The following is a 55067-nucleotide window of genomic DNA, read 5'->3' on the forward strand; positions in this document are numbered from 1 at the left end:
ACTGTTCCCCGTCGGATTTCCTCTCAAATAATCGATCTTATCCCGCAAGGTATCGCGGGAACCACAACGATTCTACGAAAGGAAATCGTTATGAACACTGGTACTGTAAAGTGGTTCAACGCCACCAAGGGCTTCGGCTTCATTCAGCCTGACAATGGCGGCACGGACGTTTTCGTTCACATCTCCGCAGTTGAGCGCGCCGGCATGCGTTCGCTGAACGATGGCCAGAAGATCAGCTACGAGATCGTCCAGGACCGTCGGTCCGGCAAGAGCTCGGCTGATAACCTTCAGGCAGCTTGATATTCGTCATCTCCAACTCGCAGACCACGGATGTACTGGCTGCAGGTTAGGATGACTGTGAGAGGTCGGGTCAAAGCCCGGCCTTTTGTTTTTGGGCCATGGAGGTCCTATGCGTAAAAATTCCTACAAGTGCGGCGACACGGTTTTTCTGAAGCCCGGTGTCATCGGCAACAACCAGCCCAAGGGTCCTGCGCGCGTGATGTCCGTGATGCCGGAGGGACACGGCGTCGTTCGTCTCAGGGTGCGCTTCCAGCATGAAAATTTCGAACGCAGTATTGCGATCGACGAAATAGATTTGTCAGCGTCCACCACACCGACGCCACGCGTCAGCGAAAACACTTCGGTGCGCGAAGCGGGATCCAGCTGGGTCAACCTGAGTTCCATTAAAGTCAGAAAGTAGCAGCATGGGCTGCTGAAGGAGAATTTCTTGCAAGTACTCGTCCGCGACAACAATGTAGACCAAGCCCTTCGTGTTCTGAAAAAGAGAATGCAGCGCGAAGGCATCTTCCGCGAAATGCGCGCGCGGGAATCCTATGAGAAGCCCTCGGAAAAGCGTGTCCGCGAACAGGCCGAAGCCGTACGCCGCCATCGCAAGATGGAAAAGAAGAAGATGCAACGCGAAGGCTTGCTGCCGAGCCCAAAGAAGGCCGCCCGCACCCGCTAAGCCCTTTGATACTGCTCTCTTACGTCAAGGAGAATGACATGGCCGCGACTAAAGAAGCTTTCTTCAAGCCCGGCAAACTATCCGCACAGGACAAAGCATCACTGACGGATAACGCCGCAAAACAGATCATAAATACCGAGGCCGACCAGCGCGCCCGCAAAACAGAGCGCCTTCGCCAGCTTCGTGAGGCACAGGAAGCGTCATTTATCGCTGACGCGCCTGCATCCGCAAAGAAACGATCCGGCAAGAAATAGCCGGACGGGATTTCCAGAACCGCCCCGTCAAACGGGTCTTGAGGGAATGATTAATACCCGCTCGAGACCTCATGAATTCAGCAGGAGGAGGACACCATGGCCAAGGGTCAATTGCGCAGCAACAAGGAAATCCGCAAACCTAAAAAAGACAAGACGAAAACACCTGCAGCAGCCCCCCCAGGCTCGCAGGTCAAGTTTGCCAATGCAACCACCGGGGATGGCAAGAAGACATGACGCCCCCTGTGGCTGGGAAATCAGGACGAATAAATGCATCGCCATGAATGCAGGTCTTGATTTGGCCACATTGCCAAACTAAAAGTCTTCCATAGCAACTGCTGGTGAGCGCGAATGAAATCGACGTTCGCAGTTGCTCCAGTCGCTTTTAGACTTTTGACCACGGATGTACTGGCACTGGTGTTGAGAGCGATATGAGGAAGGTCGGTGCAATATTGCCCCGGCCTTTTTTGTTGCCTGCGGCAGCGGCTATATCTCCCACCGTGTTTAGCGGAATTAACTTGCCTATTCCCCTTAAACGGCGCAGGCTCCGTGATAGTTAACTAAGCGGCGTTGCCACCGTCTGGTCTGTTGCGCCCTCAGCCCTGTCCCGCTTGTTGCCGGCGGTAACGATCCGCAATTCACGCGACATGGATGACAGCACGCGCCGGAAACGGTTTATCTGACGCGTCCGCATTTCGAAACGTTGAAGCGTCCCAGCGCCATCTCTGGACGGCAGCGCGACGCTCCGGTTTTTTTCTAACTCCCGCAGGAAAGGACGACCTCATGTCTTCCGCACACGAAAATTGCATCATCACATCGCAGGACCTGAAAATGCTTCAGTCAGTCCTGGAAGGTCTCGGTTACGATAGCCACACCATGGATGACGAAGTCATTCTCTACAACAATGCCGCCCGCAAGGTGATCCAGCTCTTTCAGGATGGCTTGACCGACCCTGCCGATATTTCGAAGGAAATGCTGTTCCTGTTCGGCGTTCACAAACATGAGCGCGTCAAACCGTGGAAACCGCTGCCGCGTTACGCCATTCAGGGCCTGCCGCCTCTTTACCAGTGATGGGCATGCCGCCCTCTTCGTGGCGGCCTTCAAAATCACCGATGAAAATAACGGCTTGGCAAAAGTCGTATATCAGGCAACACTGAAATTGAGCATCCCGCGCGCGATCAGGCGCGTCCGGGAGTTTGGGTATCGAATGTGCATCCGGTGCGTTGCGGGGCCATGACAGGTCTGCGCCAGGTTTCGGTTGTTTCCCATACCGGTAAGTTTTGCGTCTGCGTGGAGGTGAGTATGACGTATGACTGGAGCGGCCGCAAAATGCGCCGCATGCGAGCGGCGAAACTGACGATCATCAGCCTCGTCGCAGCTTTTGTGCTGACAGCCCCGATTTTCGCCCATTATTGAGGTTTTCAGCCGCGAGGCAGGGTCATACCGGCTGGCGGATTTCGCTCCGCTCTCTCAACCGGTTCTTCAGCCATTTCTGAACGGGCTGATCGTAATAGACCGTCAGCAACCATGACAGGCATGTCGTGCCGATGAGAAAAACAAGGCCGGCCGGCAAAGCGAAGTTTTCCCGGTGCACCGCGGGGATAAGAAGCTCCGTCCAGGCCAGAAGCGGAATATGCAGCACATAGACCGCATAGGACGCCGTGCCGAGAAACACCGACACCATTGACACCCCGCGCCCTGGAACCGTCTTGCTGGCGATAAACAGCAGGAGCGGCCAGACGACAAGGACAACCGCAAGATCGAAGAACGGCCGAAGCTCGCGCGACATCGGCACGGCCAGAATGAAGCAGACCAGCAGAAGGCAAAGCGCCGCCTGAAAGGGTTTCAACTGCGGCACGCGATTGCGGAAACGGTAAATAAGCACGCCAGCAAAAAACGAGAAGAACACTCGCCCCATGCCGGCATACATTTCATGCCAGCGAAAACCGGCATGCAAACGGCCAAACTCGGCGGCAGCCACCATCAACACAAGGGCGCTGACCGTGAGCACCGCGGCGGTTTGTTTCGGCGTGGCCCGGACACCGAAGCGGGCGTAAAACGCATTCACCACCAGCTCATTGAAAAGCGACCATGCCGGGCTGACGAGAAACAGCGCACCGTTCAGCGTGAGCGTAAAGGGCGCCGGCAGAAAGAGCAGCCCTGTTACCAAGGCGAAAGCAAGCTCGCCCGGATCGATGAGACGGTGCAGATCGTCGATCGGCGTCGGCAGGCCCAGCACGTAGAGACAGATGAAATAGGCCGCCATCAGCGCCAGCGCCAGCACATAAAGCGGGTAGAGACGTGCGAAGCGCGCCTTCATGAAAAAGCCTGGCGTAATCGCCCCTTCGGCCAGCCTCCGGCTATAGGCGTGCGCGAGCACGAAACCGCTGAGCGCAAAGAACAGATCCACGGCGAGATAACTCGAAGCCGTGCTTTTCCCGAAGAGATTTTCGGCATGGCGGTGGACGATGAAAAGGGCGGCCACGCCCCTTACGCCGTCGAGCAAGATGAAGCGTTCCGGGGGCGACTGGACCATGTGTGAGGCTCGGCGTGGCTGAGAGATTTAAGGTTCACAGGCAACGAGCTTTACAGCGTCGCGATTAACCACCGCCAGTCACAAACTGTTTAACGTGGCGAACGTCCCATATTATTTTGAAATACGAACGGGTGATCGACACCCTTTCGTAGCTGCGAAAGGCGTGCTACGTCCGGATGTCATCGATCTTCCGAGCCTTTGACTCTGCGGCCTATCCTTTCGAAACTTCAGTTTGATTTCGCTTGGATATCTTCGGCGCAAATTCAGATGGGCCGGCGTTCGGCGGCAGGCAACTTTCGCGGAGTCTCACCATGTCCACCATTGCAGAACGCATCAGAAAAATCATCGTGGACCAGCTTGGCGCAGACCCCGCCAATGTGGTGGACAATGCCAATTTTGCTGACGATCTCGGCGCGGATTCTCTGGAGACGGTTCAGATCGTCATGGAAATCGAGGAGGAGTTCGGGGTGGAAATCCCAGATTCCGCCGCAAGCACGATCCTGACCGTCGGCGACGCCATCCGTTTCGTCGAAAAAAACAAGGCGTGACCGACGGGGGAATTTACCCCGCAGATGACGCCGCTGAAACAGCCTGCGCCTGCCGCTTGGCCAGAAGCAGGTTTTCAGCATAGGCCATCATCAACGGCCCGACGCCCTTGGCATCATCAGACACCACCGGCTCGGTCAGATAATATTCCGGCGTTCCATCGCGATAATTGCCCTCGAAGCCGCCAAGGCCCGCGACGTGCACGATGCCCGTGAGGCGCGTCACGCCTTCTTCATCGGCTTTCAGCCGCGTTTCCAGAAGCGCCTCAAGCGCGCGGCGACCCGCCGAAAGGGCGGCATTCGCCTCTTCGCCCTGCACGAGCTTAAGCCGCGCCGCGCGCAGCAAAGCATAGGCGAACATGGCCGAGGCGGATGTTTCCTCATAATTGTCCGCAAGGTCCGGATTGTCGACAACCTGCATCCAGAGGCCGGTCTCGGTCTGCCGGGCGATGATACCGGCCAGAAGCGACTGCGTCTTGTTGCGAAGCGCCACCGTCGCATCGTCATCCGGCAGGGTGGCCAGCGCGTCTACCAGCGCCATGGCGAGCCAGCCCACCGCGCGTGCCCATATAGCGGGAGATTTTCCGCTTTGAGGATCGGCCCAGCGCTGGCTGCGGCTCTCGTCATAACCATGGACATAAAGCCCGCCGCTATCCTTCGTCGCCGCGAGCGCTGCTGAAAACTGCCGCAGCGCATCGTCGATCAGTTCCGTCCGGCCCGTCGCCTGCGCATATTCTATCTGGAAAGGAAGCCCCATATATAGCCCGTCCAGCCAGACCTGATGCGGATAACGCTTCTTGTGCCAGTAATTTCCGGATGCGATGCGTGGATGGCTGCGCAGTTGCCCCGCCAGATGTTCCGCCGCAGCGAGGTAACGCGGATCGCCCGTTTCCGCCGCAAGGGGAAAGAGGATACGGCCGGCAAGGATATGGTCGATATTATATTCGTGCGGATCGTAACCGGCGAGCGTGCCGTCTGGCGCTATCTGCGCATCGGCGAGACGATGCAGATGATCGTTCCAGCGCGCCTCCCCGGTCGCCTCGAACAGCTGTTGCAGGCCGCGATAAACGCATCCATCCTCATAACACCAGCTTCCGCCCTTGTAATGTTTATAAAGACTGGAGAATTGATCAAAATATTCAGTGGCTTTCATCTGTTTTCTCAATTGGAATCTGGCACAATGGAAACGGAAGCATCGCTCAACAGGGCAGGATTATCGCAGACTATATGCGCCTGCTCGAAAACAATCGCCTCATGGCGCATGGGACGCACCCCGTCGGCCATGATCGGCGGCGTTGCGATGGCCGAGGCATCGCGCGAGACGATGGTGAGATTGCGGATGGCAACGTTGCGGATGGGCGCTTCGGCAAGGCCCAGAAAAGCGCCGGCCGCATGGGAGAGATTGCGGATCTCGACGTCCTCCACGCTAATGCCGTCGATAAAAGGCGTGCCGCCATCGACCGGCGCCGAGTTTCGCGATTGCACCCAGTCGTCATGTCCATCGGCATCGCAATGATAATGGGCATTGGCGGAAAGCGCGGTCTGCACGCCATCCAGCAGCACCCGGCGCATGGCAATGTTGCTGACGGTGCCGCCGCGCCCGCGCCGCGTCTTGAGGCGCAGGCCGCGATCCGTGCCGACCATCTCGCAATCCTCAACCGCCACGTCATGCACACCGCCGGACATTTCCGAGCCGATCACCAGCCCGCCATGGCCTCGTTCCATCAGGCAATGGCGCACCCGAACGCCCCGCGTTTCCGAAAGATGATCGTTCTCGCCATCAGGACCGCGCTTTCCCGCCTTCACCGCAATGCAATCGTCGCCGACGGAAAAGCGCACGCCTGATATCGTCACGTTGCGGCAGCTTTCCGGGTTGAAACCATCGGTGTTCGGGCTGTCATGGGGCGCGACGATGCTGAGGCCGGCGGCAATCAAGTCTTCGCAGCCCTGCGGATGGATCGTCCAGGAGGCAGCGTTTCGGATCGTGAAACCGAGCAGGTTTGTCTTCCGGCAGGAAACGAGATGCAGGCCGCGCGGCCGGCGCGCGCCATCGCGGGTTTCTTTCGGCCAGCTCCACCAATCGCCTCTGTCGCCAGAACCGTCGAGAACGCCCCTGCCCTCGATGACGAGATTGTCTGCCGCAATCGCATGAACCGGCGCGGCGAAACAGGCGTCCGGCAAGCCTTCCCAGCTTCCGAGCATACGGCCTGCCTCATCGCGGGCAGGCAGGATCGGCCAGCCCCTGCGGGTGGAGGGCGCGCGCAGCACGGCTCCTTCGGCAAGGTGGAAGGTCATATTGCTTTTGAGGCGTACGGGAAATGCCGTCCAGAGACCGCCCCCGAGACGCAACGTGCCGCCGTGCGGCACCGCGGCCACGGCCCTTTCCAGCGCCTGCGCGTTGGCGCGCACACCTTCTTCATCATCGAGCGCAACATTCGACATCAGGGAAAATGCCGCAGCCTCGACAAGCCCGGCGCAGGAGGCGGTTTTGAACGCCAGCGTCGCGAACCCCTCCGCCTCGAAGAGATAACGAGTATCCGGGGAGAGATCATCCAGCAGCGTCACCACGGACGCGGTTTCACCGCGCCGTTCGTCGCCATCCGGCGACGTCAGACGCCATTCCGTTTCGGACGAAAGGAAATATCGGGCGCCGGGCGCAGCAAGGCAAAGCGTAGCCATTCGCGCCGAAGACGCGATGATAAAGGGTTCGTTCATGCTCTCTTCTCGTCTTTTTTGCATAGCCGACCAAACCCTTGGCGGACATGCTTCATATCGTCCGGCGTGCGGATAGAGGGCCCGCCACCGGAGGCGGCGGGCCATTGTCATCAATCGAACTTGGCAAGAACATCGTTGGTCGTATCGATGATCTGCTCGGCGGCCTCTTTCGCCGTCAGCTGGCCATAGGCATATTCCTCAAGCGTATCGATAAAGCCCGATCGGATTTCAGGATGTTCGTTGAAGGGCGAAACCACTGGTCCCGATGCCGCCATGACGATGGCGTTGGCGGCCCGCACTTCCGGCTCGCCCTTGCCCCCCAGACGCGCCGCCGCGGCCTTCGATGCGGGCAAACCGCGCGAGGTGCCGAGCGCATCTATGCCTTCCGGTTCGTTCAGCAGGCAGTTCAGGATTTGTGCAGCCGCTTCCGGGTTCTTCGAGTTTTTCGAGATCGAAAACACCATGGAAGGCTTGCGATAGACACCCTCTGTCACGGCATCGGCACGCTTCAGCATCGGTACCGGTTTCAGAACCTGCCCTTCCTTCAGGGGGTCGGCATATTTCGAATAGGTCGAATCCCATTCATAGGAGCCGGCGATGCGGCCTACCGACCAGGACGGCTTCTCATAGAGATTGACGTTACCGTCGGCCGCTTCCTCTTTCTGGGAGCGGATGGAACCGGTTTCGACCAACTTACCGACGAAGGAGATGCCCTCTGCCAGTTCCTCCGGCGTCCAGGCCACGCGGTTGGTCTTGGGATCGACCAGATCCTTGCCGGTCTTCTGCACGACAGCCAGCGTCACCAGCAGCTGGGCAGTCTCCTTCACGGCATTGAAGGTGTAATAGTCCTTGCCGAGCTTTTCCTTGATGGTCTTGGTTGCCGCAAAGAACTCGTCCCATGTCTTCGGAATTTCAACACCGGCCTTTTCGAAGGTGGTGACGTTGAAGAAGAAGACGCGGCCGGTGGTGGAAACGGAAAGCCCCTGCAACACGCCGTTCATCGAACCGGCGTCCAGATCGCTCTCGGCCCATTGGGAAAGATCGAGCGGCTTCAACTGGCGCAGATCGGCAAAACCCTCGCCGTTCTTGGAAAACAGCGGCAGCCATGGCCAGTTGACCTGAACGATATCTGCTTCCGTCTTGCCGGCCATCTGCGTGGTCAGCTTTTCCAGATAGCCGTCGAAGCCGGTAAATTCACCCTTGACTGTATGGCCATATTTCTCACCGCAGGCGGCAATGGCCTTCTGGGTGGCGACATGGCGGCTTTCGCCGCCCCACCAGGACATTCGCAGTTCCGCAGCGCCGGCGACCGGGGCAGTTGCCATCGCCACATAGGCGGCGCCGGCGAGCATCGCCATCATTCTGGTCATCGTCTTCATTGTTCTTCTCCTCCTCGAAAAATCAGGCACGCCCGTTCCCTCCTCACAGCGAGACGTTGCGGCCATCGACCTTATCGAAAATATGCAGCTTCTCCGGATCCGGTTTGAGCCGCAGGATGTCGTCACGCCCGAGTGCCTCGAATTCGGCCGCACCGACCACACTCACCAGCTTCTGGCCGCCGAGATCGGCATGCAGATAGACCTCGTGGCCCATGAATTCCGCATTGGTGAGCTTCGCCTGCAGCGCCGGGCCATCGGTCGCCTCCGTCAATGACAGATGTTGCGGGCGGATGCCGATGACCGCATCCGCGGGTCTGGCCGATAGCCGCTGCTCCAGATGCGCGCCGATGGGCAGGCGCTGGCCGGCGATGACGAATTCCGCGCCCTCGATTGCCACATCCACCAGGTTCATTTCCGGCGTGCCGATGAAGCCGGCCACAAACAGATTGGCGGGATGGTTATAAAGCTCCTTCGGTGTGGCAACCTGCATGATGCGGCCCGCCTGCATGACGCAGATACGGTCGCCCATGGTCATGGCTTCCGTCTGGTCATGGGTGACGTAAATCACCGTCGAAGACAGGCCTTCCGCCTTCAACTGACGGTGCAGATCGGTAATGCGCACCCGCATGGAGGCGCGAAGCTTTGCATCGAGATTGGAGAGCGGCTCATCGAACAGGAACACGCCGGGCTTCTTGATGAGCGCGCGGCCCAGCGCCACACGCTGCGCCTGCCCGCCGGAAAGCTGTTTAGGCAGACGGTCTAGCAGCGGCTCGATTTCGAGAATGCGCGCGACATTGTCGATTGCCTTTTCGATTTCGGGTTTTGCGACACCGGCGATCTTCAGGCCGAAGGCGAGATTGCCGCGCACCTTCATATGCGGATAAAGCGCATAATTCTGAAACACCATGGCGATGGAGCGCTTGCCGGGCGGCAGGTCGTTGACACGCTGGTCGCCGATCAGGATTTCGCCGCCGGTGATTTCCTCCAACCCCGCCACCATGCGCAGCGTCGTGGATTTGGCGCAGCCGGAAGGGCCGACGAATACCATAAACTCACCATCCTCGACATTGAGATCGATGCCGTGCACCGCCTTGAAACTGCCGCCATAGACTTTTTCGAGATTTTTAAGTTGAACGCTTGCCATTTTCAGCCCTTGACCCCACCAGACGAGATCCCTTCAATGAAATACCGTTGCGCCGCGAAGAACACGATCAGCGCAGGTGCGATCGTCAGCACCGACATCGCCAGGATGCGGTTCCATTCGAAGGCTTCGGTGGTGTCGATGGAGAGTTTGAGCGCAAGGCTCACCGGATATTTGTCGACCGAGGACAGGTAGATCAGCGGCCCGAGAAAATCGTTCATCGTCCACATGAACTGGAACAGGCAGACCGAAATCAGCGCCGGCGCCAGCATCGGCACGACGATGTAAATAAGCGTCTGCAAGCTGTTGGCGCCATCCACCCGGGCGGCCTCTTCCATATCCGATGGCAGCGAGCGCAGGAACTGCACCAGCATGAAGACGAAGAAGGCATCACCAGCGAGCGCGGACGGCACCCAGAGCGGCAGGAAGCTGTCCAGCCAACCGAGATCGCGGAACAGGATATATTGCGGAATGCGGGTGACGACATTCGGCAAAAGCAGGATGGCGATGACCGAGCCGAACAGGATTTTCTTCAGCGGAAAATCGAAGCGGGCAAAGGCATAGGCCGCCATGGTGCAGGAAATCGCCGTGCCGATGACCTTCGGCAGGATGATCAGGAAAGAATTCCAGAAGAACCGGCCGAACGTATAAGGCGTCGAGGTTTCCCAGCCGCGGACATAGCCGTCCAGTGTCGGGTTTTCCGGGATGAAACCGGCACCGGAGAAGATTTCCGAATTGGTCTTGAAGCTCGCGCCCACCAGCCAGATCAGGGGATAAAGCATGACGAGGCCGACCGCGAAGAGAAGCACGTAGCGCACCGAGGTGGAGACGAGCCTCAGCCGCGCCCGGCGGGCCGCCTGCATGTCGTTGAGGATTGCGATATCGGTCATGGCATCAATTCCGCTTGTCGCCGGCGTAATAGACCCACTTCTTCGATGACCAGAAGGCCACGAGGGTCAGCACGGTGATGATGGTGAAGAGCACCCAGGCAATGGCGGAGGCATAACCCATGTTGAACTTCTTGAAGGCCTCGTCATAGATGTAGAGAGGCAACAGGTAAGTGGACTTCAGCGGCCCGCCCTGGGTGATGATGTAAGGTCCGTTGAACTCCTGGAACGCCTGCACCATCTGCATGATGAGGTTGAAGAAGATCACGGGTGTCAAAAGCGGCAGCGTGATGAAGAAGAAGGTTCTCACCTTGCCGGCCCCATCGATGGCGGCCGCTTCATAAATCGACTTGTCAATGGATTGCAGGGCCGCGAGAAAGATCACCATCGCCGAACCGAATTGCCAGCAGCGCAGCAGCGTGATGGTGAAAAGGGCGTTGCCAGGATCGCCGAACCAGTCCACCGGCGACAGGCCGACGGCGGCCAGCGCCATATTGGCAAGCCCCTCGCTCGCGAAGATATAGCGCCACAGCACCGCAATCGCGATCGAACCGCCAAGGATGGACGGCACATAAAAGGCAGTGCGGAAGAAGTTGATGAATTGCAGCTTGTAATTGAGGATCGCAGCAATGAAGAGGGCAAAGGCAAGCTTCAGCGGCACCGTCAGGAACACGTAGAACAGGGTGACGTTCAGCGATTTCATAAACGTGCGGTCGCGGGTGAACAGCCGCTCGTAATTGGCCAACCCCGCCCATGTGGGATCGCTCATCAGATCGTAACGGGTGAAGCTGAGATAGAGCGAGCCGAGGAACGGGATGGCCGTGAAGACCAAAAGCCCGACGATATAAGGCGTCAGATATCCCAGCCCGAGGAAACGCTGAGATTTCATAATGCTCCTCCCCGCGTCCCGACGGAACGCGAATGACAGAATACAATTTCGTACAAGTGATTCTCCCGGAACGGCCGGCGGCGGGCGCGTGATGGCGCAGTTTCTCGCCGCGACCGATCTCCTCCCTCATTGATACGGCGCATAAAAGCAATTTATGCGGTGACAAAACCAAATTTCCGCGCCAAGGTGAATTAACAAAGACGAGGAAAAAGATGGACGAAATCGAAGGTGGCATACTCTCGTCCGTTCCGCCTGCGGCGCTCAACCTCAACCTGACGCGCGCCACGATCAAGATGGAACATTCGCGCACCTGGCAGATCGACAAATCCAACCCGGTCGACGATCTGATCATTTGTCTGGAAGGGTGCGGACACTATCTTATCGATGGCGAGGCGCGGATGCTGGAACCGGGTGACGCGATGCTGATTTTTCGGGGTCAGCGTTTTATCGGCTGGAACGAGCAGGCCGTCACCTATCGCGGGGTGGCGCAGCATTTCACGCTGGATATTTACGGCCGCCACAACCTGATCGCGCAGATGGACCTGAAACCGAAAGTGAAGCTGAGCCGCTGGCCGCTTTTGGAACCGCTGGTGCGCCACTACCGGCAGAGCGCCCCACCCTCCTCCGTCACGCTTGGCCAGCACCATCTTTTCATGGTGCTTCTCATCGCCTTCATCGACGACGCCTTCCTCGGATGGATCGACCGCCCGAGTTTCCAGCCGGAGGGGACGGAAGGCCTCGATCTTGCGGTGATGAAGGCGATCACCATGATCTCGGCCAATCCGCTCGACCCCGATATTGCCGGCAGGGCGACCGAGGCGGCTCCCTATAATCGCGATTATTTCTTGCGGGAATTCCAGAAGCGGGTCGGTCGGACGCCGCGCAAATATCAGGAGTTCAAGCGCATGGAACGCGCCATGCATTTTCTTGAGGCGGGTCTTTCGGTTTCGGCAGCGGCCGCCGAGGTGGGTTACGGCGACCCCTATTATTTTTCACGCATGTTCAAGCGCACGCTCGGCTTAAGTCCGCGCGACCATATGAACCGGATACGCCGCAGCCGGCACGGCAATCTCATGGCCTTTGACGAACACGAACAGCAAAGGCTGCTTGCCGATGAGATGGAAAAGGCCCCGACATAGCGGGGCCTTGTAACGAAGGAGTATGATTATCCGGAATTGACCTATGCCGCCTTGAATGGAGGCAGCTTGAACAGCGCTTCCGGGTTTTCCACCAGCGCCCGATGGCGCGCCGCTTCATCCGGCAGCCAGCCGAGTATGAGTTCCGCAAGGCGGGCATCGTCGGGATAGGCGGCCGTTTCGCGAATGGAATTATGCGGCCAGTTGGTGCCCCACACGATTCGTTCCGGCGCATGGGCGGCGACAACGCGCGAAAAGGCGGCGACGTCCTCATAGGGCCAGTTCTCACGCGAACTTTCGTAAACGCCGGCGAACTTGAACCAGAGATTGCCGCGGTCGATGAGTTTCAAAAGCGCCGCCATTTCCGGGCCATCGGTTTTGATGCCCTCGAAGAACTTGCCGTGATGATCGAACACCCAACGCGAGCGGATGTTCTGAAGGCGCGGCAGATGATCGAGAAGACCATTGCCGTCGAATTGCACCGCCACCATCCAGTCGGCCGCATGCGCGCGCTCGTCCACGGCTTCCAGCTCGGACAGGTTTACCGCACCGCCCGGCAGGTCCATGATGCGCGCCCCGACCGCGCCGCTGGCGGTAAGCTTTTCCATGTCCTTTTCGGTCGTTGTCGCATCGATGATGACCACGGCGCGGGCTGGCTCGCCCATCTCTGCGACGCAGGCGAGCGTGTTGCCATTATCGCGCTGATGGGCGTTGCCCTGGGTGATGATGACCCGGTCGATGCCGAGCCATTGCATGAGGCGACGATAATCCTCCGGTCCAGGCAGAGCGCCCGGCGGCAGACCAGGGCCACCCGGCAAGGCAGGATAGTGGGGCAGATACATGTGCATCTGCGTATCGACCGCGCCTCTCGGAAAGGCAGGATTCGGCGCTGCGCCGCTCAGTTTTCTGACGAGTTCGCTCATGGGTCTGGCATTCTGAATTCGGTCAATGCGTCGCGGTTGATCTCGATGCCGAGACCGGGACCATCGGGAATGGCGACAACGCCGTTCACGGCCTCGAGAGGCTCACGCAGGACGGCCTGGCGGAACGGATTATGGGTGCGGTCAAATTCCATGATCGGCTCAATGGGGTTCGCACGCACCGGATCGGGCGTCATCGCCGCCATGAATTGCAAGGCGGCGGCAATCTGCACACCGGTGCCCCAGACATGCGGCACGATGCGCACGCCGTGCAGCGTGGCGAGCGTCGCGATCTTCTGCGTTTCGGAAAATCCGCCGCAGCCGCAGAGGTCGGGCTGGAGAATATCCACCGCACCAGCGGAAAGCGCCTGCCACATGCCGTAACGCCCGTGCCAGGTCTCACCGCCCGCAACCGGGATCGGCTGGCCCGCCCGCACCCGGGCATAGGCATCGAGCTGTTCCGGGACAACCGGTTCCTCGAACCAGTCGATGCAATATTCAGCGGCACGGTTGCCAAGCGTGATGGCTTCGGTGACGGTATAGCCGTGATTGGCGTCGATCATCAGCCGCATATCCGGCCCGATCGCCTCGCGCACGGCGGCGATGACGCGAAGGTCTTCCTCGATGCCGAAGCCGATCTTGATCTTGCAGGCATGAAAACCCTCTGCCCGCCGCTGCGCCATTTCGGAGGCGTTGTCGGAGACTCGGTCGACGCCATCGCGCTTGAAGCTGCCGGTCGCGTAGGCCTTCACGCTTTCGCGCCAGCGCCCGCCAAGCAACATCGAGATTGAAGTGCCGTAGTGCTTGCCCTTGATATCCCAGAGCGCGATATCGATGCCCGACAATGCCGTGAGGCTGAGGCCGCGCTGGCCCTGATCACGCAGGGCATTATAAAGCACCGCCCAGATCTTTTCGGTCTGGCGCGGATCCTGGCCGATGAGCCAGCCGGAATAGGCCTGAACCACGGCCGCGTTGGGCCTCGCCGGACCGAGGCATTCGCCCCAGCCGACGGTCCCGTCGTCGCATTCGATTTCCACCAGAACATGGGCCCGCCGGTCGAAACGCATGGAGGCGCTTTCGAACGGCGTGTCCAGACGATGTTCAAGCAGATGCATCCGCACCGCTGTGATTTTCATCGCTCCCCTCCCGTCATTCCGTCCTCAGGCCTTGCGCTTGTGCGTGCCGATCAGGGCTTCGAGCATTCCGACTTCCTCATTGGTCAGATCCTTCAGCGGCGCACGCACCGGACCGGCATCGAAGCCCTGCAGGCGCACGCCAGCCTTGATGGCGGAGACGGCGTAACCCTTGGCGCGGTTGCGGATCGCCATGAACGGATAGAAGAATTCCGTCAGGATACGCTCGCAGGTGGCGCGTTCGCCGGCTCGCAGGGCGGCGTAGAACTCATTGGCAAGACCGGGAACGAAGTTGAAGACGGCCGAGGAATAGGTGGTGAAACCAGCGCCGAGATAGGCTTCGGCAAACAGTTCCGCCGTCGGCATGCCACCGAGATACATCAGGCGGTCGCCCATCTTGGCGGTGATCTGGCGAACGAGGCCGATATCCCCGGTGCCGTCCTTGAAACCGACGAGGTTCGGGCATTCGTCGCAGAGACGCGCCAGCGTATCCGCCTGCAGCACGGAATTGTCACGGTTGTAAACCATGACGCCGATGCCGACCGACTGGCACACCTTCTTGATGTGGGCGTAAAGGCCTTCCTGTGGCGCATCGATGAGATAATGCGGCAGAAGCAGGATGCCGTCTGCGCCGACCTTTTCGACCGAGCGGGCAATATCGACGGCGATCTCGGTGCCGTAACCGCAACCGGAAACGATGGCGGTTTCACCGGCCACATCCTTGGCGGCGGAAACGATAGTCGGAATTTCATCCGGTTTCAGCGAGAAGAACTCGCCCGTACCGCCGGCGGCAAACAGCACCGGCGCCTTGTAACCGGCGAGCCACTCCACATGCGCCCTGTAGCTATCGGCGGCAAAACGACCCTCGGCATCGAAATGGGTGACCGGGAAGGACAACAGACCGGAGCCGAGCGCCGTCTTGATTTGTTCGGGGTTCATCATCGAAATTCCTCTGCAAGTTCACTGACTGAACGTCACCTAAGCTGCTCACCATATATTTGTCAACAATTCATCATACAAGTTATATGATGAATTTTGGAAACTGGCGCGGATCAGCGCGCCAGCCAGCCACCATCGACATTCAGAATGGCGCCATGCACATAGTCCGCCGCCGCAGATGAAAGAAAAACCGCGGCCCCGGCGATGTCTTCCGAGCGCCCCCAGCGGGCGGCCGGGATGCGCTCGAGAATGGCCTTGTTACGGGCCGCATCGGCGCGTAGCGCCTCGGTATTGTTGGTTTCGATATAACCGGGCGCAATGGCATTCACATTGATGCCCTTGGCGGCCCATTCATTCGCCAGGAGTTTGGTTAGGCCGGCGACACCATGTTTCGCCGCCGTATAGGACGGCACGCGAATACCGCCCTGAAAGGAAAGGAGCGAAGCGATATTGACCACCTTGCCGGACCGGCCTTTCGCCAGCAGCTCTTTTGCAAAAGCCTGGGTGGTGAAAAACAGCGCCTTGAGATTGACGTCCATCACCTCGTCCCAGTCGAGTTCGGAGAACTCGACTGAATCGGCACGGCGGATGATACCGGCATTGTTGACGAGAATATCGAAACCGGCGCCGGCAAAACTGTCCTTCGCCGCCAGCGGATCGGCAAAATCGATGGACAATGCGCTGGCCTTGCCGCCGTCACTGGCGATCATCTCCATTGTTTCATCCGGCGCGCGGCGGGCGGCGCAGACCACCTCCGCACCGGCCGCGGCGAGCCCAACCGCAATCGCCTGGCCAAGCCCCGTATTCGCGCCGGTGACGAGCGCCTTACGCCCCTGAAGCGAAAAGGGATTCTTCATTTCAGGTCTCCCGGCTGAATGAAGTCCATGTCGGTGTAATCGACATTGTCGCCCGCCATGGCCCAGATGAAGGTGTAAGAACCGATGCCGGCGCCGGAATGGATGGACCAGGGCGGGGAAATCGCGCCCTCTTCATTCGAAATGAACAGATGCCGGGTCTCCTGCGGCTCACCCATCAGATGCAGCACGCGGGACTTCTCATCCATGCCGAAATAGAGATAGGCCTCCATGCGGCGGTCATGAATATGCGAGGGAACGGTGTTCCAGACGGAACCGTCCTCCAGCGTCGTATAACCCAGCACCAGCTGGCAGCTTTCCATGACCAGCGGATGGATGAACTGGTTGATGGTGCGCTTGTTGGAGGTTTCGGTCGCGCCGAGCTTGACCTCTTTGCTGCTGGCCAGCGTCACGAGCTTCGCCGGCAGGCTGCGATGCGCCGGGCAGGAGGTGATGTAGAATCGCCCTGCCCCGTCAAAGGTCACCGCGCCGCTGCCTGCACCGAGATAAAGCACGTCACCGCGATTGAGGGTGTAGGTCTCGCCGCCGGCGCTGACCGTTCCGGTCTCGCCGATATTGACGATGCCCATCTCGCGCCGGTCGAGGAAGGACGGTGTTTTGGTTTCTTCCACCTTGTCCAGCGTCAGCGGCGCACCGTTCGGCACAGCACCGCCCATCACGAAGCGGTCATAATGGGTATAGATCAGCCTGATTTCGCCGGAACGGAACATGTCGTTGGCGAGGAAATGCCGACGGAGCCCTTCGGTATCCAGCGTTTTTGCATATTCCGGGTTCACGGCCTGCCTTGTTTCAACGGTCAACATCAAACTCATCCCTCATGATTGTTGCGTATAGCACATAATATATGTTATCCGCTTTTTGTACGATCTGTATGACAAGGTCAAGGGGTGAAGCCATATCTCGACCGCATCGGAGACGTGCAAGCGCTAAGGGAGACTGGCAATGAAACGGCTTCTTGTTACCGGTGCGGCAGGCCAACTCGGTCGCATGATGCGTCAACGTCTCGCGCCAATGGCGGAGATTTTGCGTCTTGCCGATCTCGCCCCGCTCGATCCGGCTGGGCCTAACGAGGAATGTGTGCAATGCGACCTGGCCGATGCGGCAGCCGTCGACGCTATGGTGGCCGACTGCGACGGCATCGTGCATCTGGGCGGCATCTCCGTGGAAAAGCCCTTCGAGCAGATTCTCCAGGGCAATATCATCGGGCTGTATAATCTCTATGAGGCCGCCCGCGCCCACGGCCAGCCGCGCATCATCTTCGCCAGTTCGAACCATACGATCGGTTATTACCCGCAGACGGAGAGGCTTGGACCGGATGTTCCCTTCCGCCCGGATGGGCTTTACGGCGTCTCCAAATGTTTCGGCGAGAGCCTTGCCCGCATGTATTTCGAGAAATTCGGCCAGGAGACCGCGCTTGTCCGCATCGGCTCCTGCACGCCGGAACCCCTTAATTACCGCATGCTGTCCACCTGGTTTTCGCATGACGATTTCGTCTCGCTGATCGAGGCGGCGTTCCGCGCACCCGTGCTCGGCTGCCCCATCGTCTGGGGGGCGTCGGCCAACGATGCGAGCTGGTGGGACAATTCGCATCTCGGCTTTATTGGATGGAAACCGAAGGACAATGCCGAGGCCTTCCGCCGGAAGATTGCCGAAACGACGCCGCAGCCGGACGCGCGCGACCCGATTGTCCGCTTTCAGGGTGGCGTGTTTGTCGACAACCCGATCTTCAAGGAGACGTGAAATGTCGCACGGACGTTTCCCGCTAAAACGGCGGGATTGCATGCCAGGCCGCGAATGACGTATCGAGGAACGGTGCACGCAACCGACATTTTTTAGAACGGCGACCAAGATGACAAAAGCGACAAGCTCCGAACCGACACCTCCACAAGGCAGAACGCTTGTGGTGAAGGTTTCGGAGGAACTCCGCAGCCAGATCGCCAAGGGCCGTTACAAGACGGGCGAACGTCTGCCCTCCGAAGCGCAGATGACGCAGGAATTCGGTGTCAGCCGTACCGTGGTGCGCGAGGCGGTTGCCTCGCTGCGCTCCGACGGTCTGGTCGAGCCGCGTCAGGGCGCCGGCGTCTTCGTGCTGGAGCCCGCCCCCGTGGAGCGGCGGCCGTTCCACAATGTCGATCTTGCGCGCGTCTCCTCGCTGATCGAAATGCTGGAATTGCGCACCGCCGTCGAAGGTGACGCCGCCGGTCTTGCCGCCATTCGCCGCTCGCCGGCGCAGGAGGAAAAGATCATCGAGGCCTTCGATGCCTTCCGCGCCAGCGCCACCAGGGGCGTGCCGACGGCGGAAGCCGATTTCGCCTTCCATCTCGCCATTGCCGAAGCGACCAACAATCCCCGCTTCAGCGAGTTTTTGCAGGTGCTCGGCCCCACCCTCATTCCGCGCCGCGCCGTGGCCGAAAACGGCGCGGAAACCGTGCTTTCGCCCGCCGATCTCGCCCGACTCGTCGGTGAACACGAAGCGATCCTGATCGCGATACAGGACGGCGACGAAGAGGCGGCGCGCAGCGCCATGCGCAGCCACCTGAAAAGCAGCCAGACGCGTTATCGCTCCATGCTGCGCGCGCCGCGCTGAGATCGCCAGTTAAAACCGCATTGCATAACCGAGGAGAACGATATGCAGCAGCTTCCGACCTTCCCCACCGTTTCCCCCGACGATGGCGTGGAGCGCACCGTGCTTTCCGAAGCGCCGGAATTGATGGTGGTCTCCTTCCGCTTCAAAACCGGCGCCGAAGGCAGGCTGCATAGCCATCCGCATGTGCAATCCACCTATGTCGCCAGCGGCAGCTTCCGCTTTTACCGCGACGGTGAGGCCTATGATCTTCAGAAGGGCGACAGTCTCGTCATTCCCGGCCATATCGAGCATGGCTGCCTGTGTCTGGAAGAGGGCGAGCTGATCGACTGCTTTACCCCGCGCCGCGACGATTTCCTCTGATCCGGCGCTCAGTTCGCCGATAAATCCCGCAGGGTGCGTGGCAGGCTGTTCATGCATTCCGCGCCGGAGGCGGTGACAAGGAACTGGTCCTCGATCATCAGCGCTCCCAGTCCTTCGCCATAAAACGGCGCTTCAACCGCAACGACCATGCCGGGAAGAATGATTTCCGGATTGTCATGGGAAAAGAACGGCCATTCCTCGATGCCCACGCCACCGCCGACGGAATGGCCGAAATGGCCGCGATAATATTCGCTGAAACCATCGCTGCGCATCGAGGCCAGCATGGCGGCGTGCACCGCACCGAATGTGTTGCCGGGACGAAGCGCTTCCAGCCCACGGGCAAAGGCCGCCTCCAACGCGCTGAAAACATCGGCGGCCAGCGGCGAGACCGGCCCCCACGAAAAACTCCGCGCGCCATCCGATGAATAACCGTCGACCAGCGTGCCGACATCGGCCTTGATGAGCGCTCCCGGCGTGACAACCGCCGCCATATCCGACAAAGCGGGTCCGACGGATATGTAATCCCAATGGCCGCTCAGCGAAAACCCGGATTTTACGGCATGGGCATGTGCGCCAGCCTTCCAGGCAGCAGAAAACCCGCCGAGCTCCGCACCTGGCCTGGCGGCAGCGGCCATCGCGACCAGCCCGGCCTCAGCCGCGGCCGCCGCGCGCCGCAGAAGCTCGATCTCACGCTTGGATTTCACGGCGCGCAGACGGCGCAGCACGGGCGATCCGTCAACCCATTCGACATCGGGCAGCGCCTGACACAGCGCCAGAAAATCGGCGGCGGGCATGAATTCTAGGTCTGCGCCAATGCGCGCGCCCGACAGTCCGCGCTCCCGCAGCAGGTCGGCCAGCAGGCCGAAACAGGCGGCGCGGTCGAATGTCTCCGGTCTCGGGCCACCGGAGTTGTTGCGGCGATAGGCGTCGTCCACCTGCGGGACGGTTTCGGCACCGGACAGATCGACCATATCGATCCAGATGCGATGGCAGCGCAGATCGACATCAGGTACCGCCTTCCTGACGAGCGGAGCGGCATGATCGCTGACAACGGCGGCGAGCGTCACCCCGGCATCGGCTGGAACAAGCGCAATCGCTGAACCAGCCCTGCCCCACATGGTCGCCACGCCGGCAGGAGCACCGACGGCATAACGGAAGGCTTCGGGCTGGAACAGCACCAGCGCATCAATGTCCGCCTCCCGCATCAGCTGCTGCGCACGGCTTCGGTCGATATCGCTCATGGGAACCCCGGTGATTATTTGGCGGCAGGTTTGTGAACCTACGCTTTAGCAGTCACCGGGAGAGGAAAGAAGGTGGAAGATGATGTCTCCACCCCAACGGTCGTCAGTTGGAGCGAGCGCATGCAACTTGTTTCTTCTCCCCGCCGGGGAGAAGGTGGCGCGTAGCGCCGGATGAGGGGGCTACGGCAGAGATATTCGGCAACGTTGCCCCCTCATCTGCCCTTTGGGCATCTTCTCCCCGGCGGGGAGAAGAAATATGCCGCGACGCTTCGTGGTCTTTCACGCCTCCAGCCACTTCACCTGCTCGGCTGTCAGCCTGATATCCAGCGCCGAAAGACTGTCCTCCAGCTCCGCAATCGTGCGCGGCCCGATCAACGGAATGACCGGGAAAGGCTGGGCGATGACATAGGCGAGCGCGATATGGATCGGGTGCCGCCCAAGTTCCTGGGCAAGCTCGATCGCCCTGTCCCGGCGAACGAAATTGCGGTCGGAATACCAGACGCGGACGATTTCTTCATCGTCCTGCTTGTCCCGCCCGGCACGCTCGGTGAAGAAACCGCGCCCCTGGCTGGACCAGGCGAAGTTGGGGATCTGACGCTGTTGCAGCCATTCTTTCCACTCGTCATCCGATGCAGCGACGCAGCCCGCCCAGATAGGGTCGAGCATTTCCGCCAGCGAAAAATTGTTGGAAAGCGCGGCCGGCGCCTGCTTGCCGTTCTTCGCAGCATAGGCGGCCGCCTCATCCATACGTTCGCGTGTCCAGTTGGAGCCGCCAAAAATGCCGCGAATGCGCCCGCGCCGGACTTCGGCATCCATGGCGTCGACGAACTCGCCGACCGGAACCTCCAGATTATCGCGATGCATGAAATAGGCATCGACATAATCCGTCTTCAGCCGCGCGAGCGACTGATCGAGCTGCTTTGCGATCATATCAGGATAGCAGAGCGGCGAATGTGCGCCCTTGCCGATCAGCACGATCTCTTCGCGCGGCACGTTGCGGCTGGTGTGCCAGTCGCCGAAAATCGTCTCCGTCCTGCCTGCGCCATAGACATAGGCCGTATCGAAGAGGTTGCCGCCCGCTTCATAGAAGGCATCCAGCGTCAGCGATGCGGAGGCGAAATTGGGGAAGAATTCGAAACCGAGCGCGACCACGGAAGCGGGTTTGGCAAGGCCCGGAATCTGCCGCTTCGGCACTGCGTTTCCGGCCACGACCTTGCCGCCGGCAATATTCGCGACGCGCGACGTTGCTTTTTCAACGCTGTATTCAAGCCCGACGGAAGCCCGCCATTGATCCATGACACGCAGATTGCCGAGGCTGTCCGCCCAGGCCATGCCGGGTACGTCGAATTCCTTTTTGCCATGCCGGATCGCCTCGCCGGCCGCGTCGACCTCGAAGGAATAAAGCCAACGATCCTCCGGCAACTCGATGGTTTCCACCTTGTCGCCCCTGATAATATCGATGCGCCCGGTGCCGCCCTTGTGGCCGGCGGCGAACCAGAAGTCCTTGACCTCGATACGGCCCTCCGAGCCGATGATGCGCAGCACATTGTCCTGCGCCGCCATGATCGAGCACGAAACTTCGGCGACAATGCCGTTTGCGAATTTCAGCACGGCCGAGGCCCATTCATCGACGCCCGACTGGCCAAGATGGGCGACGCCCGCCACCTTTTCCGGTTCGGCGAAGGGTTTTCCGTCCACGGCGCCGGCGATCAGCCGCACCATGGAAACCGGATAACCGCCGACATCGAGAATGCCGCCGCCCGCCGTTTCATTGGCGAAAAGCCGGTGATCGGCCCGGAACGAGCCCATGTTGAAACCGAAGCTGGAGCGGATGATGCGGATATCGCCGATGGCGCGGGCTTTCACGAGTTCCAGCAATTTCGACGTCTGCGGGTGCAGGCGATACATATAGGCTTCGCCGGCGAAAACGCCGGCCTTTTTCGCCTCGTGGAAAATGGCGTCGGCATCATAGGCTGAGAGCGCGATGGGTTTTTCCACCAGCACGTTCTTACCCGCCCGGATCGCCTTGATCGCCCATTCGGCATGGCCGGTGTGGGGTGTGGCGATGTAGACGGCGTCGATATCGGGATCGGCAAGCAGCGCATCGTACCCATGGATCACACGCGCACCGGCAAAGGCCTCGGCAAGGCCGGGCCTGTCCGGATTGCGTGTGGCGATGGCCTCTAACCTGCCGGTTCGGGAATGGGCAATGCCATCGGCAAAAGTTCTGGCGATGGTGCCCGGGCCGATGATGCCCCAGCGGATCGGTTGTTCGGTCGTCATGAAATCCTCGTCCTTCATATCAGTCTTGGGTGCTTGGGAAAGGGTTCAGCGCAGGCGGTCGCCCTTGCTGTCGAAAAGGAAAGCCCTGCGGGCGGAAAGGCCGACAGTCAGTCGGTCGCGATTGCCGACATCGCGCGATTCCGGCCGCTCGATGATGAGCTGCTCGCCGCCTTCGGTCCGGGCATAGACATAGCTGGTATTGCCGAGATGTTCGGCGACATCGACATGAACGGTGAGATCGGCATCGCCCGCGTCCGCATCGGCAAAATGTTCGGGCCGCATGCCGAGCGACACTCTGGCTCCCTCGTTCAAACGGGCCGTGACCGGCAGGCTCAGCCGCACAGTAGGATCGCTGTCGAGGGAGAGCGTGACGCCCTCCGCGCTGCTGCCGACGATGGTGGCGTCGAGAAAATTCATCTTCGGCGAACCGACGAAACCGGCAACGAAACGGTTGGCGGGATCGTCGTAAAGATCGAGCGGCGCGCCGACCTGCTCGATATTGCCCGCCCGCAGCACGACGATCTTGTCGGCAAGCGTCATCGCCTCGGTCTGGTCATGCGTCACATAGATCATCGTGGTGCCAAGCTGCTTGTGCAGCCGCGAGATTTCCACGCGCATCTGCACCCGCAATTCCGCATCGAGGTTCGACAGCGGCTCATCGAACAGGAAGACCTGCGGTTCGCGCACGATGGCGCGGCCGATGGCCACACGTTGGCGCTGGCCGCCGGAAAGCTGTTTCGGGCGTCGCTCCATCAGCTCGTTGATCTGCAGGATTTCCGCGGCGCGTTTGACCCGCTTTTGCGTATCGGCCTTGGGGTTACCGTTCATCCTGAGCCCGAATGAGAGGTTTTCGGCCACCGTCATATGCGGATAAAGCGCATAGGACTGGAACACCATGGCAATGCCGCGATCGGCCGGATCGGCATCGCTGACCGTCTTGCCGCCAATCACGATATCGCCACCGGAAATATCCTCCAGCCCGGCGATCATTCTGAGAAGCGTGGATTTGCCGCAGCCGGAGGGGCCGACGAAAACGACGAATTCCCCGTCTTTCACCTGTAGATTTGCGCCATGGATCACCTCCAGCGCGCCATAACGCTTCACAACGTTTTTGAGCGAAAGTTCCGCCATGCGGCCTCCCCTTACTTGACTGCCCCGGCGGAAATGCCGGCGATGAAGTGGCGCTGCAAAGCCACGAAAACCACGAGGATGGGTGCGGTGAGCAGCACGGCCCCCGCCATGATGCCGCCCCATGACACTTTGGTCAGCCCGATGAGGGTGCCAAGCGCCACGGGTGCGGTCATCATTCCTGGGCGGGAATTGATGAGAAGCGGCCAGAGGTAATTGTTCCACGAGGCCAGGAAGAGAATGATCGACAGTGCCGCCATGGTGGGCCGTGCCAGTGGCAGGGCGATGCGCAGGAAAATCTGCCATTCCTTGACGCCCTCCACCCTTGCCGCATCGAAAAGCTCGGTCGGCATCATCGAGAAGGATTGCCCCATGAACAAAACGCCGAGGGAATTGAACAGCGGCGGCACGATCAGGGCCACCCAGGTGTTGGCCAGCTTGAATTCGCGCGCCACCATGATGAACTGCGGGATAACGACAACGGCAAAAGGCAAGGTAATGGTCCCGAGAATGATGGCGATCACCACCCTGCGTCCGGCAAAGCGGTAACGCGCCAGCGCCCAGCCCGCCATGGAGGTCAGGAACACCGAAAGAACTGTGTAGATGACGGCAACGGTGATCGAGATGAACATGGCCCTGAGGAAATTGGTATCCGCCTGCAGGTTGTTGAAATTCTCGATGAAGTTGGTGGAGGGCGCCAGCACGATATCAGGGCTGAAAATGCCGTAATCCGGCATGGTCGAGAATACGAACATCATCCACAGCGGAAACAGCCAGACGATGGCAAGCGGCGTCAGCGCCGCATGCAGGGCGATCTTCTGCCAGAAAAGCGATCTCGATTTCGATCTCATTTCGGCTCCCTCCCGACCCAGAGATTGAGGAGTGAAATGGCGATAGCAAGCGCCGCCATGGTGTAGGCAATGGCCGAGGCGTAGCCGAAATTGAGCGACGTGAAGCCTTGGCGATAGAGGAACAGCCCCAGCGTTTCCGTGCCGCCGCCCGGCCCGCCCCTGTTAGTGATGAGGAAGGGTTCGGCAAACAGCTGCATGGTGCCGATGACCGACAGCACGACGCAGAACAGGATGATGGGTTTAAGCAACGGCAGGGTGATATAAAAGAACTGCTGCCGCTTGCTGACCTTGTCCAGCGTCGCCGCTTCATAGACATCGCCAGGAATGGATTGCAGACCGGCGAGGATGATGATGGCGTTATACCCCGCCCAACGCCAGGTGACCGCGATGATGACGAGCGCCATGGCCGCATTGGCATTGTCGAACCACGAGACGGGCGAAAGGCCGACGGAGGTGATGAGCTTGTTGATGATGCCGAAATCGGCGCTGAACATCAGCCGGAAAACCGCCGCATAGGCTACCTCGCCGACAACGACAGGTGCAAAGAAGGCAAAACGGTAAAGCGGCCGTGCTTTCAGCAGCGGCGAGTTCAAGAGCACCGCCATGACGGTGGCGAGCGCGATCATGACCGGCACCTGAATGACCAGAATGATCAGCGTATTATAAAGTGCATTATAAAAGGCCGGATCGGAAACGAGCCGCCCCCAGTTCATGGAGGGCGCGAACCGCCATGGGTTGATGCGGGTATTCTGGAACGACAGCATGAACGAGCTGATGATCGGCCAGACCCAGAAGGTGGCGAAAATCAGAAGATAGGGCGCAAGGAACGCATAAGCGATCCTGTTCCTAGACGGCATGACGACCTCCAGAAGCCGGACGATGGCCGGATAAATGGAAAAGCTTTGAGGCCTGCCCCCGTTTGAGGGCGAGACCATTGCAAGGCGGTGCGGCCTATTTCTTCTCCCCGAGGGGGAGAAGGTGGCCCGAAGGGTCGGATGAGGGGGCGAGCTCTCGGTCTATCGCTAACGTCGCCCCCTCATCCCGCTGCCGCGGACTTCTCCCCCTCGGGGAGAAGAAACCCGTGGCACCCGCTCGGCTCCTGAACCACCGGTTTACTCCGCGACCGGCAAACCCGTCGCCGTTTCGATCTGCTTGGCCGCATCATCGAGCGCGGCTTTCGCATCGGGATAGCCGCCGGCGAAATATTTGGTCTGCGTCGCCTTGTAGATCGCATCCGCATCCGACTGGAACGCCGTGCCGCGGCTCGGCACGATCTTCGGCAGTGTGGCGAGAATATCGGTCCAAACCGCTTGGCCGCCCCAATAGGGCTGTTTTTCCTTGACGAAAGGATCGTCGATGGCAGACAGCAGCGAGGGAACGAGGCCGAAGGATTTCAACATCGTCACCTGCCCTTCATTGGTGGTGAGCGCGTAATCGATATATTTCCACGCGGCTTCCTTGTGCTCGGATGTCGAGCTGATCGCCAGCGACGAACCGCCGAGATTGGCGGCATGCGGACCGTCCGGCGTCAGGCTCGGCATCAGATAGACGCCCCATTTGCCGGAGAGATCGGGAGAGCCGGAGCGGATGGTGCCCTCGTACCAGGCGCCATACATCTGGCTTGCGGCCCTGCCGGCGGTATTGGCCTGGATTTTTTCATCCCAGATCGCCGCCGTGATGATGCCGGCGTCTTTCATCTCCTTGACCTTTTCGAGGGTCGCGACACAGGCGGGCTGGTTGATGGTGATAGTCTGGCCATCGGTCGAAAAGTAACCGCATCCCTGCTCGTTGGCGATCATGCGAAACCATTCGCTGTCGCCGTTGAAATCGGCCTGCGCCATGACGGTGCCGGGATTGGCGGCCATGACCTTCTTGCCGGCGGCGATGAAATCGTCCCAGCTCTTGATGGTCGCCGGATCGACGCCTGCTTTTTCATAGAAGTCACGGCGGTAGAACACGGCCACCGGACCGGAATCCCATGGAACCGCATAGGCGACACCGTCAACCTCCAGTTCCGTGCGCTTGAAGTCAGGGAAAAGCGCCTGTTTCTCAGGCGTATAGCCAAGTTCGGTCAGATTGGCGAAACAATCAGGAAAGCGGCTCCAGAACAGTTCGGCCTCAAAATTCTCGATGGTGACGATATCAGGAAGACCATCGCCGCCGGCTGCGCAGGCAGCCAGCGTCTTGTCAAAAACCTGATCGTTTCCAAGGTCTTCAACGACGATCTTGATATCCGGATTCTGCTTGTTGAAGCCTTCCACCGTGGATTTCAGCGCGGAAGCCGCGACGTTCCAGCTCCAGATGGTGACGGTTTCGGTTTGCGCGAAAGCCGGAGCTGCGAGAAGCAGCATGGCCGTAGACGCGCCAAGAAATTTCAAGCACATTGAAAACCTCCCTTTTTCAATTGCCGTTCTTCAGCGAACATGGGCACATTAGCGGCGGCAGGAAATCTGTCTCGTACAAAGGGAATGTCGATTTGGCGAAAAGTAAGGTTGCCGAAAGAGCTTTTTACCAGCCCGGTGCGAGCAGCATCGAAGGTATGCCGACAACGCTTCAGCTGTTCCACAACCACCCGCCCATCATGCTCCGGCCCCACTGGCACGCGCAGGTGGAGGTGAATTACCTGATGTCGGGATCAGTGCATTACCGCATGGGCGATCACGACCTGACGCTCAACGCCGGCCAGATGTGTATCTTCTGGGGTGGCCAGCCGCACCAGATGGACCGTTCTTCCGATGATTCCTTTTACGCGGGTGCGCATCTGCCGCTGGTGCATTTCTTTCGCATGCGCCTGCCGGCCGCCGTCTCCAGCCAGTTGATGGGTGGTGCGACAATGGTGAGCGCCGAGACGGATAGGGCGGATGCGGAAAATTTCGGCCGCTGGTTCCGTTACGTCACCTCGGGCAATCCGGTGAAAGCCCAGCATGCGGTGGAGGAACTGCTGCTAAGGGTCGAGCGGATGTTCCTCGAGCCGTACACCGTCATCTCCTCTGCCCTCAATGGAAAACGCAAACAGGATGACGAGGGCATGGCGCCCTCCATTGGCGTGGTGCGCATGTGCGACTTCATCGCCGCCAATTTTCTCGACGATATCGACGCGACGGAGATTGCCCGCGCCGCGTCGTTGCACCCGAAATATGCAATGAACCTGTTCCGCAAATCGACGGGCATGACGCTAATCAAATATCTCACCCTGCTCCGGCTTTCCCGCGCACAGGCGATGCTGATGACGGGCAAGGACAATATTCTGCAAATCGCCATGGAAAGCGGTTTCGGCTCGGTCAGCGCCTTCAACAAGGCCTTTCGCCAGATATCAGGCATGTCGCCTTCCGATTTCCGCCGCGACATGCGGGCGACGGCGGCTTAATCTTCACTATCGGCGAAAGCGGCGCTGCGCTGCCGCGCCGCCTGACGGTAAGCGCGCGGCGAACTGCCGAGCATCCGCCGGAACATGGTGGTGAAAGCCGGGATGTTTTCATAACCCGCATCCAGCGCCACATTGGTCACCGCTTCGCCCGCCGCCAATCTCGGCAATGAGGCAAAGATGCAGGCCTGCTGGCGCCAGGTAACGAAGCTCACCCCCATCTCCCGACGAAAAAGGCGTGTGAAGGAGCGGCGGCTGATGCCCATTGCCGCGGCCCAGTCGTCGATCTCCACCCGCGCCACCGGCTTTTTAAGGAAGTCACGGCAAAGCGCAGCCAGCCGCTGATTGTCCGGAAAAGGCAAGCCCAAAGGGCGTTCCGGCAGGCGATTCACCTCATCCAGCAAAAGGGCGCGCACCAGGCCCTGCCGGTGAAAGGCCGACGGCTGGTGCTCTTCGGCCAACAATTCGGAAATAAGGCTCGAGGCCAGATCGGTTACTTCCACGACCTTTGGAGACATTGCCTGGAAGAGATCGGGATGGACGTAGATCGAGTGCATCTCGACCGTGGATATGACTTCGGCCTCATGTTGCAGGCCTGCGGGAATGAGCAGCCCGTGACCGGGCGGTATCATCCAGCGCCCGTCCGCCGTGCTGACGAGCACCACACCCCGGCGCGCGCACCAAATCTGCACACGGCTATGGTTATGGGGCGGCGTGCGATGCCCGGTCGGATAAACCCGATGAAGCGCCAGTACCGGCTCGTTGGTGCCGTCAATCAATTTCAGGCTACGCTCATGCTCTTCAAGCGTTACGCCCACGAACTGCGCAGATTTGATTTTAGCCATTTGGCCCACTCACAAAGAAAATCGTCCAGAACACAAATGCAGGCCAGAAACAATATGAATAAAAGCGGGAAGAAATAAAGACGTGTTTCCCGTTGTTTGAGCGGGAATCTGAAGAGGATTTACCATGGCAACCGTCACCAGCACCGGGTTCAACCCGCAACGCACGGCGTTTTCAATAATCGCAGCCGCCAGCTTCTGCCATATGCTGAACGACATCATGCAATCGCTGCTGACGTCGCTTTACCCGTTGCTGAAAGCCAATTACGCGCTTGATTTCGTACAGATCGGCCTGCTCACCTTCGCCTTTCAGGTCACTGCATCGCTGCTGCAGCCGGTCGTCGGCATGGTGACGGATCGCTGGCCGATGCCGTTTTCCCTGCCCGTCGCCATGCTGTCCACCTGCGCCGGCCTCATCACACTCGCCTTCGCCCATAGTTTCGAGGTTCTGGTGATCGGAGCCTGCCTCATCGGCATCGGCTCGGCGATCTTCCATCCGGAAGCATCCCGCGTTGCGCGCCTCGCATCCGGCGGCCGACACGGTCTGGCGCAATCATTCTTCCAGGTGGGCGGCAATACCGGCACGGCCATCGGCCCGCTGCTCGCCGCTTTCATCGTCATCCCGCTCGGCCAGTCGAGCCTGAGCTGGTTCTCGCTGATCGCGCTCCTCGGCTTCGGCGTGCTTTCCTGGGTCGGCGTCTGGTACACCCGCCACCGCCGCGCAACCGTCGGCAAGGCCGCGGCCAGCCGCGCCCTGCCCCTCTCGCGCGGCACGGTGATGATGACGCTACTGGTGCTGGTGGTTCTCACCGCCACCAAGAATGCTTATCTCGCCAGCCTGTCCAGCTACTTCACCTTCTATACAATCGACAAGTTCGGCCTTGGCGTACAGGACGCGCAGGTTCTGCTGTTCCTTTTCCTCGGGGCTTCGGCACTCGGTGTGTTCTTCGGCGGCCCGATCGGCGACCGTTTCGGCTCCCGCGTCGTCATCTGGTTCTCGATCCTCGGCGTCATTCCCTTCGCGCTCATGCTGCCCTATGCCAACCTGTTCTGGACGGCGGTTCTGGTGGTTGTCATCGGCTTCGTCTTCTCCTCCGCTTTCTCGGCCATCGTCGTGTTCGCGCAGGAACTGGTGCCGGGCCGCGTCGGCCTCATCGCCGGCATGTTCTTCGGTTTCGCCTTCGGTTTCGGCGGCATCGGGGCTGCGGTTCTGGGCGTCTATGCGGATAAGGAAGGCATCGAATTCGTCTACCGCATCTGCTCCTACATGCCGCTGCTCGGCCTTCTGACAGTGTTCCTGCCGAAACTGCCGAGCCACCGCTAGGACCGGCCAATAGCGGCGGTCATTTCAAACCTGACCGCCGCCCCGCATCAGGCCGATTTTCGCAACATGAGGTCAGCACTGAGGAGAATGCGATCACGAATGCGGGTCGACTGACCCGCCTCCTCGTTCAGCTTCTGAAAAAGAAGCTCGATAGACAGCCTGCCGATCTCGTTATAATTCTGCGCCACGGTCGTAATCGGCGGGTTGGCGTAACGCGACAGCGGATGATCGTCATGACCGGCAACCCGCAGATCATACCCGGTGCCATGGCCGACCTTCATGCCCTTCTGCGAGGCAGCCGAGATGACGCCGAAAGCGATCCGATCATTGGCGCACAGGATGGTTCGGGAGGGCAGATCTCCCATTCGTTCGAAAAGCCGGCTCGCCTCATCGAACGCAAACCGCTCGAAATCCCATCGCGCGGGCTTCGCGACATCCAGGCACAAGGGTTCGCGGCCGAGACGCCGCATAGCCTCCTCATAGGCTATACGGCGCGTCGAGGAGTTGTTGTTGACCTGCGGCATATCGAAATAGCTGGGCGGCTCACCCGAGCGGCAGAGATAATCAACGATCAGGTCAACGCTCTGCCTGTTATCCGTGCCGACAAAGGCCGACATCTCGTCCAGCGGCGAGTCGACATAGACGATGGGTATGGTAGCGGCGAGCTGTTCTAGCGTCGAGAAGTGCGATGTAACACCCAGCGGCGCGATGATCGCGCCCGCGATGTTCATGGACTTGAAAGTACGGATGGCACGGTCTTCGATTTCCGGCTTTCCATCCGAAGACAGCACGAAGGCAAGAAAACCAGCGTCGTTGGCAATCGATTCGATACGGTTCGTCAGGGCCATGTAGAAAGGGTCGGCATAATTCGGAATGACAATGCCAATAATATTGCTGCGACGGCGGTTGAGATTGACGGCAAACATATTCGGCCGGAAGCCGGATTTTCTAAGCGCCTCCTCTATTGTGTCCCGCGTCTTCTTACGCACCGAGGACGGGTCATTGAAGTATTTGGATACCGTCGGGCGAGAGAACCCGACGAACTCCGAAAATTCCTCCATCGTCCTGATAGACTTGGCCACAATGTTACCCCCAATGAAAGAATCATGGGTAGATTACATCGCTCTTTCCTGTCGCGAAAGACCGATCATATGCGCCTCCCGGAAGCCAAAACATCAGAGCGTACAAACTATACATTCTTTCTCATAACATAAGTAGAATAGCTTCAAGTATCAGGTTCCATCGATCCGGGCACCGCTCCTGTCGAAGACATGCAGCCGCTCCTGCGGGAAACCGACCCGAAGGGATTTGCCCGGCTGCAACAGCGCCCGGTCTGACGAAAACAGCTTGAACGGCAATCCGTGCACGGTGAGATGCAAGATGACACCGAGGCCGGTCGGCTCGACCAGATCGACCGTCGCTTCAACATCACCCTCGGCCGGCGCAACGGTGACATGTTCCGGACGGATGCCGAGCGTGACCGGCTCGCCATCGGCCAGCTTCACATCCCGGCCAAGCTCAAGGCGCGTGCCGTCACTCAGCACGACGAAACTACCGCCATTCACCCGTCCGATCCGGCCTTCGAGGAAATTCATGCCCGGTGAGCCGATAAAGCCGGCAACGAAGAGATTGGCGGGACGGTCATAGAGATCGAGCGGCGCCCCGATCTGCTGCACATGGCCGGCATTCATGGCGACGATACGGGATGCGAGCGTCATGGCCTCGATCTGGTCATGGGTAACGTAAACCGAGGTGGCACCGAGATCGGCATGCATGCGTTTGATTTCGGCGCGCATCTGCTCGCGCAGCCGCGCATCGAGGTTGGACAGCGGTTCATCGAACAGAAAGGCCTTGGGCTGGCGCACGATGGCGCGGCCCATGGCGACACGCTGGCGTTGGCCGCCGGAGAGCGCCTTCGGGCGGCGGGCGAGATAGGGATCGAGGCCGAGTTTCGCGGAAGCACCGGCCACCGCCGCCGCGATGGTTTCTTTCGGGCTGCGACGCAGGCGAAGGCTATAGCTCATATTGTCGGCAACGCTCATATGCGGATAGAGCGCGTAGGATTGAAACACCATGGCGATATCCCGGTCCTTCGGCCGGCGATCATTGACGCGCTCACCGTCGATGGACAGGTCGCCGGACGTTATCTCCTCAAGTCCCGCTATCATGCGCAGCAACGTCGATTTTCCGCACCCGGATGGGCCGACGAGAACGATGAACTCGCCATCACCAATATCAAGATCGACGCCATGCAGCACGGCGAGGTCGCCATAGGTCTTGCCGACATTCTTCAGCTCGATGGAAGCCATGGGATTATCCTTTCACCGCGCCGGCCGTCAGGCCCTGCACGAGATAACGTTGAATAAGCAGGAAGAAGAGGCAGGCCGGAATGAGCGCCAGAACGCCCGCCGCCATCATCTGCCCGAAATCGACGGAGAATTTAGACACGAAGGTCAGAAGGCCAACCGGGAAAGTGGCGCTCTGGTTGCCGGAAATCAGCATCAGCGCAAACAGCAGCTCGCTCCATGCGGCGGTGAAGACGAAGCCGAGCGTTGCGGCAATGCCCGGCAGCGTCAGCGGCAGAATGATCTGGCGGAAGGCCGTAAACCGGCTCGCCCCGTCGATCATTGCGGCCTCTTCCAGATCCTTTGGAATGCCGTCGAAAAAAGACTGCATGAGGAAGGTGGCGAAAGGCACGTTGAAGGCGGTGTAGACGATGACGAGACCCGTCAGGCTGTTGGTGAGGCCGAGCGGCGACAGCATCTTGAAGATCGGCGCGACCAGCATCACCAGCGGGAACATCTGGGTGATCAGCATCAGGGCGACGATCCAGTATTTGCCCTTGAAACGGAAGCGTGACAACGCGTAACCCGAAAGTGACGAGAGTACCGTTACGGCAAGCGCCGTGGAGCCAGCGACGATGACGCTGTTCTTAAAAAATGTCGGGAAGGCGCTGTTTTCTATGACGAAACGATAATGGTCCCATGTCGCCCGCGACGGCCACATTCGCACACCTTCGCTGTAGAGCAGGTCATTCGGTGTGACGGAGACCTTAAGCAGCCAGAACAGCGGGAACAGCGCAAAAGCGATATAGGCGAGGATCGCCAGACGATGGGCAAGGGTGAGAAATATCCTTGATGTCATCGGTCAATCCTTCTCGATCAGGCGCTGGCGCAGCAGCACGATCACCATGGAATAGGCAAGCAGCAACACCAGCAGCACCAGCGCAATGGCCGAGGCATAACCGAAATCCAGACGCCTAAAGGCCTGGGTGAAGATGTAGCTGGCGACGATCTGCGTGCGGTCGGCCGGTCCGCCATTGGTCATGACGATGATGAGATCGGCGAAATTGGCAATCCAGACGGTGCGCAGCAGGATGGTGATGGCGATGGTGGGGGCGAGAAACGGCAGGGTGATCGAGGTGAAACGCTGAAGCGGATTCGCCCCGTCGATTTCCGCAGCCTCGTAGAGATCGCGCGGAATCGCCTGCAATGCGGCAAGCAAAGTGATGGCGAAGAAGGGAATGCCCCACCAGACATTGGCAATGATCGGCCCCCACATGGCGAGATGCGGATCGGCGAGAATATTGTTAGGTGCGGATAAAAGCCCGAGCGACACCATCCAGTGCGGCAGCGGCCCGATGACCGGGTTGAACAGCCATGCCCAGTTGAGACCGGCGAGAAAGGTCGGCACGGCCCATGGCAGAAACACCAGCGCCTGAGCGAGCCCCCTGCCTGCGAAAGGCTTATCCAGCAGCAGTGCCAGAATGAGGCCGAAGAAGAATTGCAGGAAAACCGAAGCGCCTGTCCACCAGAGCGTGTTTTTCAGCGCCCGGTAAAAGGCCGCATCCTGCGACAGAGCCTCCAGATGTTTCAGGCCAACGAAACCGCCGGAGAACGGGTTGAGCAGCTGCACGTCGCGAAACGCATAGGAGAGGCCGAGCACCAGCGGCACCAGCATGACGGCGACGATGAGCACCAGAACGGGCGCGCTGTAGAGCCATGGTTCGGCCCAATCAGCAAACCGCCGCATTGCGGGCTTGCCAGCCGGTTTGCGCGCAGCCACCGGCCCGGCGCCATGGGCATAGGACATTGTATCGCTCCCTGATCGGACGACGGAACGGACGGGTTTTCCAGCCTCTCGGCTCACCGATCCGAAAAATTGCAAGAAAAAGCCTGTCGCAGCGAAGGTCGGCAAGACCCGCCGCACGGGCATTTGCGCCCGCACGGCTGGTGCGTGTCGTTACTTCGAGGCGAGGAACTTCTGCTGCGCCTTCGTCATGTAATCCGCCCATTGCTTGGCGAGGTCTTCCGGCGTGATGTCGCCGAGCAGCGCTTCCTGAGAGGTCTTGATCACGAGCGAGTCCTTGAAGAAGGCGAATTCCTCAAGATAGGTCGGCATCGTCGTCGGCACGGCGTTCTTGTCCGCCAGTTCGTCGAACCAGCCCTTGAACTGCTCGCTGGCATAGAAGGGGTCCTTCTCCGCCGACTTGTGCACCGGCAGCGCGCCCGTCTTCTTGTTCCACTCGATATTGCCTTCCGGTCCCTCAAGCGTCTCGATCAGCTTCCAGGAAAGGTCCTTGTTTTCAGACTTCGCCATCATCGACCAGCCGGCGAAACCAATAGTCGGGAAGGTCTTGCCATCGGGTCCCTTCGGCATGGTCATGACGCCGAAATCTTCCGGCTTCATGCGCTGGGCAATGGCGATCAGCGCATCCGGATCCTGATCGAGGAAGGCGCAGGTGCCGGAATAAAAACCGGCGACGATCTCGTTAAAGCCCCAGTTGACGCTGTCCTTCGGCGCCAGGCCGTTCTTGTAAAGATCGATCACATAGGTCAGGCCCTTCACCCAGCCGGGGCTATCGAATGTGGAAGTGCCGTCCTTGGTGAAGAACTCGTTCGAGCCAGCCATGGACGCGCCGAACATGACCCAGCCGTTAAGGCCGCCAGGGCCGCCGCGCAGGCAATAGCCATATTTACCGGGAAGGGCTGCCACTTTCTTCGAGGCGTCGGCGAATTCGTCGAGCGTCTTCGGCGGCTCCTTCACGCCGGCTTCGGCCAGCAGCTTCTTGTTGTAGAACATGGCGCGCAGATAAAAGCCGTAGGGCAGCATATAGGCGGTATTCTTCACATCGCGGCCGAGTTCGAGCGTGCGCTCGCTCAAGCCCGCCGTGTGTTCCCACTTGGCGAGGTAGGGCTCAAGGCTCTCCAGCATGCCGTTATTGGCATAAAGCGACAACCAGGTATCAGGCATTTCCATCACATCGGGAATATCGCCCGCGGAAACCATGGTGGCGAATTTCTGGAAGGCCTCGCTCCACGGCAGCGAGATGATCTCTACCTTGGTGCCGGGATTGGCCGCTTCGAATTTCGAGACGATGCCCTTCAGCGTTTCGGTGCGTTCCGGGCTGGTGATGACTTCCACCAGTTTCAAGGTCGTGTCCGCCAGCGCCGTTCCGGTCATCAGGGCGGTGAAGATTGCTGCTGCTACCAGTTTTTTCATGTCGTTCTCCCCTTTTTGTGGTCAGTTTAAAAAACGTCAGGCGGCGGAGGCCGCCTTGATCGCGGGTTCGAGATCGTCCCAGAGCGCTTCCGTGCCCTCCAGCCCAACATGCAGGCGCACGGAGCGTGCGCTGATGCCGAAGGTGTGGGCGGAGTTTGGTTGCGCCTTCTGTTCGAGCACCACTTCGCCCGGAACGATCAGGCTTTCATGCCCGCCCCAGGAAACACCCAATTTGAAAAGCTTGAGCCGGTCGGCAAAAGCGCGCACATCAACCCCTTCCTTGAAAATGAAGGAAAACAGGCCCGACGTGCCGTTAAGGCCGGGCGGCAGGCGGTTCGCCAGCCCGGGATGGCAGACCTTCTCCACCACATCCAGCGCCTGCAGGCGGCTAGCGATATCCAAAGCCGAGGCCTGATGCGCCTTCATGCGCAGCGGCAGGGTGCGAAGTCCGCGAATGAGCAACCATGCATCGAAGGGGGACATCTTGCCGCCGAGATAGGGATAGGTTTCCGCCCGGATGCGGTCGATCATCGCCTTCGAACCGGCAACCACGCCGGACACCACATCGCTATGGCCGCCGAGATATTTCGAGGCCGAATGCACGACCAAATCGACGCCAAGCGAAATCGGCTGCTGGAAAACGGGGCTTGCCCAGGAATTGTCGATGACGGTGACCGCGCCATGACGCTTGCCTATGGCAGCGAGCGCACCGACATCATGGGCTTCCATCACCCAGCTTGTCGGGCTTTCCATGTAGAACAGCTTGGCGCCTGGCATCGCCTTTTCAACCGCCGCCTCATCGCGACCATCAACGTAGGTCACCTCGATATTCATGCGCTGCATGAAGGTGCCGAACAGGCGGAAGGCATCGGGATAGACATGGCGCACCGCGACGATGCGGTCGCCGGGCGAAACGAAGGAAAGCACGGTGGAGGAAATGGCAGACATGCCGCTCGCAAAACCGAGCGCATCTTCCGCCCTTTCGAGCTTCGCCAGCATTTCCTCGAACAGCCGCACGGTGGGATTGAGCCCGCGCGTATAGACCGGCCGCACCTTTTCGCCGCGATAGGTGGAGACCATCTCGTCATAGCTGGAAAAGGTGAAAAGCGAGGTCTGCACGATGGGCGGCACCACGGCGTCGAAGGCGTGGGCTTCGTCATGGGCGACGATCAAAGAGGCGGGATCGAACAGATCGTTGCCATGGTTCATTTCGACATGTCCTTGATATCCTCCTCGACGACGGCGAGGATTTTCAGTGTTTCTTCACGGGCAGTCTCCGCATCGCCCGCAGCGATCGCGTTGAACAGGGTGCGGTGAAAGGGAAAGGAGCGACCGGCGAAATCCGGGCGGTCGAACGGTTTCGACCAGAAACGTTCGAAACCTTCGCGCATCTGCTCCAGAAGCTGCTTGAACAGCGTATTGTGGGTGGCGTCGTAGATCGACAGATGGAAGGCAAGGTCGGCTTTACCGGAGGTGCCTTCGGCCAGATGCACCCGCTCCATCTCATCGAGCCGCGCTTCCATGGTGGCGATATCGTCTGCCGTGCGGCGACGAGCGGCGGCCATGGAGGCCTCCACTTCGATGCCGCGTCGTACTTCCAGCGTCATCAGCAGCGCGTCGCGCAGGCTTTCGGCATCGATGGAGATCGGCATATGCACGGTGGCGGCGGAAATCGGTTTCAGGAGGTAGTTCCCGCTGCCCTTTCGGCTGTCGATCACACCGAGCGCCTGAAACTTGCGGATGACTTCGCGGATGGTGGACCGCCCCACGCCCAGCGCCGCCATAAGTTCCCGCTCCGCCGGCAGCCGATCTCCCGCCTTCAGTCCAGCCCGCTCCACATAGTCGGAAAGCGCAGCCTCGACCTGGCGCACACGGTCGCTCGGCGGAATCGGCTGCATGAGTTCCCGGCTGGACCTGTCCAAAACGTATCCCCTAAATTGGTCTGACATCTTACCATTTCAAAAGGTAAAAGGAATGTCAACGGGCAAGGGACGCTGTACGCTCCTCTCAGCAAAATCTCGTATGCTGCTGAAAAAATAGAAATAATGAAATGCCCAATGTGTCTCTTGGGTTATTGGTGCAGCAAAAAAGTAACTGCGCGATCCCTCGATATCGAAAAGTCAGAGTGCGGGCTTGAAGGGAATCGATTATGCCGCATCACGACGACTGAGAGCCGCCGATTAAGCCGTCTTCACGCGAGCCACCTGACGCGCCAATGCGTCGGCATGCTCATTGCCGACAGTGCCGGAATGCCCCTTGCACCATTCTACGGCCACATGGGGATGCTGCTCGAGCAACGTGTCGAGCTGCTGCCAGATTTCCCTGTCAGGGATCGGTCTTCGGCGGCTACGCTGGTTGGGCGTGATGCGCGTCCAGCCATTGTTGCGCCAGATCGCTCGATACCGCCGACAGCCCTCAATGACATGAACTGCATCCGTCCAGAGCGTGACTGCCCGCGTTGGCGCCTCAGCGGCGATCCACAACATGGCATTCAGGACGGCGAGGACCTCGAACGTATTGTTGGATGTGCCGGCCGCCTTGCCCGAGGCCGAATGGATTTGGTCGGCTGTTTCATAAACGACGAACGCCCATCCTCCGGAACGGGAGGCATCATCGAAGGAGCCGTCGGTGAAAATGTGAAGCGCATCGGACATGACAGGTTGTGTAGTACCCAATCGGAAACCACTAAAGCAACACGCCATTTGAGAAGGTTTCTTCGGTGCCAATAGCGTTTCCCCCTCGCAGGCAGCCAAAAAGCGCGGGCAGAAAAGCAGAAAGGGCGGCGCAAGCCGCCCTCCCCGAATCCACAACGAAAGAGCTGAACTTACTGGCCGAGAACCGCCGCCGTGATCGTCTGCATATTGTGATTGATCATGTCGATATAGGTCGAAGCCGGGCCATCGGCAGTCGAAAGCGCGTCGGAGTAGAGCCTGCCACCAACCTTGAGACCGGTTTCGCTGGCGATCTGGTCGATCAGCCGCTTGTCGGTAATGTTCTCGACGAAGATCGCCGAGGCCTTGTCATGTTTTACCTGGTCAACGAGCTTGGCGACATCGGCGGCCGAGGCTTCTGATTCTGTTGATACGCCTTCGGGCGCAAGGAAATTCAGACCATAGGCATGCTCGAAATAACCGAAGGCGTCATGCGAAGTAATGATGACGCGTTTTTCCGGCGGGATGGCGGCGATCTCGGTCTTCACCTTCTCGTTCAGCGCGGCAAGCTTGGCGATATAGGCGTCCGAATTGGCGGTGTAGGTGGCGCAACCGGCCTTGTCGACTTCGCAAAATGCGCCGGCAATGTTCTTCACGTAGATTTCCGCGTTCTTGATCGATTGCCAGGCATGTGGATCGTATTCGCCGTGATGGTGATGCCCCTCATGGCCGTGGTCGTGATCATGGGCCTCGGCGGTCTCATGGCTGTGGCCTGCTTCTTCGGCCTTATGGTCGTGGCCATCCTCTTCCTCGGCTTCCGGATGGGCGTGACCAGCCGGCTCTTCAGAAAGCTTGAGCGGCTCCACACCCTTGGTCAGTTCCACCACCGGCGCCTTGGTGCCGCTGGTGTCGATCAGCCGCTTCAGGAAGCCTTCAAATTCCAGACCGTTGACCAGCACCACATCCGCCTTGCTGACGGCGACGGCATCGGCCGGGCGGGGTTCATAAACGTGGGCGTCACCATCCGGCCCCACCAACGTGGTGATCTCCACGCGGTCACCGCCGACGTTTTTAGCAAAATCGGCGATGATCGAGAAGCTCGCCACGACCTTGAGTTCGGCGGCGGACGCCTGCGCCATCAGGACCGGGGAGAGGGAAAGAAGGCTGACGCCAGTGGCGAGACGGAGGGTTTTGAACATGAAGGTTCTCCTTTTTCGAACGCTGTTTTCAGGCCGTCCTGTGACGGCCGGAACCGAGAAGATCGCTGAGCACGCCGCGCGTGCCGACGAGGATGGAGAGGGCGTAAATGACGCCCGCGGAAAGGATGATCGCCGGGCCGGACGGCAGCGATGCGTGATAGGAAAGGAGCAGGCCCGCAAAGCAGGACACCATGCCGATGCCGATGGAAATGAAGCACATTGGTGCGACACGGTTCGACCAGAAGCGGCTGGCGGCGGCGGGCAGCATCATCAGCCCGACCGAGAGCAGCGTTCCCAGCGCCTGAAAGCCGCCGACGAGATTGAGCACAACGATGGCAAGGAAGAGGAAATGCACCGGGCTGCCCCAGTTGCTGACCGAGCGCAGAAACAGGGGATCGAGACATTCCGCCAGCAGCGCCCGCCAGAAGGTGATCATCACCACCAACGTTACGATGCAGATGCTGCCGATCAGGCCGAGCGCCTCATTGTTCAGCGCCAGCACCGTGCCGAACAGCACATGCATGAGATCGACGCTGGAACCGCGCCATGAGACGAGCAGCACGCCGAGCGCAAGCGAGATGAGATAAAGGGCGGCAAGGGAAGCGTCTTCCTTCTGGATGGTGAAGCGTGACACCGCGCCGGCGCCGAGCGCGACCAGAAGGCCGACAGCCAGCCCGCCGATGGTCATGGGCAGGATTTCCAGCCCGTAGAACAGAAACCCGACCGCCGCCCCCGGCAGGATGGCGTGAGACATGGCGTCGCCCGTCAGGCTCATGCGGCGCAGCATCAGAAACACCCCGACCGGGCCGCAGCTGATGGCAAGGATCAGCGCACCGGCGAGCGCCCGCTGCATGAAGACATATTGGACGAAGGGTTGGATGAAGATATCAGCCATGGGCACTCGAATTCGCGTGTGAGTGGTCATCGGAATGGGAACGGGCGGTGGCCGCGTGCGGACTTGCCCCGACGATCTGCAGCGAAGGTGCTTCGGCCGGATCGCACCAGGGCGCATTTTCCTCCCACGCCTCGTGAAAATGCCGCGCCTGCCGGATGTTCTCGGACTTCAACACCTCGGCCGTAGGACCCAGCCCGACGAGCTTTCGGGCGAGGAACAGGGTCTCTGGAAAATGCTGCCGCACGAGCTGGAAGTCATGAAGGACCGCCAGCACCGTGCGCCCCTCGGCCACCCATGACTTGATCAGGACCATAAGGTCGGCAACAGTCTTCTCATCGACGGCGTTGAAGGGTTCGTCGAGCAGGATCAGCTGCGCATCCTGCAACATCGCGCGCGCAAACAAGGCACGCTGCATCTGGCCACCGGACAGTGAGTCTATATTTCGCTTTTCAAAACCGGAAAGCCCAACCGCCTCCATCACGCGGCCCATCGCCGCCCGGTCTTCGGAACGGTGGCGGCCAAAAAGGCCGCGTTTCGGCCAGAGACCAAGCGCCACCAGGTCCCGCACCTGCGCCGGAAAGGAGCGGTCGAGTTCCGATTGCTGCGGCAGATAAGCGACGGACAGATTTGGGCTTAACCGGCATTCCCCGCCGAGCGGTTTCAAAATGCCGGCAATGCCTTTCATCAGCGTCGATTTTCCAGAGCCATTGGCGCCGACCACCGCAGTGAGCGAGCCTTTGGCGATATCGCCATTCAGATGATGCACGGCCGCGCGGCCGGCATATCCAAGCGTCAGGTTTTTGAAGGTGAGGCACGGATCGCTCATCGATCCCTCCAAGGCAGGATGTCATTCGATGGCCCTTGATATGTAATGTTATTACATTCGTCAAACGAATACGTAATGAAATAACATTAACTATCGGAAAGATGCGTTGCGCTTCGCATAAGTCACAGCCCCCGCATAGCGGGGCACTTTTTTTCTGTCGCCCGTTGACAGGTGGACGATGTGTAATGTTATTACGTTACACCACAAAGACGGGGTAGCACCGAACCCGTCGTTTTCAGATCGTCCGCGTGGTCGCCATGAGGTGCACGCGAGCGTTGCCAAAGAACGAGGTCCTTATGTCGCACAAACTTCCCGTCACCGTACTTTCCGGCTTTCTGGGCGCCGGCAAGACGACGCTCCTCAACCATATTCTCGCCAATCGCGATGGTCTGCGTGTGGCGTTGATCGTCAATGACATGAGCGAGATCAATATCGACGCCGCGCTGGTGCGCGATGGCGGCGCCAATCTCTCCCGCACGGAGGAGCAATTGGTGGAAATGACCAATGGCTGCATCTGTTGCACGCTGCGCGACGACCTCCTGAAGGAGGTGCGGGCGCTGGCCGAACAGGGTCGTTTCGATTACCTGCTGATCGAATCCACCGGCATCGCCGAGCCGCTTCCGGTCGCTGCGACCTTCGATTTTCGCGACGAAAACGGCCGCAGCCTTTCCGATGTTGCGCGTCTCGACACCATGGTGACGGTGGTGGATGCCGCCAATCTTCTCAACGATTACGGTTCGTCCGATTTTCTGGCCGACCGGGGTGAAACGGCAGGCGATGGCGACAACCGCACCATCGTCGATCTCCTGGTGGAGCAGATCGAATTTGCCGATGTCGTCGTCCTCAACAAGATCGGCACCGCGACGCCGGAGGAGCGGGACGCCGCCCGCAAGATCATCGTCGGGCTGAACCCGGATGCAAAACTCATCGAGGCCGATTTCGGCAAGGTGGCGTTGAAGGAGGTTCTGGGCACCGGCCGTTTCGATTTCGCCAGGGCGGAAGAACACCCCCTATGGTTCAAGGAATTGCACGGCTTCAAGGACCACATTCCCGAAACCGAGGAATATGGCATCCGCTCCTTTGTTTACCGCGCCAAAAAACCCTTCGACCCTGTGCTGTTCCAGCGCTTCATCGACCGCGCCTGGCCAGGCGTGGTGCGCGCCAAGGGCTTCTTCTGGCTGGCGACGCGTCCGCGTTATGTCGGCGAGATCAGCCAGGCCGGTGCGTTGGTGCGTACCGGCAAGATGGGCCTGTGGTGGTCCGCCGTGCCGAAAGAGCAATGGCCGCGCGAGAAGCAGTTCCTCGATATGATGAAGCCCTATCTCGATCCGGTCTTCGGTGACCGCCGGCAGGAAATCGTCTTCATCGGCTCCGATCCGATGAACGAGGCACGCATCCGCGCGCAGCTCGACGCCTGCCTGATCGATACCGAGGCATTCACACCGGATGCATGGCGGCACCTGCCCGATCCTTTCGCAAGCTGGGACCGGCAGGCGGCTTGATCGTTCCTCGCCCTTATTTTAGCCGGGCGTATGCGCCTTTCGTCTTCTCCCCGCCGGGGAGAAGAAACAGGCCGCCCCGTTTCTTGCGAAACACTACAGAAAATTCAGCGTCACCAGCGCCAGAACGAGATAACGCCCAACCTTGGCGACGGTGACAAGCAGCAGAAACACTGGCAGCGGTTCCTTCATGATCCCGGCGGCAACCGTCAGCGGATCGCCGATCAGCGGCGCCCAGCTGAGCAGCAGGGACCATTTGCCATAGTGCCGATACCAGTTCTGGGCGCGCTCCAGCGCCGCCTCACCGACCGGAAACCAGCGTTCATGCCGAAAGCGCTCGATGCCGCGGCCGAGCAGCCAGTTCGCAAAGGAGCCGGCGACATTGCCGGCGCTGGCCACGACGACCAGCAGCCAGACGGGCTGTGATTTCAGAAGGATGAGGCCGGCCAATGCGGCCTCCGACTGCATGGGTAGAATGGTCGCTGCTATGAACGCCGTCAGGAACAAACCCGCATATACCGCCAGATCGGCCATTGCCCGCCCTTCATCCTCGACGAATCCCGTCGCTGCCCCTGAAGTGGCGGATGAGGGCGGCGGCGGTCAAGCGCATCTTGAGCCTGAAAACGGGTTCTCAAGCCGAATTCGCGGCGATGGCGCGCACGATATCGTCATGATCCACGGCGAGAAGCGCCTTGTGGATGGATAGTTGCCGGCTTGTGCCGGAAGCCGACAGAATGACGATCACCGTTTCGCGCGGCGGGCAATCCGGCAGGGCGCAGGAAAGCTCGGTGACTGTAATAATGTCTTCGGGGTGGAGATGCAGCAAATCGCGGGACCATTGCTTCACAAGACGGGCCTGCGAGACGATTGCGGAGCCGCTGCGCGCAAGCGGATTGTTCATGCCCTGCCCTTTCGCCCCGCCTGCGCGGCCAATGTCTCGAAGAGAGCGCGGATCGGCTGCTGCGGCATCTCCATGCCGATCAGCACGATGCGCGTGCCACGATTGCCATCCGGCCAGCGCTCCAGGCGGGTCAATGGATAAAGCCGATGCTGCACCGCATGGGCGATAACCGGCCGCTCCGGATCATCCGTCGCGCCGAAAATTCCCTTGAGTCGCAGCAGGCCGGAATGCACATTGCTGGTGACGAGCTCCAGAAAAGTGACAATCGCTTGCGGATCAAAAGCGCCGTCAAAGGTAAGATCGAAAGCCTCGACCCCGACGCCATGGCGGTTGATATCGTGCTGGTGGGCGGCATGAAGGCTCAGCCTGTCGGCCGCAAGCCATCCCGGCGCATCCTCCGGCTTGCCGCGCAGCGAATAATCCGAGGCTGAAAACAACGACATCAGATCGAAATCGACCGCATTGCGGTCATGAAACGAGGCCGCAGGATTGAGATCGGCGAGGCTTTCGCGGTCCACGGCTGCAGCATCGACAAGATCGGTTTTCGTCAGGACGATATGATCGGCAAAGGCAAGCTGTTTCCAGCCTTCGATAAAGCTGTCGAGCATCGCAGGGCCGGAGACAACGTCGAAAGCCGTGACCACGCCGGAAAGATGAAAATGCCGCGCCACGATGTGATCGCGCAGGCCAAGCGCCGGCGTTCCGCCAGCGATCAGGCTGTTGATGATAGGTGCGGGATCGGCAAGGCCGGTGGTTTCGATGACGACCCGCGATACTTCCGGCATCACCCCTTCCAGAAAGGCCTGATGCAGCTCGTAAAGCGAAGTGCGAATATCGCTGGTGGCGGTGCAGCAGATGCAGCCCGTTGTCGTTCTGAAATATCGCTCAGACCCAGTCCGCACCAGACCGTGATCAATGGGAACTGCGCCGAATTCATTGACGATGACCGCGGCGTCGCGCATGGCCGGCTCAGTCAGAAGCGCATTCAGCAACGTCGTCTTGCCTGCGCCCAGAAAACCCGTCAGCAGGGTAACCGGCACTGTGCGGGCAGGTGGCGCGACGGCCGAATCGTCCCTGGGACCGACCGCATTCTTCCGCTTCATTCCGAACATATCCGCACCTTCACCATCCAAAATTCGCCGCACCATAGTACGTAATGTAATAACATATCAATTGCGATTATTTGATTTCTGGCGCGCGCTAAACCAGCGCCAGCGCGTCGCCAACGGGCAGGCGCATGAAAAAACCACGGAACGAAGAAAATGGAATAATAAAACCGTTTCCTTCACTTTCGTTTTAATCGTTCCACGTTCTCTTGCATTTTCATTAGAGTTCGCTTTTAATCAGATCGCTAATGCAGAAAAGATCGCCCGCAGCCGGATCACGGAGGAACGACTGCAATAAGGGTCTGTATCTTTTACTGTTTTCATAACGGGAGGAATCACCTTGAAAAAACTCAGCTACCGCCTTGCTGCGGCATCCGCGCTTTCGTTTTTCGTCACATCGAATGCTTTCGCTGCGACGGAGATTCAGTGGTGGCACGCCATGACCGGCGCGAATAACGAGGTCGTGGATACGCTTGCGAAAGAATTCAACGACAGCCAGAAAGAATACAAGATCACACCGGTCTTCAAGGGTACTTACCCGGAAACGCTGAATGCCGGGATTGCAGCGTTCCGCGCCAAGCAGCCGCCGGCAATCATTCAGGTCTTCGATGCCGGTTCGGGCGTGATGATGGGGGCCGCCGGCGCCATCAAGCCCGTTGCGGACGTCCTGAAGGAAGGGGGATACACCTTCAACAAGGATGAATATCTGGCCGGCATCGTGGCCTATTATTCCAAGCCCGACGGCACCATGCTGTCCTTCCCCTACAATTCGTCCTCGCCGATCCTCTATTACAACAAGGATATCTTCCAGAAAGCCGGCCTCGACGCCGACAACCCGCCGAAGACGTGGCCGGAAGTTTTCGAAGCCGCCAAGAAGATCAAGACCAGCGGCGCCGCCCAATGCGGTTTCACCTCCACCTGGCTCACCTGGATCCAGACCGAGAACTTCGCTGCCTGGAACAACGTCTCCTATGGCAGCAATGAAAACGGTCTTGGTGGCACGGATGTGAAACTTGCGGTCAACGCGCCGCTCTTCGTCGAGCATTTCCAGGCGATTGCAGACCTCGCGAAGGACGGCACTTTCCGTTATGGCGGCCGCACTTCAGAAGCCAAGCAGCTGTTCATGTCCGGCGAATGCGGCATCCTGACCGAATCCTCCGGCGGCCTTGGCGATATCGTCAAGACCGGCATGAATTACGGCATCGGCCAGCTTCCTTATTATGAGGGCCATGGTCCGCAGAACACCATTCCCGGTGGCGCCAGCCTCTGGGTCTTCGGCGGCAAAAGCGAGGCCGAATATAAGGGCGTGGCGGAGTTCTTCCACTTCCTCTCCCAGACCAAGATTCAGGCGCGCCTGCATCAGGTCTCCGGTTACATGCCGGTGACGATCGCGGCCTATGAGGAAACCAAGAAATCCGGATTTTATGACAAGAACCCCGCCCGTGAAACGCCGCTGCTGCAGATGATGGGTAAGCCGCCGACAGAAAACTCCAAGGGCGTGCGTCTCGTGAACCTGCCACAGGTGCGCGATATCATGAATGAAGAGTTCGAGGCGATGCTGGCCGGCAAGCAGGACGCGAAAGCCGCCCTCGACAAGATCGTGGAGCGCGGTGACGCCGCCATCAAGCAGGCCGCCGGCAACTAAACGATCCCCTGCCCCGCCCGCATCCTCAACAGGGTGCGGGCGGCATTCCCATCTCATCAGGAGATCGCCGTGCAAAGCGTCGTATTCCCCAACAAAATCCTGCCCTATCTGCTGGTCGCGCCGCAGATCATCCTCACGGTGATCTTTTTCTTCTGGCCGGCAAGCCAGGCGCTTTACCAATCGACCATGCGCGAGGACGCCTTCGGGCTGAACAGCAATTTCGTCGGTCTGGCGAATTTTTCCGCCGTGCTTTCAGACGAAAACTATCTGAACTCGCTGCAGGTCACGATCATCTTCAGCATCCTGACCGCGCTCGTCTCCATGGGGCTGGCGCTGCTTCTGGCGACGGCTGCCGACCGCGTTGTGCGCGGCAAGGGCTTTTATCGCACCATGATGATCATGCCCTATGCCGTCGCTCCTGCGGTTGCCGGCATGTTGTGGCTCTTCATGTTCAACCCGGCCATGGGCACCTTCTCCTATATCCTGCGCCGTAACGGCATCATGTGGGACCCGCTGCTCAACGGCGACCAGGCCATGCTGCTCGTCGTCGCGGCTGCCGCCTGGAAGCAGATCAGTTACAATTTCCTGTTTTTTGTCGCAGGCTTGCAGGCAATTCCTAAATCACTGCTGGAAGCGGCCTCCATTGATGGCGCGCGCGGTTCGCGGCGCTTCTGGACCATCGTTTTCCCGCTGCTAGCACCGACCACCTTCTTCCTTTTGGTCGTCAACACGGTCTACGCCTTCTTCGATACCTTCGGCATCATCCATGCCGTCACCGGTGGCGGCCCTGCCAAGGCGACGGAAACACTGGTCTACAAAGTCTACAATGATGGCTTCGTGAACCTCAATCTCGGCTCTTCCGCCGCGCAATCCGTGATCCTGATGGTGATCGTCATAGCGCTCACTGCCTTCCAGTTCCGCTTCGTCGAGAAGCGCGTGCATTACGGCTGAGGATTTCCCATGATTGAAAATCGCCCGGTCGCCCGTGTGGTCGCCCATCTGATGCTGGTACTCGGCATCATCATCGTGGCCTTCCCGATCTATTACACCTTCGTCGCCTCCTCCATGACGTCGACGGATATCATCCGCCCGCCCATGTCGCTCCTGCCCGGTGATCATCTTGGCGCCAATTACGCCGAGGCCATGGTTGGCGGTGTCGAAAGAGTGGTCGGTGTGAGCCTCGAACGGCTGTTGTTCAACAGCTTCGTCGTGGCGCTCGCCATCGCCATCGGCAAGATCGTTATTTCGTTCCTGTCGGCCTTCGCCATCGTGTTTTTCCGCTTTCCCTTCCGCATGGGCTTTTTCTGGATGATCTTCATCACGCTCATGCTGCCGGTGGAAGTGCGTATCCTGCCGACCTACAAGGTCATCGTCGATCTTGGGCTGATCGACACCTATGCGGGGCTTACGCTGCCGCTGATGGCATCTGCGACGGCAACCTTCCTGTTCCGGCAGTTCTTCCTGACCATTCCCGGCGAGCTGGTCGAGGCGGCGCGTATCGACAATGCAGGGCCGTTCCGCTTCATGCGGGATATCCTGCTGCCGCTGTCGAGAACCAATATCGCCGCTCTGTTCGTGATCCTGTTCATCTATGGCTGGACCCAATATCTCTGGCCGCTGCTCGTGACCAACGACGCCAAGATGAACACGATCATCATCGGCCTCAAGCGCATGGTGGATTTTACCGACGCTTCGACGCCCTGGAATTATGTGATGGTGACGGCGATCCTCGCCATCATCCCCCCGATTATCGTTGTGGTGCTGATGCAGCGCTGGTTCGTCAAAGGTTTGGTGGAGACCGAAAAGTAATGGCAAAAATTGCGCTGAAAGACGTCCGCAAGGTTTATGGCGGCAATGTCGAGGCCATCAAGGGCGTGTCGATGGACATCGCCGACGGCGAAATGATCGTCCTGGTCGGCCCCTCCGGCTGTGGAAAATCTACCCTGCTGCGCATGATCGCCGGTCTGGAAGGTATTTCCGGCGGCCAGATCGTCATCGGCGACCGGGTCGTCAACGATCTCGAGCCCTCCGACCGCGATATCGCCATGGTGTTCCAGAACTATGCGCTTTATCCGCATATGACGGTGCGCCAAAACCTTGCCTATGGCCTGAAGAACCGCAATACGCCGAAGGAGGAGATCGAACGGCGAATTACCGAGGCGGCAAAGGCGCTAGAGATTGAACAGTTCCTGGAGCGCAAACCGCGCCAGCTTTCCGGCGGCCAGCGCCAGCGTGTGGCCATGGGCCGCGCCATCGTGCGCAAGCCGGCAGCCTTCCTATTCGACGAGCCGCTGTCCAACCTCGATGCCAAGCTGCGTGTGCAGATGCGCGTGGAAATCCGCCGCCTGCAACGCTCGCTCGCCACGACAAGCGTTTATGTCACCCATGACCAGATGGAGGCGATGACGCTGGCCGACCGGCTGGTGGTGCTAAATGCCGGCCGTATCGAGCAGATGGGCACGCCGATTGAGCTCTACGAAAAACCGGCCACCACCTTCGTCGCCACCTTTATCGGCTCGCCTTCCATGAACCTGCTGAACCATGACGCGACATCGGCAAACGGCTCTTCCGGCTGGTCGGTGCAGGGAACCCCGGCACTGCCGCAGGGCGTCGCCACGCTCGGCATCCGCCCCGAAGATATTACTCTCGCCGATGAAGCCCCCGCAGATGCCGCCTTCACCGGAACCGTGCAGGTGGACGCCGTGGAGCTGGTGGGCGCGGAAAGCTACGTGCACGGCTCCTTCGCTGACGGCACCACCATCGTTTTCCGCGTTCACGGCCGCTCGCAACTGCGCATCGGCGAAACGCTGAAGATAGCCGCACAGGCAAAGGATTTTCACCTGTTCGATGCGGCGGGGAAGAGAATCTAAACTTGCCTACGAAAAGGGACACCCGCCAGTCGGCGGGTGCTCGCACTATCGCTAGAATCTCCGCCAGCTCCTTACCAGACGAGTTCCACTTGCGGCCGGCCATTGGAGGTTTTCTCCACGGTGCGACCGGACGTATCGACATTGCAATGAACGCGCTGCCGGAAAGCGGAAAAGCTTTCGAAAGTCACCACATCCACGGGATCATCGAGATGCAGGGTCAGCCGGTAGCGTTCGGGATCGCCGCCGAGCGCCTGCACACCCAGAACGGAAGCCACGAAGGGTTGGCCGAGGTAAAAACCTTCCACCCTTGACCCCAGAAGATAGGGGTTGAAGGCGGGGCGGTTGCCGGCCGATGCGTGGAGGGTGTTCCAGTCGCGGAAGCCATATTGCGCGGCGATGAGTTCCAGCGCTTTCGAATGGGTGATTGCTTGCCCCTGATCCTCAAGGGCGGCGCGCAGGCGTTTTGCCTGTTCTTTCAGCCCCTCAAGCGCGGGAAGCGGTTTGGACACGTTCATAACGGTTCTCCAACATGCGCATGCCGACTATTCCGAAGGGGGTCCGCGTTGCCATCGACGACATGCAAAACATGGGATGACCGTTATTGAAGAAAGAGCTTCACCAAGGGCGTAAACACCTGCGGACGGCCGGGGCTCTTACGCCCGTGGCCGTCCCTATAACTCAGAAAGCGTCGCCCGTCAAAGGCAGCGCTCAGCCGATCCCGTGATCAGAAGCGATAGGTGATACCCGCGCCGATCAGCCAGGGATCGAGCTTGGCCTTGCCGCTGATCGGCGTGCCACCCAGTTCGGCGGTCCAGTCGGTCTTGAGGAAGATTTTCTTCACGTCGAAGTTCACGCCCCAATGCTCGTCCAGCATATAATCGAAACCGACCTGTACGGCTGCACCAAGCTTGTTCTTGACGTCGAGATTGCTGAAACCGGGCTTTTCCGTCTGGTTATAGAACAGCGAATAGTTCACGCCCGCGCCGATATAGGGCTTGAAAGCGCCGAAATCGGTGAAGTGATATTGCAGCGTCAGCGTCGGCGGCAGCAACCACGTCTTGCCGACAGGCGTGCCGGCGAGCACGCCCTCGCCATTGATCTTGGCGTAGGTGGTGCCGAGGATGAGTTCGGCCGCAAAGTTTTCGGTGAAGAAATAGCTGATGTCGAGTTCCGGGATCACGGTGTCCGAATAGGACAGGCCCGCGCCCGGCACGCCATCGACGCTGCCGCTGTCATGGGTGATGACGCCGAGGCCGCGCACGCGCAGCATCCACGGGCTTGCCGCCGCAATCGCCTCTTCGGCGGTGGGGGTCGGCGCTGCCTGGGCCAGATCGGCAGCCATGGCATTGGCGGATACCAGCATGGCCGCAACACCAGCAGCGACACTGGCAAACAAGGCGGTTTTTTTGTTTCTGTTCGTCATTCCATCTCTCCTATAGCGCACCGCAGCCGGGCAAGTCCCCGGAACCGGCTGATGACGGCGGGCTTTAGCGAATCTTCGCCCGCCGCAACCGCTTCGGAACCACTATGACGAAGGGGAAGGCAGGCCGATTGAGATGGATCAAACCGGGACGCCGATCATGGATCGGAACGATCAACCGGCAAACATTGTGACAATTACGCAACAAGCGCCGTCCAGCGATCGAAAAGCGGATGCACAACGCGCCCGGCAGATACCGGAAAAATACAAAAAAGGCCTGCATTTGCAGGCCTCCTTCCAGTGCATCATCTCTATCACGCGGCCTGGGGCGTCAGGGTTGCGGAGCCCGGCTTGCGCAGAAGCAGAACCGAGACGGCCGCGATCATGCACATCAGACCGGCAATCTGCAGTGCGGGCATATAGGTATCGAAATCGCTCTTGAAGAACCCGGCGCCAAAGGCGGCGGTGGCGGCTCCCAACTGATGGCCGGCAAACACCCAGCCGAAAACGAGACCGGCCTTTTCACGGCCGAAATTCTCGGCGGCAAGTTTCACCGTCGGCGGTACGGTCGCCACCCAATCCAGCCCATAAAAGACGGCGAAGACCGAAAGCTCCACGAAGCTGAACCCCGAGAATGAGAGATAAAGCAGGGACAGGCCACGCAGACCGTAGAACCAGAACAGCAGGAAGCGATTATCGAACCGGTCGGAAAGCCAGCCGGCGAAGATGGTGCCGAAGAAATCGAAAATACCGATTACCGCCAGCGTACCCGCCGCCGTCACCGCGGCCATGCCGAAATCGCCGCAGATCGAAATCCAGTGGGTCTGGATGAGACCGTTGGTCGAAAGCCCGCAGACAAAGAAAGTGCCGAAAAGCACCCAGAACACCGGGTTGCCCGATACGCTCTTCAAGGTCACCAGCGGCGATGCCAGTGTGGCGAGGAGATTGTGATCCTGCTTGACCGGTTTTGCCACCGCTGTCTCGCCATAGGCCGGCAGGCCGACATCGGCAGGATGGTCACGCATCAAAAGCAGCACGAGGACCATCGCGGTTGCGATCACCGCAACGGAAAGGGTCAAAGCGGTTCGCCAGCCGTAGGCTTCCGTCAACGCCGCCAGCAGCGGCAGGAAAACCAGCTGGCCGGTAGCGTTGCTCGCCGTCATGAGGCCGATCACCAGGCCGCGACGCTTGGAGAACCAGCGTGTCGCCACGGTGGCGCCCAATACCAGCGCGGTCATACCGGTGCCGACGCCGATCACCACGCCCCAGAGCAGCAGCAATTGCCATACCTCAGTCATGAAGAAAGAGGCGACAATGCCGCCCATGATCAGGGCAAGCGCGGTGGACACCACCTGCCGGACGCCGAAATGATTCATGAAGGCAGCGGCAAAAGGCCCGAGCAGACCAAAAAGCACCAGCCTGACGGCCATTGCGGAGGAAATATCGGCGATATCCCAGCCGAATTCCTGATGCAGCGGCTGGATCATCACCCCCGCGGACCCCATCGCACCGGCGGTGGCCAACATCGTCAGGAAGGTGGTTGCAGCAACGAGCCAGCCATAATGCAGATTTCTGCCGGCCATCCAGCTGGCAAGGCGTGTGGAGAGCATGTTCAATTTCCCTTTCCAGCCGCTGCGGCCGATAGTTTACGGGTATATACCCTGTATTGTGGGCAGATACCCGCTTACGTCCCCAAAAATCACAGGGCTGCGAGCAGTTCCTGTAATTGTGCTGTCTTCTCAGGCCCAAGCCGGGCCTCGATTTCATCCTGCACGCCATCCCAGAGCGGCGCGCCCGCTTTCAGGATCGCATGCCCTTCCCTCGTCACGGTCAGCATCGCTTCCCGCTGATCCTCGCCGTGACCGATGGCCACCAGACCCATGCGAGCCAGCACCTTGGCGTTGCGGCCGACTGTGGAACGATCCAGTTCCACCCGCGCGGCCAGATCGGTCAGCGAGACAGGCGCAGTGCGATTGATATTCCGCAACAGGCTGAACTGACCGATATTGACGCCAAGCGGCGCCAGGGCCTCGTCATAATAAGACGAAACCTTGCGGGATGCTTTGCGCAACAGAATGCAGTGGCAACTATCATTTGGCATTTGTCTCGGGTATATACCCGTAAATTTCTATGCGCAAGAGGCGACTGAAAACTATCGACGGGAAAGACCGCACGCTCGGATCACAGCGTAAAAACAAACCCCCGGTTTTAGGCCGGGGGTTGATATCAGTATCGGGCCTTATCTCAGGCAGAGAGCCTGCGGCCGCTTGCCACCAGCAGGCCGGCAACGCCATCAAGCCAGCCGGCTTTCAGCTCCAGCGCCAGGAAACGGCTGCGCTCGAACGGGCCGGGCATGATGAGGTGCTGGGCCTTGTCGGCGAAAAAGCCGAAGCGCTCGTAATAAGGTGCATCGCCCACCAGAAGAACGGCGCCGTGTCCACGCTTGGTTGCCTCGGCAATGGCAGCGCGCATCAGCGCCGAGCCGATGCCTTTCCCCTCATGGGCGGCATCGACGGCCAGCGGGCCGAGCAGCAGCGCTTCGACGGCGCGGCCTTCGCGCGAGATGCCGGCCTCGACGTTCCACAGGCGCACCGTGCCGATGACATGGCCGTCCTCATCGCGGGCGACGAGCGCCAAGCCTTCGGCCGGAACGCGGCCGGCGCGCAGCTTTTCGGAAGACTTGCGGCGGCGGCCTGCGCCCATGGCGCGGTCCAGCAGGTTCTCACGGGCGACGACATCGCCCGGATTTTCCTGATCGATATGAAATGTCTGCGGTGTGAAAAACGACCGTACCGAATTCAAAAGAGCGGCCATCCTTGGCCTCCCGTCACACTACCGCCCACACGCGGCCCTTGATGAAAATTGGTGGAGCCGTTCCGGCCCGCCGACACGCTTTCCTCGGCTGGAAGAGGTGCAGCAAGCAGGGATTTGCGCAACAGCACAATCGGCAGGGCCGGAACGGAAGCTTGGTCGAGACACCGCCCTTTTCAGCGGACGGCGCTCGGACTTTTTGACCTGCGCATCGGGTTTTCCGAAAACCGCGTTACACTTTTCGGCCCGATGCTTAGATGACGTAAGCCTTCAGCGGTTCGAAGCCGTTGAAGGCGACCGCCGAATAGGTGGTCGTATAGGCGCCCGTGCCTTCGATCAGAACTTCGTCGCCGATGGTCAGAGAGACCGGCAGCGGGTACATGTTCTTTTCATACAGCACATCGGCGCTGTCGCAGGTCGGGCCGGCCAGAACGCAGGGCTCCATCTCGTCCTGATCGCGCTCGGTGCGGATCGGGTAACGGATCGCCTCGTCCATCGTCTCGGCGAGACCGCCGAATTTGCCGATGTCGAGGAACACCCAGCGGTGGTTGTCATTGTCGGACTTCTTCGAGACAAGAACGACTTCCGCCTTGATGACGCCGGCATTGCCCACCATGCCGCGGCCCGGCTCGATGATCGTCTTCGGGATCTGGTTGCCGAAGTGCTTGCGCAGCGCCGTGTCGATCGCCTGGCCGTATTCTTCGGCAGCCGGAACGTCGCGCAGATACTTGGTCGGGAAACCGCCGCCCATATTGACCATCTGCAGGTGGATGCCCTGCTTGGCAAGCGACGCGAAGACGCGCTTGGCATCGGCCAGCGCCGCATCCCATGCGTCGAGATTCATCATCTGCGAACCGACATGGAAGGATACGCCATAGGATTCGAGACCGAGCTGATGGGCGTAAACGAGAACGTCGACAGCCATCTGCGGCACGCAGCCGAACTTGCGCGACAGCGGCCATTCCGCACCTTCGCCATCCGTCAGCACGCGGCAGAAGACGCGCGCGCCGGGAGCGGCGCGGGCAACCTTCTCGACTTCCTCATGGCTGTCCACGGCGAAGAGATCGATGCCGAGCGCATGGGCGCGTGCAACATCGCGTTCCTTCTTGATGGTGTTGCCGAAGGAGATACGGTCGGCCGTCGCACCGGCATCGAGCGCCATCTGGATTTCAGCCACGGAGGCGCAATCGAAGTTGGAGCCGAGCGAAGCGAGCAGCTTCAGGATTTCGGGAGCCGGGTTTGCCTTGACGGCATAGTAGATGGCGCTGTTCGGCAGGGAATGCCGGAAAGCGTTGAAATTGTCGCGCACGACGTCGAGATCAACCACGAGGCAAGGGCCTTCGGGACGTCGGGTCTTGATGAAGTCGAGAATGCGTGCAGTCGTCATCGATGTATTCCCTGTTAAACCGGCTTCGGAAAAATCCGAAGGACAAAGGACGCTCGAGATATGCA

Annotated in this window: 59 protein-coding genes; 19 read left to right on the forward strand and 40 right to left on the reverse strand. The window is 59.7% G+C overall.

The window, feature by feature from the left end; genetic code table 11:
• The first annotated feature begins 90 nt into the window (after positions 1-90).
• The 6 genes from PL597_RS07150 (at position 91) to PL597_RS07175 (ending at position 2286) form a co-directional block, all read left to right on the forward strand.
• Positions 91-300, forward strand: coding sequence for a cold-shock protein (locus PL597_RS07150; protein WP_003508146.1), 210 nt, complete (start codon positions 91-93; stop codon positions 298-300).
• 109 nt (positions 301-409) lie between these two features.
• Positions 410-700: a cold-shock protein gene (locus tag PL597_RS07155; RefSeq protein WP_271364847.1), complete on the forward strand. Its 291-nt coding sequence runs from the start codon at positions 410-412 to the stop codon at positions 698-700.
• 27 nt (positions 701-727) lie between these two features.
• A complete protein-coding gene (gene rpsU / locus PL597_RS07160) occupies positions 728-964 on the forward strand; it encodes a 30S ribosomal protein S21 (RefSeq protein ID WP_271364848.1) in 237 nt (78 codons plus the stop codon).
• 38 nt (positions 965-1002) lie between these two features.
• Positions 1003-1218 carry a hypothetical protein gene (locus PL597_RS07165; RefSeq protein ID WP_077984196.1) on the forward strand — a complete coding sequence of 72 codons (216 nt, stop codon included), beginning with the start codon at positions 1003-1005 and terminating at the stop codon, positions 1216-1218.
• A gap of 96 nt (positions 1219-1314) precedes the next feature.
• On the forward strand, positions 1315-1452 hold the full coding sequence (locus tag PL597_RS07170; protein WP_162854307.1) for a hypothetical protein: 138 nt from the start codon (positions 1315-1317) through the stop codon (positions 1450-1452).
• Positions 1453-1998: 546 nt separating this feature from the next.
• Positions 1999-2286 carry a hypothetical protein gene (locus PL597_RS07175; RefSeq protein ID WP_269826807.1) on the forward strand — a complete coding sequence of 96 codons (288 nt, stop codon included), beginning with the start codon at positions 1999-2001 and terminating at the stop codon, positions 2284-2286.
• 367 nt (positions 2287-2653) lie between these two features.
• On the opposite strand, the gene PL597_RS07180 is transcribed toward PL597_RS07175, so the two are convergent.
• Entirely contained in the window at positions 2654-3751 is a 1098-nt protein-coding gene (locus tag PL597_RS07180; protein WP_271364849.1) for an acyltransferase family protein, read from the reverse strand.
• Positions 3752-4062: 311 nt separating this feature from the next.
• Between PL597_RS07180 and PL597_RS07185 the strand changes: the two genes are divergently transcribed.
• Complete coding sequence (locus PL597_RS07185; RefSeq protein ID WP_026372446.1) at positions 4063-4299, forward strand: acyl carrier protein; 237 nt, start codon at positions 4063-4065, stop codon at positions 4297-4299.
• A gap of 13 nt (positions 4300-4312) precedes the next feature.
• On the opposite strand, the gene PL597_RS07190 is transcribed toward PL597_RS07185, so the two are convergent.
• From PL597_RS07190 to PL597_RS07215, 6 genes are all read right to left on the reverse strand, one after another.
• Positions 4313-5449, reverse strand: a complete 1137-nt coding sequence (locus tag PL597_RS07190; protein WP_142913955.1) for a glycoside hydrolase family 88/105 protein — start codon at positions 5447-5449, stop codon at positions 4313-4315.
• 8 nt (positions 5450-5457) lie between these two features.
• Positions 5458-7011: a polygalacturonase PglA gene (gene pglA / locus PL597_RS07195; protein WP_271364850.1), complete on the reverse strand. Its 1554-nt coding sequence runs from the start codon at positions 7009-7011 to the stop codon at positions 5458-5460.
• A 110-nt stretch (positions 7012-7121) separates the two neighbouring features.
• Complete coding sequence (locus PL597_RS07200) at positions 7122-8390, reverse strand: ABC transporter substrate-binding protein (protein ID WP_271364851.1); 1269 nt, start codon at positions 8388-8390, stop codon at positions 7122-7124.
• A gap of 43 nt (positions 8391-8433) precedes the next feature.
• Complete coding sequence (locus tag PL597_RS07205) at positions 8434-9534, reverse strand: ABC transporter ATP-binding protein (RefSeq protein WP_271364852.1); 1101 nt, start codon at positions 9532-9534, stop codon at positions 8434-8436.
• Positions 9535-9536: 2 nt separating this feature from the next.
• Entirely contained in the window at positions 9537-10421 is an 885-nt protein-coding gene (locus PL597_RS07210; protein WP_077984209.1) for a carbohydrate ABC transporter permease, read from the reverse strand.
• A 4-nt stretch (positions 10422-10425) separates the two neighbouring features.
• Positions 10426-11307, reverse strand: a complete 882-nt coding sequence (locus PL597_RS07215; protein ID WP_077984210.1) for a carbohydrate ABC transporter permease — start codon at positions 11305-11307, stop codon at positions 10426-10428.
• Between the two features lie 212 nt (positions 11308-11519).
• Here PL597_RS07215 and PL597_RS07220 point away from each other — a divergent pair, with 212 nt between their 5' ends.
• The gene (locus tag PL597_RS07220) at positions 11520-12446 is read left to right on the forward strand and encodes a helix-turn-helix domain-containing protein (RefSeq protein WP_077984211.1); all 927 of its coding nucleotides are present in this window, start codon (positions 11520-11522) and stop codon (positions 12444-12446) included.
• A gap of 41 nt (positions 12447-12487) precedes the next feature.
• On the opposite strand, the gene PL597_RS07225 is transcribed toward PL597_RS07220, so the two are convergent.
• The 5 genes from PL597_RS07225 to kduI form a co-directional block, all read right to left on the reverse strand.
• Complete coding sequence (locus tag PL597_RS07225; RefSeq protein WP_271364853.1) at positions 12488-13366, reverse strand: amidohydrolase family protein; 879 nt, start codon at positions 13364-13366, stop codon at positions 12488-12490.
• Positions 13363-14499: a D-galactarolactone cycloisomerase gene (locus PL597_RS07230; protein WP_271364854.1), complete on the reverse strand. Its 1137-nt coding sequence runs from the start codon at positions 14497-14499 to the stop codon at positions 13363-13365. Before PL597_RS07230 ends, PL597_RS07225 begins: the two co-directional genes overlap by 4 nt.
• 24 nt (positions 14500-14523) lie before the next feature.
• Positions 14524-15435: a 5-dehydro-4-deoxyglucarate dehydratase gene (gene kdgD / locus PL597_RS07235; protein WP_077984359.1), complete on the reverse strand. Its 912-nt coding sequence runs from the start codon at positions 15433-15435 to the stop codon at positions 14524-14526.
• Positions 15436-15548: 113 nt separating this feature from the next.
• A complete protein-coding gene (gene kduD, locus PL597_RS07240) occupies positions 15549-16292 on the reverse strand; it encodes a 2-dehydro-3-deoxy-D-gluconate 5-dehydrogenase KduD (RefSeq protein WP_271364855.1) in 744 nt (247 codons plus the stop codon).
• Positions 16289-17113: a 5-dehydro-4-deoxy-D-glucuronate isomerase gene (gene kduI / locus PL597_RS07245; RefSeq protein ID WP_142913965.1), complete on the reverse strand. Its 825-nt coding sequence runs from the start codon at positions 17111-17113 to the stop codon at positions 16289-16291. Before kduI ends, kduD begins: the two co-directional genes overlap by 4 nt.
• A 139-nt stretch (positions 17114-17252) precedes the next feature.
• Here kduI and PL597_RS07250 point away from each other — a divergent pair, with 139 nt between their 5' ends.
• From PL597_RS07250 to PL597_RS07260, 3 genes are all read left to right on the forward strand, one after another.
• Positions 17253-18050: an NAD-dependent epimerase/dehydratase family protein gene (locus PL597_RS07250; RefSeq protein ID WP_269824081.1), complete on the forward strand. Its 798-nt coding sequence runs from the start codon at positions 17253-17255 to the stop codon at positions 18048-18050.
• A gap of 109 nt (positions 18051-18159) precedes the next feature.
• Positions 18160-18897, forward strand: a complete 738-nt coding sequence (locus PL597_RS07255) for a FadR/GntR family transcriptional regulator (RefSeq protein ID WP_269824082.1) — start codon at positions 18160-18162, stop codon at positions 18895-18897.
• A gap of 42 nt (positions 18898-18939) precedes the next feature.
• Positions 18940-19257 (forward strand): cupin domain-containing protein, encoded by a 318-nt coding sequence (locus tag PL597_RS07260; protein ID WP_003522691.1) that lies wholly within the window; start codon positions 18940-18942, stop codon positions 19255-19257.
• An 8-nt stretch (positions 19258-19265) separates the two neighbouring features.
• On the opposite strand, the gene PL597_RS07265 is transcribed toward PL597_RS07260, so the two are convergent.
• The 6 genes from PL597_RS07265 to PL597_RS07290 form a co-directional block, all read right to left on the reverse strand.
• Positions 19266-20498 carry a M24 family metallopeptidase gene (locus PL597_RS07265; RefSeq protein ID WP_271364856.1) on the reverse strand — a complete coding sequence of 411 codons (1233 nt, stop codon included), beginning with the start codon at positions 20496-20498 and terminating at the stop codon, positions 19266-19268.
• Positions 20499-20777: 279 nt separating this feature from the next.
• Complete coding sequence (locus PL597_RS07270; protein WP_269824084.1) at positions 20778-22781, reverse strand: aldo/keto reductase; 2004 nt, start codon at positions 22779-22781, stop codon at positions 20778-20780.
• Between the two features lie 45 nt (positions 22782-22826).
• Positions 22827-23912: an ABC transporter ATP-binding protein gene (locus tag PL597_RS07275; RefSeq protein WP_271364857.1), complete on the reverse strand. Its 1086-nt coding sequence runs from the start codon at positions 23910-23912 to the stop codon at positions 22827-22829.
• 11 nt (positions 23913-23923) lie between these two features.
• Positions 23924-24760 carry a carbohydrate ABC transporter permease gene (locus PL597_RS07280; protein ID WP_271364858.1) on the reverse strand — a complete coding sequence of 279 codons (837 nt, stop codon included), beginning with the start codon at positions 24758-24760 and terminating at the stop codon, positions 23924-23926.
• Positions 24757-25617 (reverse strand): carbohydrate ABC transporter permease, encoded by an 861-nt coding sequence (locus PL597_RS07285; protein WP_065656190.1) that lies wholly within the window; start codon positions 25615-25617, stop codon positions 24757-24759. The genes PL597_RS07280 and PL597_RS07285 overlap by 4 nt, the downstream gene beginning before the upstream one ends.
• A gap of 255 nt (positions 25618-25872) precedes the next feature.
• The gene (locus PL597_RS07290) at positions 25873-27144 is read right to left on the reverse strand and encodes an ABC transporter substrate-binding protein (RefSeq protein ID WP_142913973.1); all 1272 of its coding nucleotides are present in this window, start codon (positions 27142-27144) and stop codon (positions 25873-25875) included.
• A gap of 92 nt (positions 27145-27236) precedes the next feature.
• Between PL597_RS07290 and PL597_RS07295 the strand changes: the two genes are divergently transcribed.
• Positions 27237-28127: a helix-turn-helix domain-containing protein gene (locus PL597_RS07295; RefSeq protein ID WP_271364859.1), complete on the forward strand. Its 891-nt coding sequence runs from the start codon at positions 27237-27239 to the stop codon at positions 28125-28127.
• Here PL597_RS07295 and PL597_RS07300 read toward each other — a convergent pair.
• Complete coding sequence (locus PL597_RS07300) at positions 28124-28969, reverse strand: AraC family transcriptional regulator (RefSeq protein ID WP_142913975.1); 846 nt, start codon at positions 28967-28969, stop codon at positions 28124-28126. The genes PL597_RS07295 and PL597_RS07300 overlap by 4 nt on opposite strands.
• Positions 28970-29093: 124 nt before the next feature.
• On the opposite strand from PL597_RS07300, the gene PL597_RS07305 reads away from it, so the two are divergent.
• On the forward strand, positions 29094-30290 hold the full coding sequence (locus PL597_RS07305; protein WP_077984224.1) for an MFS transporter: 1197 nt from the start codon (positions 29094-29096) through the stop codon (positions 30288-30290).
• A 47-nt stretch (positions 30291-30337) separates the two neighbouring features.
• Here PL597_RS07305 and PL597_RS07310 read toward each other — a convergent pair whose 3' ends face one another.
• The 11 genes from PL597_RS07310 to aztA form a co-directional block, all read right to left on the reverse strand.
• Positions 30338-31351 carry a LacI family DNA-binding transcriptional regulator gene (locus tag PL597_RS07310; RefSeq protein WP_271364915.1) on the reverse strand — a complete coding sequence of 338 codons (1014 nt, stop codon included), beginning with the start codon at positions 31349-31351 and terminating at the stop codon, positions 30338-30340.
• A gap of 171 nt (positions 31352-31522) precedes the next feature.
• Positions 31523-32599, reverse strand: coding sequence for an ABC transporter ATP-binding protein (locus PL597_RS07315; protein WP_271364860.1), 1077 nt, complete (start codon positions 32597-32599; stop codon positions 31523-31525).
• Positions 32600-32603: 4 nt separating this feature from the next.
• On the reverse strand, positions 32604-33434 hold the full coding sequence (locus PL597_RS07320; RefSeq protein ID WP_003499970.1) for a carbohydrate ABC transporter permease: 831 nt from the start codon (positions 33432-33434) through the stop codon (positions 32604-32606).
• 3 nt (positions 33435-33437) lie between these two features.
• Positions 33438-34382 (reverse strand): carbohydrate ABC transporter permease, encoded by a 945-nt coding sequence (locus PL597_RS07325; RefSeq protein ID WP_269824091.1) that lies wholly within the window; start codon positions 34380-34382, stop codon positions 33438-33440.
• Positions 34383-34532: 150 nt separating this feature from the next.
• Positions 34533-35792 (reverse strand): ABC transporter substrate-binding protein, encoded by a 1260-nt coding sequence (locus PL597_RS07330; protein WP_271364861.1) that lies wholly within the window; start codon positions 35790-35792, stop codon positions 34533-34535.
• A 36-nt stretch (positions 35793-35828) separates the two neighbouring features.
• Positions 35829-37001 carry a PLP-dependent transferase gene (locus PL597_RS07335; protein ID WP_271364862.1) on the reverse strand — a complete coding sequence of 391 codons (1173 nt, stop codon included), beginning with the start codon at positions 36999-37001 and terminating at the stop codon, positions 35829-35831.
• Positions 36998-37690: a FadR/GntR family transcriptional regulator gene (locus tag PL597_RS07340; RefSeq protein WP_048902873.1), complete on the reverse strand. Its 693-nt coding sequence runs from the start codon at positions 37688-37690 to the stop codon at positions 36998-37000. Before PL597_RS07340 ends, PL597_RS07335 begins: the two co-directional genes overlap by 4 nt.
• Before the next feature lie 282 nt (positions 37691-37972).
• The gene (locus tag PL597_RS07345; protein WP_077984231.1) at positions 37973-38446 is read right to left on the reverse strand and encodes a ribonuclease H family protein; all 474 of its coding nucleotides are present in this window, start codon (positions 38444-38446) and stop codon (positions 37973-37975) included.
• 170 nt (positions 38447-38616) lie between these two features.
• On the reverse strand, positions 38617-39642 hold the full coding sequence (gene aztC, locus PL597_RS07350) for a zinc ABC transporter substrate-binding protein AztC (protein ID WP_271364863.1): 1026 nt from the start codon (positions 39640-39642) through the stop codon (positions 38617-38619).
• Between the two features lie 28 nt (positions 39643-39670).
• Positions 39671-40537, reverse strand: coding sequence for a zinc ABC transporter permease AztB (gene aztB, locus PL597_RS07355; protein WP_077984362.1), 867 nt, complete (start codon positions 40535-40537; stop codon positions 39671-39673).
• Positions 40530-41363, reverse strand: coding sequence for a zinc ABC transporter ATP-binding protein AztA (aztA, locus tag PL597_RS07360; protein ID WP_269824094.1), 834 nt, complete (start codon positions 41361-41363; stop codon positions 40530-40532). Before aztA ends, aztB begins: the two co-directional genes overlap by 8 nt.
• A gap of 296 nt (positions 41364-41659) precedes the next feature.
• On the opposite strand from aztA, the gene zigA reads away from it, so the two are divergent.
• Complete coding sequence (zigA, locus tag PL597_RS07365) at positions 41660-42865, forward strand: zinc metallochaperone GTPase ZigA (protein WP_137411714.1); 1206 nt, start codon at positions 41660-41662, stop codon at positions 42863-42865.
• A 93-nt stretch (positions 42866-42958) separates the two neighbouring features.
• Here the strand turns inward: zigA and PL597_RS07370 are convergent, their stop codons facing one another.
• From PL597_RS07370 to PL597_RS07380, 3 genes are all read right to left on the reverse strand, one after another.
• A complete protein-coding gene (locus PL597_RS07370) occupies positions 42959-43396 on the reverse strand; it encodes a YqaA family protein (RefSeq protein WP_269824095.1) in 438 nt (145 codons plus the stop codon).
• A gap of 97 nt (positions 43397-43493) precedes the next feature.
• Positions 43494-43763: a hypothetical protein gene (locus tag PL597_RS07375; protein WP_077984236.1), complete on the reverse strand. Its 270-nt coding sequence runs from the start codon at positions 43761-43763 to the stop codon at positions 43494-43496.
• Positions 43760-44875 (reverse strand): CobW family GTP-binding protein, encoded by a 1116-nt coding sequence (locus PL597_RS07380; protein ID WP_271364864.1) that lies wholly within the window; start codon positions 44873-44875, stop codon positions 43760-43762. The genes PL597_RS07375 and PL597_RS07380 overlap by 4 nt, the downstream gene beginning before the upstream one ends.
• A 61-nt stretch (positions 44876-44936) precedes the next feature.
• Between PL597_RS07380 and PL597_RS07385 the strand changes: the two genes are divergently transcribed.
• The 5 genes from PL597_RS07385 to PL597_RS07405 all read left to right on the forward strand — a co-directional run bounded on the left by PL597_RS07385 (position 44937) and on the right by PL597_RS07405 (position 49384).
• Positions 44937-45167, forward strand: a complete 231-nt coding sequence (locus tag PL597_RS07385) for a hypothetical protein (RefSeq protein WP_271364865.1) — start codon at positions 44937-44939, stop codon at positions 45165-45167.
• Positions 45168-45203: 36 nt separating this feature from the next.
• Complete coding sequence (ugpB, locus tag PL597_RS07390; RefSeq protein WP_271364916.1) at positions 45204-46514, forward strand: sn-glycerol-3-phosphate ABC transporter substrate-binding protein UgpB; 1311 nt, start codon at positions 45204-45206, stop codon at positions 46512-46514.
• Between the two features lie 69 nt (positions 46515-46583).
• Positions 46584-47465, forward strand: coding sequence for a sn-glycerol-3-phosphate ABC transporter permease UgpA (ugpA, locus tag PL597_RS07395; RefSeq protein ID WP_271364866.1), 882 nt, complete (start codon positions 46584-46586; stop codon positions 47463-47465).
• Positions 47466-47474: 9 nt separating this feature from the next.
• A complete protein-coding gene (ugpE, locus tag PL597_RS07400) occupies positions 47475-48323 on the forward strand; it encodes a sn-glycerol-3-phosphate ABC transporter permease UgpE (RefSeq protein WP_077984239.1) in 849 nt (282 codons plus the stop codon).
• On the forward strand, positions 48323-49384 hold the full coding sequence (locus tag PL597_RS07405; RefSeq protein ID WP_269824098.1) for a sn-glycerol-3-phosphate import ATP-binding protein UgpC: 1062 nt from the start codon (positions 48323-48325) through the stop codon (positions 49382-49384). Before ugpE ends, PL597_RS07405 begins: the two co-directional genes overlap by 1 nt.
• Before the next feature lie 71 nt (positions 49385-49455).
• Here PL597_RS07405 and PL597_RS07410 read toward each other — a convergent pair whose 3' ends face one another.
• The 7 genes from PL597_RS07410 to odc2 form a co-directional block, all read right to left on the reverse strand.
• Complete coding sequence (locus tag PL597_RS07410) at positions 49456-49899, reverse strand: glyoxalase superfamily protein (protein ID WP_077984241.1); 444 nt, start codon at positions 49897-49899, stop codon at positions 49456-49458.
• A 209-nt stretch (positions 49900-50108) separates the two neighbouring features.
• The gene (locus PL597_RS07415; RefSeq protein WP_077984242.1) at positions 50109-50807 is read right to left on the reverse strand and encodes an OmpW/AlkL family protein; all 699 of its coding nucleotides are present in this window, start codon (positions 50805-50807) and stop codon (positions 50109-50111) included.
• Between the two features lie 64 nt (positions 50808-50871).
• The gene (locus PL597_RS07420) at positions 50872-51087 is read right to left on the reverse strand and encodes a hypothetical protein (protein ID WP_131829426.1); all 216 of its coding nucleotides are present in this window, start codon (positions 51085-51087) and stop codon (positions 50872-50874) included.
• A 31-nt stretch (positions 51088-51118) separates the two neighbouring features.
• Positions 51119-52414 carry an MFS transporter gene (locus PL597_RS07425; RefSeq protein WP_149147541.1) on the reverse strand — a complete coding sequence of 432 codons (1296 nt, stop codon included), beginning with the start codon at positions 52412-52414 and terminating at the stop codon, positions 51119-51121.
• Between the two features lie 89 nt (positions 52415-52503).
• Positions 52504-52905 carry a MarR family winged helix-turn-helix transcriptional regulator gene (locus PL597_RS07430; RefSeq protein WP_173990613.1) on the reverse strand — a complete coding sequence of 134 codons (402 nt, stop codon included), beginning with the start codon at positions 52903-52905 and terminating at the stop codon, positions 52504-52506.
• A gap of 143 nt (positions 52906-53048) precedes the next feature.
• The gene (locus PL597_RS07435) at positions 53049-53618 is read right to left on the reverse strand and encodes a GNAT family N-acetyltransferase (RefSeq protein WP_173990614.1); all 570 of its coding nucleotides are present in this window, start codon (positions 53616-53618) and stop codon (positions 53049-53051) included.
• A gap of 250 nt (positions 53619-53868) precedes the next feature.
• Entirely contained in the window at positions 53869-55002 is a 1134-nt protein-coding gene (odc2, locus tag PL597_RS07440; protein WP_080796126.1) for an ornithine/lysine decarboxylase, read from the reverse strand.
• Positions 55003-55067: the final 65 nt, after the last annotated feature.

This window comes from Agrobacterium sp. ST15.13.013, assembly GCF_027956525.1.
In the GTDB taxonomy this organism is placed as follows: Bacteria; Pseudomonadota; Alphaproteobacteria; order Rhizobiales; family Rhizobiaceae; genus Agrobacterium; species Agrobacterium salinitolerans.

Excerpts from the sequence above, each read along its gene's own strand:
- PL597_RS07405 (WP_269824098.1), top strand. The coding sequence starts at position 48,323 with ATGGCAAAAATTGCGCTGAAAGACGTCCGCAAGGTTTATGGCGGCAAT.
- PL597_RS07165 (WP_077984196.1), top strand. The coding sequence starts at position 1,003 with ATGGCCGCGACTAAAGAAGCTTTCTTCAAGCCCGGCAAACTATCCGCA.
- PL597_RS07205 (WP_271364852.1), bottom strand. The coding sequence starts at position 9,534 with ATGGCAAGCGTTCAACTTAAAAATCTCGAAAAAGTCTATGGCGGCAGT.
- PL597_RS07230 (WP_271364854.1), bottom strand. The coding sequence starts at position 14,499 with ATGAAAATCACAGCGGTGCGGATGCATCTGCTTGAACATCGTCTGGAC.
- PL597_RS07270 (WP_269824084.1), bottom strand. The coding sequence starts at position 22,781 with ATGACGACCGAACAACCGATCCGCTGGGGCATCATCGGCCCGGGCACC.
- PL597_RS07280 (WP_271364858.1), bottom strand. The coding sequence starts at position 24,760 with ATGAGATCGAAATCGAGATCGCTTTTCTGGCAGAAGATCGCCCTGCAT.
- kduI (WP_142913965.1), bottom strand. The coding sequence starts at position 17,113 with ATGTTGACCGTTGAAACAAGGCAGGCCGTGAACCCGGAATATGCAAAA.
- PL597_RS07425 (WP_149147541.1), bottom strand. The coding sequence starts at position 52,414 with ATGCTCTCCACACGCCTTGCCAGCTGGATGGCCGGCAGAAATCTGCAT.
- PL597_RS07430 (WP_173990613.1), bottom strand. The coding sequence starts at position 52,905 with ATGCCAAATGATAGTTGCCACTGCATTCTGTTGCGCAAAGCATCCCGC.
- PL597_RS07200 (WP_271364851.1), bottom strand. The coding sequence starts at position 8,390 with ATGAAGACGATGACCAGAATGATGGCGATGCTCGCCGGCGCCGCCTAT.
- PL597_RS07435 (WP_173990614.1), bottom strand. The coding sequence starts at position 53,618 with ATGGCCGCTCTTTTGAATTCGGTACGGTCGTTTTTCACACCGCAGACA.
- PL597_RS07310 (WP_271364915.1), bottom strand. The coding sequence starts at position 31,351 with ATGGAGGAATTTTCGGAGTTCGTCGGGTTCTCTCGCCCGACGGTATCC.
- PL597_RS07170 (WP_162854307.1), top strand. The coding sequence starts at position 1,315 with ATGGCCAAGGGTCAATTGCGCAGCAACAAGGAAATCCGCAAACCTAAA.
- PL597_RS07320 (WP_003499970.1), bottom strand. The coding sequence starts at position 33,434 with ATGACATCAAGGATATTTCTCACCCTTGCCCATCGTCTGGCGATCCTC.
- PL597_RS07255 (WP_269824082.1), top strand. The coding sequence starts at position 18,160 with ATGACAAAAGCGACAAGCTCCGAACCGACACCTCCACAAGGCAGAACG.
- PL597_RS07345 (WP_077984231.1), bottom strand. The coding sequence starts at position 38,446 with ATGTCCGATGCGCTTCACATTTTCACCGACGGCTCCTTCGATGATGCC.
- PL597_RS07220 (WP_077984211.1), top strand. The coding sequence starts at position 11,520 with ATGGACGAAATCGAAGGTGGCATACTCTCGTCCGTTCCGCCTGCGGCG.
- PL597_RS07305 (WP_077984224.1), top strand. The coding sequence starts at position 29,094 with ATGGCAACCGTCACCAGCACCGGGTTCAACCCGCAACGCACGGCGTTT.
- PL597_RS07260 (WP_003522691.1), top strand. The coding sequence starts at position 18,940 with ATGCAGCAGCTTCCGACCTTCCCCACCGTTTCCCCCGACGATGGCGTG.
- PL597_RS07375 (WP_077984236.1), bottom strand. The coding sequence starts at position 43,763 with ATGAACAATCCGCTTGCGCGCAGCGGCTCCGCAATCGTCTCGCAGGCC.
- PL597_RS07275 (WP_271364857.1), bottom strand. The coding sequence starts at position 23,912 with ATGGCGGAACTTTCGCTCAAAAACGTTGTGAAGCGTTATGGCGCGCTG.
- kduD (WP_271364855.1), bottom strand. The coding sequence starts at position 16,292 with ATGAAGAATCCCTTTTCGCTTCAGGGGCGTAAGGCGCTCGTCACCGGC.
- PL597_RS07285 (WP_065656190.1), bottom strand. The coding sequence starts at position 25,617 with ATGCCGTCTAGGAACAGGATCGCTTATGCGTTCCTTGCGCCCTATCTT.
- PL597_RS07340 (WP_048902873.1), bottom strand. The coding sequence starts at position 37,690 with ATGCAGCCGATTCCGCCGAGCGACCGTGTGCGCCAGGTCGAGGCTGCG.
- PL597_RS07420 (WP_131829426.1), bottom strand. The coding sequence starts at position 51,087 with ATGCAGGCCTTTTTTGTATTTTTCCGGTATCTGCCGGGCGCGTTGTGC.
- PL597_RS07410 (WP_077984241.1), bottom strand. The coding sequence starts at position 49,899 with ATGAACGTGTCCAAACCGCTTCCCGCGCTTGAGGGGCTGAAAGAACAG.
- aztB (WP_077984362.1), bottom strand. The coding sequence starts at position 40,537 with ATGGCTGATATCTTCATCCAACCCTTCGTCCAATATGTCTTCATGCAG.
- ugpE (WP_077984239.1), top strand. The coding sequence starts at position 47,475 with ATGATTGAAAATCGCCCGGTCGCCCGTGTGGTCGCCCATCTGATGCTG.
- PL597_RS07325 (WP_269824091.1), bottom strand. The coding sequence starts at position 34,382 with ATGTCCTATGCCCATGGCGCCGGGCCGGTGGCTGCGCGCAAACCGGCT.
- PL597_RS07370 (WP_269824095.1), bottom strand. The coding sequence starts at position 43,396 with ATGGCCGATCTGGCGGTATATGCGGGTTTGTTCCTGACGGCGTTCATA.
- PL597_RS07180 (WP_271364849.1), bottom strand. The coding sequence starts at position 3,751 with ATGGTCCAGTCGCCCCCGGAACGCTTCATCTTGCTCGACGGCGTAAGG.
- PL597_RS07210 (WP_077984209.1), bottom strand. The coding sequence starts at position 10,421 with ATGACCGATATCGCAATCCTCAACGACATGCAGGCGGCCCGCCGGGCG.
- pglA (WP_271364850.1), bottom strand. The coding sequence starts at position 7,011 with ATGAACGAACCCTTTATCATCGCGTCTTCGGCGCGAATGGCTACGCTT.
- odc2 (WP_080796126.1), bottom strand. The coding sequence starts at position 55,002 with ATGACGACTGCACGCATTCTCGACTTCATCAAGACCCGACGTCCCGAA.
- PL597_RS07335 (WP_271364862.1), bottom strand. The coding sequence starts at position 37,001 with ATGAACCATGGCAACGATCTGTTCGATCCCGCCTCTTTGATCGTCGCC.
- aztA (WP_269824094.1), bottom strand. The coding sequence starts at position 41,363 with ATGAGCGATCCGTGCCTCACCTTCAAAAACCTGACGCTTGGATATGCC.
- PL597_RS07330 (WP_271364861.1), bottom strand. The coding sequence starts at position 35,792 with ATGAAAAAACTGGTAGCAGCAGCAATCTTCACCGCCCTGATGACCGGA.
- PL597_RS07415 (WP_077984242.1), bottom strand. The coding sequence starts at position 50,807 with ATGACGAACAGAAACAAAAAAACCGCCTTGTTTGCCAGTGTCGCTGCT.
- aztC (WP_271364863.1), bottom strand. The coding sequence starts at position 39,642 with ATGTTCAAAACCCTCCGTCTCGCCACTGGCGTCAGCCTTCTTTCCCTC.
- PL597_RS07215 (WP_077984210.1), bottom strand. The coding sequence starts at position 11,307 with ATGAAATCTCAGCGTTTCCTCGGGCTGGGATATCTGACGCCTTATATC.
- PL597_RS07185 (WP_026372446.1), top strand. The coding sequence starts at position 4,063 with ATGTCCACCATTGCAGAACGCATCAGAAAAATCATCGTGGACCAGCTT.
- PL597_RS07265 (WP_271364856.1), bottom strand. The coding sequence starts at position 20,498 with ATGAGCGATATCGACCGAAGCCGTGCGCAGCAGCTGATGCGGGAGGCG.
- PL597_RS07190 (WP_142913955.1), bottom strand. The coding sequence starts at position 5,449 with ATGAAAGCCACTGAATATTTTGATCAATTCTCCAGTCTTTATAAACAT.
- PL597_RS07155 (WP_271364847.1), top strand. The coding sequence starts at position 410 with ATGCGTAAAAATTCCTACAAGTGCGGCGACACGGTTTTTCTGAAGCCC.
- PL597_RS07150 (WP_003508146.1), top strand. The coding sequence starts at position 91 with ATGAACACTGGTACTGTAAAGTGGTTCAACGCCACCAAGGGCTTCGGC.
- PL597_RS07250 (WP_269824081.1), top strand. The coding sequence starts at position 17,253 with ATGAAACGGCTTCTTGTTACCGGTGCGGCAGGCCAACTCGGTCGCATG.
- PL597_RS07300 (WP_142913975.1), bottom strand. The coding sequence starts at position 28,969 with ATGGCTAAAATCAAATCTGCGCAGTTCGTGGGCGTAACGCTTGAAGAG.
- PL597_RS07315 (WP_271364860.1), bottom strand. The coding sequence starts at position 32,599 with ATGGCTTCCATCGAGCTGAAGAATGTCGGCAAGACCTATGGCGACCTC.
- PL597_RS07290 (WP_142913973.1), bottom strand. The coding sequence starts at position 27,144 with ATGTGCTTGAAATTTCTTGGCGCGTCTACGGCCATGCTGCTTCTCGCA.
- PL597_RS07175 (WP_269826807.1), top strand. The coding sequence starts at position 1,999 with ATGTCTTCCGCACACGAAAATTGCATCATCACATCGCAGGACCTGAAA.
- PL597_RS07225 (WP_271364853.1), bottom strand. The coding sequence starts at position 13,366 with ATGAGCGAACTCGTCAGAAAACTGAGCGGCGCAGCGCCGAATCCTGCC.
- zigA (WP_137411714.1), top strand. The coding sequence starts at position 41,660 with ATGTCGCACAAACTTCCCGTCACCGTACTTTCCGGCTTTCTGGGCGCC.
- PL597_RS07380 (WP_271364864.1), bottom strand. The coding sequence starts at position 44,875 with ATGTTCGGAATGAAGCGGAAGAATGCGGTCGGTCCCAGGGACGATTCG.
- kdgD (WP_077984359.1), bottom strand. The coding sequence starts at position 15,435 with ATGAACCCCGAACAAATCAAGACGGCGCTCGGCTCCGGTCTGTTGTCC.